The following is a 55,636-nucleotide window of genomic DNA, read 5'->3' as shown; positions in this document are numbered from 1 at the left end:
GCATCCCGGTGAAGATCGAGAGCGCGGCGGTGCTCCGCGCATCCGGCGACGTCACCGTCCTGCGCCTCGCCGGATCGGTGCAGGTCAAGATTCCGCTGGTCGGCGGGCAGATCGAATCCCTGGTCAGGAAGCTCGTCGGCGACATGGTCGGGCAGGACCGCGACGCGATCGAGAAGTGGCTCGGCGACCACTGACGCTCACACTCCGGACGCCGGGCGGTCGAGTTCGACGTCCAGCGTGCGGGCACCCGGCCCCGCCGTGCCCAGCCGGTCGTGGGAGTTGACGATCGCGCAACTCCCCAGCGACAGACACCCGCAGCCGATGCAGCCGGTCAGGTTGTCGCGGAGCCGGATCAACTGCTCGATCCGCTGATCGAGATCCGCATGCCACCGCGTCGAGAGCTTCTCCCAGTCCTTGCGGTTCGGCGTGCGGCCCTCCGGCAGGGTCGCGAGGGCCTCCCGGATCTCGGCGAGCGGAATCCCGACCCGCTGGGCGATGCGGATGAACGCCACCCGCCGTAGCGTGTCCCTGCGATAGCGACGCTGATTGCCGGACGTCCGCCTGCTGGTGATCAGCCCCTCGCGCTCGTAGAAGTGCAACGCCGACACCGCCACGCCACTGCGCTCCGACAGCTGTCCCGGCGTCAGTTCCTTGGCTCTCCACTCGGGCATCTCCACGACAGGCAACCTTTCACGCGGTTACCTGAACAATACTCGAGGTCAGTCGCGGCGGAGATGTCCGTGCAGGTGGTGTGTGAGCGGAGTCAGGTCGTGCGCAATCCACAGGTCGTACGTGAGGTCGCCGCCGCGCACCGACAACTGTCGCCGGATGCTGTGCACCGGTTTCGCGTCCGGCGACGCGCTCAGCGCCACCATCGACAACTCGATGGTCCCCTCCCGGATCTGACCACGGTGGATCTCGGTGAATCCGGTCGGCTGGGCCACGAGCAGTTCCGCCTCGTCCTCGGCGACGAGCCGCAGGAACCCGGACTCCGAGTGCAACGGCCGACCGCTGCCCGCCTCCCGTGTCCGAGACCGGTACGCCAGGAACGGTTTACCGGTGGGGGCGAATTCGATCTCCTCGGTGTACGCGAAGTTGTCGATCGTCGGGTACGCGCCCTCGCCCTCGCCGCGCCAGAGACCGGAGAACGGCGCCAGGGCGGAGGGAACGGACGGAAGTGGGGGCGTGTTCGCAGACGAACTCGCCGCCGCATCCGAGTGCGCCGGCGAGAGAGTCGAGTTCTCGTCCATGAGAGATACCTCCGCCGTTTCACGGTACTCGCCTGCGGCGCCGAGGGACACGGTCGGCCGCGAAGCGTTTGAGCGTGCCTGCCGGGCCCTCCGGCATTACCGTCTAGACATGAACGCGTCCGGTTCTGCACCGCTGGGGGCCAACTCCGAAGTCGGGCAGCTGCGTGCCGTCCTCCTGCACCGGCCCGGGGACGAACTGAAGCGGCTCACGCCCCGCAACAACGACCAACTGCTCTTCGACGGACTGCCCTGGGTCGACCGCGCGCAGGAAGAGCACGACGCGTTCGCGGACCTCCTGAGCAGCCGCGGCGTCGAGGTCCTGCTGCTGTCCGACCTGCTCACCGAGACACTCGGCACCAGCGGCGCCGCGCGCATACAGGGCATCGGCGCGGCCGTCGACCCCCGCAAACTCGGGCACACCCTGGCGCAGGAACTGGCCGCGCACCTCCGCGGTGTCCCGGCCCCCGAACTCTCCACCATCCTCACCGCGGGGATGACCTTCGACGAACTTCCCGTCGCGGCCAACACGGCGTCGCTGGTCCGGCGCATGCACCACGGCGGCGACTTCGTCATCGACCCGCTGCCCAACCTGCTGTTCACCCGGGACTCGTCGTTCTGGATCGGACCCCGCGTCGCGATCACGTCCCTCGCCCTGCCCGCCCGCGTCCGCGAGACGTCCCTCACCGACATCATCTACGCCCATCACCCGCGTTTCCGTGGCGCCCGGCGCGCCTACGAATCCCACACGGCCCCCGTCGAAGGCGGCGACGTCCTGCTCCTCGCACCGGGAGTCGTCGCCGTCGGAGTGGGGGAGCGCACCACACCGGCCGGCGCCGAGGCGTTGGCGCGCAGCGTCTTCGAGGACGAACTGGCACACACCGTGCTGGTGGTGCCCATCGCGCAGGCCAGGGCGTCGATGCACCTCGACACCGTCTGCACGATGGTCGACCACGACGCCGTCGTGATGTACCCGATCATTCAGGACACGCTGTCGGCGTTCACCATTCACCGCGAGGACAAGGGCGTGTCGATCCGCGGAGCCGATCCGTTCCTGACCGCCGCGGCCGAGGCCATGGGCATCGGCAAACTGCGCGTCATCGACACCGGACTCGACAACGTCACAGCCGAACGCGAGCAATGGGACGACGGAAACAACACGCTCGCACTCGCACCCGGCGTCGTCGTCGCGTACGAACGGAACGTCGAGACCAACGCCCGGCTCGAGGCGTCGGGCATCGAGGTACTGCGGATCGCCGGTTCCGAACTCGGCTCGGGTCGCGGTGGACCCCGCTGCATGTCCTGTCCGGTGGCCCGCGACCCGCTGTAGGCGCGAAGCGCCTAGAGGACCTCGCGGACCTTCTCGGCCGGGCGGGCGAGGACGGTGCCCTTGTCCGTCACGACGATCGGTCGCTCGATGAGGATGGGGTTGTCCACCATCGCCTCCAGCAGTTCGTCCTCGGACGCCTCGGCGAGCGCGAGCTCCTTGAAGACGGCCTCCTTCTTACGGATCGCCTCGCTCGGCTTCAGCCCGGCGTCGTCGAGAAGTTTGCGCAACCCGTCCCGCGAGGGCGGGGTCTCGAGGTACTTCACGACGGTCGGCTCGATGCCCGCGTCCCGGATCAGTCCGAGGACGGTGCGGGACGTGTTGCATCGCTGGTTGTGGTAGATGGTCGCGGTGTTCGCCATACCCGACATTCTGCACCGGGGAACAAACGCGCCCGCAGGGAGCGCTGAACCTGGGGTAGTAACTCGTGAATAGTCGACGAAAGAGGGAGATCGATCATGGCCGAGCACAGGGACGCGACTCCGCGGCGAATCGTCATTGCCGGTGGACACGGGAAGATCGCCCGTCACCTCATCAAGATTCTCACCGCGCGCGGTGACCGTGCGGTCGCGCTGATCCGCAACCCCGACCACGAGCACGAGGTGGCGGCGCTCGGCGCCGAACCGGTGGTGATCGATCTGGAGACGGCGAGCGCGGACGACGTGGCGAAGACGCTCGTCGGTGCGGACGCCGCGGTGTTCGCCGCGGGCGCAGGCCCGGGCAGCGGTATCGCCCGCAAGGACACCGTCGATCGCGGGGCCGCGGTTCTCCTCGCGGACGCCGCCGAGAAGGCGGGAACGCGGCGATTCGTCCAGATCAGTTCGTTCGGGGCGGGGGAGCCGATCCCCGAGGGCACGGACGACGTGTTCGCCGCCTACCTCGTCGCGAAGACGGCCGCCGAGGAAGACCTGCGCGCCCGCACCCACCTCGATTGGACGATTCTCCGCCCGGGCGGTCTGCTCGACGACGACCCGACGGGTCACGTCACGCTCACCGCGCCGCCACTCGAGCGCGGCACCGTCACGCGCGCCGACGTCGCCGCAGTGGTCGCGGCGCTTCTGGACCACCCGGAGACTGCGAAGAAGACGCTCATGCTGACGTCCGGTCCGACACCGATCGCGGAGGCCGTCGCCGCGGTGTAAGCATTGCGGCGCCGCAACCGCGCAACTACGGTCTGATACAACGCGTGGAACAACGGAGGTGGCGCCGGCCGTGGACATCGACATCGATCCGGATTCGTCGACCGCCCCGTTCGACCAGTTGCGATTGCAGATCATCGAGCAGGTGCGCAGTGGGCAGCTGATCGCGGGAACGAAGATCCCCACAGTCCGCGCGCTCGCCGTCGAGGTGGGTCTCGCACCGAACACGGTCGCCAAGGCGTACCGGGAACTCGGCGAGCAGGGTGTCATCGAAACCCGGGGCAAGCAGGGCACGTTCATCGCGAGCGGCGGTGACCCCATTCGCGCCGGCGCCGAGAAGGCCGCAACAGGGTATGTGCAGGAACTGCGGAAGCTGGGGGTGTCCGACGAGGAGATCCTCGGCTTCGTGCAGTCCGCTCTCCGCGGCGCCGAATGAGGTCGGCGCCGTCTCCAGAAGGTGTGACCCCAGAAAGGTAGACGCTCGGTATGGCTTCCGCACTCTTCCGCGACCTCGCACTACTGATTGCCCGGATCGGACTCGGCGTCGTCTTCGTCGCGCACGGCTGGCAGAAGTTCTTCGACTACGGAGTGAAGGCCACACAGGCGTCGTTCGCCGACATGGGCGTCCCACTGCCCGACATTTCGGCTGTTGCGGCCGCCACTATCGAACTCGCGGGTGGATTTGCTCTCATCGTGGGAGTGGCCACACCGATCGCCGGAATCCTGCTGTTTCTCGACATGCTCGGAGCGCTGATTCTGGTGCACGCGGACAAGGGTGTCTTCATCGCGAACGGAGGGTACGAACTCGTCGTCGCACTCGGCGTCGGGTCGCTGCTTCTCGCCGTGATCGGTGCCGGACGCCTCAGCATCGACGGGCTTCTCGGAAGAGGCTCGGGATGGGGAAAAACCGCAGCGTAACGATACTGTCGACTGGGTCTCGATTCGGTGTGAAGCGGTGGGCTAGCTTGCTTTTACCATCGAAAATGACCAACGTAGTTGTTCATGGCAATGAATACTGATCTGCCTGATCAAGGTTCCGAGACCGCTGACGCGAGCGTCGGCGGAGGGCTCAAACGGGTCGGTGTTCGCACCGACCGCGTCGTGTTCTCCGCCGCTGCCGCCGCGGTCTCGGCAATCGTCGTCTGGGGGCTCGTGGCCCCCGACAATCTCGACTCCACGACAGGTAAGGCACTCGACTGGCTGGTCACCGACATGGGCTGGTTGTTCGTCCTGTCGGCGTCCGGGTTCGTCCTCTTCTCACTGTGGCTCGCGTTCAGCAAGTTCGGTCAGATTCCGCTCGGCAAGGACGGCGAGCAGCCCGAGTTCCGGACGGTCAGCTGGATCGCGATGATGTTCAGCGCCGGCATGGGCATCGGACTGATGTTCTTCGGTGTCGCCGAACCGCTCGCGCACTACGTGACACCCCCTCCGGGTTCGAACGGTGGCATCGGAACTGCGATGGCCACCACCATGTTCCACTGGAGCCTGCACCCCTGGGCGATGTACGCGGTTGTCGGACTGTCGATCGCGTACGGCTCGTACCGGAAGGGTCGCAAGCAGCTGTTCAGCTCCGCATTCATCCCGCTGCTCGGCCGCCGCGCGGAGGGGCCGATCGGTAAGTTCATCGACGTCCTCGCCATCTTCGCGACGCTGTTCGGCACCGCCGCTTCGCTGGGCCTCGGCGCACTGCAGATCGGTTCCGGCTTCCAGGTCGTCGGGTGGATGTCGCAGGTCAGCACGTTCCTGCTGGTCGCCATCGTCGCCCTGCTGACCCTCGCATTCGTGGCGTCCGCCGTGTCGGGTGTCGCCAAAGGAATCCAGTGGCTTTCCAACACCAACATGGTGCTCGCCGTCATCCTGGCCTTGTTCGTGTTCGTCGTGGGACCGACGGTCCTGATCCTCAACCTGCTGCCCACGACGATCGGCGCTTACGCCGCGCAGCTCGCGCAGATGTCGGCCCGCACCGGAGCGTCGTCCGATCCGGCGACCGGCGAATGGTTGTCCTCGTGGACCATCTTCTACTGGGCGTGGTGGATCTCCTGGACCCCGTTCGTCGGCATGTTCCTGGCACGCATCAGCCGTGGCCGCACCATCCGCCAGTTCGTTGTCGGCGTGATCGTGGTGCCGAGCGCCGTGAGCCTCGTGTGGTTCGCGATCTTCGGTGGTGCCGGAATCAGCGAGCAGCGTGACGGAATCGACCTCGCCGGGCAGGACACCCAGGAGGGGCAGCTGTTCGGCATGCTCAATCACCTGCCGCTCACCGGCATCACCACCGTCCTGGTGATGATCCTCGTGGGGATCTTCTTCGTCTCCGGCGCCGACGCCGCGTCGATGGTGATGGGCACCCTGTCGCAGCGCGGTTCGCTGGAACCGCAGCGCTGGGTGGTCGTGTTCTGGGGTGTGCTCACCGGAGGCGTGGCCGCGCTCATCCTGTGGACCGGCGGCGACACCGCGCTCGACGGACTGCAGACGATGACGATCATCGCCGCGGCGCCGTTCGTCATCGTGATGATCGGGTTGTGCTTCTCGCTCTACAAGGATCTGTCCCGCGACCAGATGATCGTCGACGGCCGGGAGATGCGGAGAGAGATGCGGAGAGTGGCGGCGAAACGTCGTCGCGACCGGATCTCGTCCCGCTAGAGAAACAGTCTGCGAGCCGCTCGGTGTCCCACGGGACCCGGGCGGCTCGACTCATTCCGGGGTCAGCGCCAGCTGGGAAGCCACAGTTGGTGCTGCCACGTGTCCGGGGTGATCGGGACGGCCGTGAGGATCGGCCACAACCAGATGAAGTTGGCGACCACGAGCCCCACATAGAGGCAGACGGCGAGCAGGCCTGTGGTGCGGCGTTCGAACGACGCCTTCGCGCTTCCCAGGATGTCACCCAGGACCAGCGCGAGACCCATCACCATGAACGGCGCCAGCGCCACCGCATAGAAGTAGTACATCTGGCGGTCCAGGGTGGTCAGCCACGGCAGGAACGCGGCGCCGTAGGCGGTGAGGACGGTGGCGTACCGCCAGTCCTTCCGCACCACGGTCTGCCACAGCGCCCACGCGAGCATCGGCAGTGCCAGCCACCACATGGCGGGCGTCCCGATGAGCATGACGGCCTTGACGCAACTCGACGCTCCGCAGCCGGTGACGTGATCGCCCTCGGCGAAGTAGTACAGCATCGGGCGCAGACCCATCGGCCACGTCCACGGCTTCGACTCCCACGGGTGATGATTGCCCGCCGAATTGGTGAGGCCTTCGTGGAACTCGAGGACGTTGCCGCTGTAGTACCACAGCGAGCGGAGCGCGCCCGGCACGAACGACCAGGGGCCGCCCGTCCCGATCTCGTTGCCCACGGCATGCCGGTCCACGCCGGTCTCGCTGGCGAACCACGCCCAGTAGCTGGCGAGATACACGAACAGCGGCACGACGACGAGCGCGTACAGCGCCGGGCCCACGTCGCGGACGCCGGCACCGAACCACGGGCGCCGCACCCCGTAGGCGCGTCGGGCCGACACGTCGAATGCGACGCTGAGCAGCCCGAAGAACACGATGAAGTAGACGCCCGACCATTTGGTGCCGCACGCCAGACCCAGCATGATCCCGGCGCCGAATCGCCACCAGCGCACACCGAGGCGTGGGCCCCAGTCGCTGTCGCCGATCCGGCCCTCGTCGTATACCCGGGCCATCCGCTCGCGGACCTGGTCGCGGTCCACGATCAGGCAGCCCAGAGCGGCGACGGCGAACAGTGCCAGGAAGATGTCGAGCATGCCGAGCCGGGAGGACACGAACGTGACGCCGTCCGCGACCAGCAGGATCCCGGCGAGGCCGCCGATCAGAGTGGATCGGGTGAGCCGGCGGACGATGCGGATCACCAGGAGGACCATGATCGTGCCGGCCACCGCGGAGGCGAAACGCCAACCCCAGCCGTTGTAGCCGAAGATCGCCTCGCCCATCGCGATCAGCTGTTTGCCGATCGGCGGATGCACCACAAGCCCGTAACCGGGATTGTCCTCGAGCCAGCCGCCGGTGAGCACCTGCCAGCCTTGCGGCGCGTAGTGCTTCTCGTCGAACACGGGAGTGCCCGCGTCCGTCGGGTATCCGAGCATCGTGAACCGGGTGATCGCCGCGATCGCCGTGACGAACAGGGTGACGACCCAGCCGCGGGCGCGGTCGACGGGACCGAAGTCGGGGGGCGGCACGAGCGGCGCCGGTCCGACCATGGACGGCTGTCGTGCGGAGGGCGTCGGTCGCTCGTCCGTCAGCATCGTCACGCCGCAATCGTAGGCTGTGGGTCATGACTGGTCGCCTAGTGCTCGCCGCAACACCGATGGGGGACGTGGGTGACGCCTCGCCGAGGCTGCGTACGGCGCTGGAGACGGCCGACGTCGTCGCCGCCGAAGACACCCGCCGCACCAAAGCCCTCGCCTCCGCTCTCGACGTGACGATCACCGGCAAGGTCGTCAGCTTCTACGACCAGGTCGAGACGGCCCGGCTGCCCGCCCTCGTCGCCGACGTCGCGTCCGGCAAGACCGTTCTCCTCGTCACCGACGCCGGCATGCCCTCGGTCAGCGACCCCGGGTACCGGCTGGTGTCGGCGTGCGTGGCCGAGGATCTGGCGGTGACGTGCCTGCCCGGACCGTCGGCGGTCACGACGGCGCTCGCGCTGTCCGGGCTGCCCGTCGAACGGTTCTGCTTCGACGGCTTCCCACCCCGGAAGCAGGGCCAGCGCAAGACGTGGTTGCAGGCACTGGTCGCCGAGCAACGCGCCTGCGTGTTCTTCGAGGCGCCGCACCGGCTCGCCGACTGCCTGGCCGACGCGGTCGAGGTGCTCGGTGGAACCCGCCGCGCCGCCGTCTGCCGGGAACTGACCAAGACGTACGAGGAGGTCCGCCGCGGCACCCTCGCCGAACTCGCCGAGTGGGCCGCCGACGGTGTCCGCGGCGAGATCACGGTGGTGGTGGAAGGTGCCACGCTCGTCGCGTCCGACCCCGCCGACCTCGTCGACGAGGTGGAGCGACTCGTCGCGGACGGCACCCGGCTCAAGGACGCGTGCGCGCTCGTCGCCACCACCGGTGTGTCGAAGCGGGAACTCTACGAAACGGTGCTGGCCTCCCGGAAGGACTAGGCGGCCTGCGAGCGCTACCGCCGGAGGGCACGCTCCCCGGGAGCCAGCGAGGCGTCGTCGGCGGCCGCCTGCCCGGCGTACCAGCCGTTGGCGTCGACGGCCCTGCCGCGCGCCTTCTTGGTACGCGGAAACAGACGGTCGAACTCGGCGTCGACGGCCTCGGACTTGGTGGCCAGAATCGGCAGCAGATCGTCGACCGGGATCGACGCCTCGTCGGCGGCCTCGGCCGTGGCCCGGCTGTCGGCGTCGCGCAACCGCTGCCCGATGCGACTGGCGAAGCCCGCGAGGAAACCCTTGCGGAACGACGTGGTCCGTGAACCACCGCGACTGTCGGCGTCCGCGAATTGCATTGCGCGCGTCGCCTGCACGAGCAGCGACGTGAACAGCATGTCGACCTGCTGGAGGTCGAGGGGGGTTCCGACCACGGTCGCGATGGCGAGGGAGCTGAACCACACGGCGCGCACCCGGTTGGAGTCGCCGATCTCGGTGAGAAGGTGGACCTTCTCCTTGACGTACGGATTCTCCAGATGGATGCGGCGACTGTGCACCGCCGTGTTGCCCGCCCCGTTCTGAGTGTGGAGGAGAGCGGAGTTGATCGCGTAGCGCGTCATCAACTCCTGCGCCTTCGCGGTGAAGATCTCCGCCTCCTCCGCGAAATCGGTGGCCTCGGCCTTCGCGAGCAACCCGCGGATCCTGTTGAGCACCTTCGCGTCGGCCTCGGTCTCACCCGGCACCGCCGCGGCCGGGTCGGCGACCCGCACGACTGGCCACGTCGACGGCGGGGGAGCGAGCACCGTCCAGCCGGGCAGGTTCGTCCACGTCAGCGACAGGTCGGTGAGCTGGTAGACGGAGTGGTACGGGTCTTCGAACAACAGTCCGGCCGCGAGCGCCCGAACGTCGGGACCGTCGACCGGAACCCGCCCCGCCAGGTGCGACGCGCCCGGGTACTGCTCGCCGATGGTGCGGAGTTGCTCCACCCAGTCCCGCGGCGCCCGGTGCGCGGCGCGCGTGCGCTCCGCCTCGTGCAGCACCAGCGCCGCCGCCAACGCTGCGTCGGACGGCTCCTTCGATCTCCGCGCCAGATGCACGACGTCGGCGGGCTGCCATCCACGCTCGTACGCGGCCGACAACTCACCCATCAGGGTGTGGACTGCCGCCGCGGCCTGAGGGCTCACTTCGTCGTCGAACACGCGCGCTCCGTTCCCGAATCCACCGTGAGGAGATCGAATGTATGTTCTATTCGGCGTCATGGGGAGAGTGTGCATGCGGGGTCCGACAAAAACGGACCCCGCGTGGATCAGTCCTCCACGTAACGCGGGAACACGCCCGACGGCGCCGGCAACGGGGTGCCCGCCACGATGCGCGTCGGAAGGTCGCTGAACTGCCGCGCGTCTGCCTTCTGGCCCAGTAGGTCGAGGATCTTCTCCGCGGCGTCCGGCATCACCGGCTGCACGAGGATGCCGACGATCCGCACCACTTCGAGCGTCACGTACAACACCGTCGCCATCCGCTCCGGATCCGTCTTCCGCAGAACCCAGGGCTCCTGCTTGGAGAAGTACCGGTTGGTCTCGCCGAGAACCGACCAGATCGCCTCCAGCGCGAGATGCAGTGCCTGGACGTCGTATTCGGCGCGAACCCGCACGAGCAGCGCATCCGCCTGCGCGAGCATCGCCGCGTCGTCCTCGGTCAGCTCGCCGGGGGTCGGGACCTGGGCGTCGCAGTTCTTCGCGACCATCGACAGCGACCGCTGCGCGAGGTTGCCGAGCTCGTTCGCCAGGTCGGCGTTGATCCGGGTGACGATGGCCTCGTGGCTGTAGCTGCCGTCCTGGCCGTAGGAGATCTCGCGGAGCAGGAAGAAGCGCACGGCGTCGAGGCCGTACTGCTCCACCATGGCGACGGGGTCGACGACGTTGCCGACCGACTTCGACATCTTCTCGCCCTTGTTGTAGAGGAATCCGTGCACGAAGACGCGCTTCGGCAGTTCGATTCCCGCCGACATCAGGAACGCCGGCCAGTAGACGGTGTGGAACCGGGTGATGTCCTTGCCGATGATGTGCAGGTTCGCAGGCCAGAACTTGCCGAACTGCTCGGAGTCGGTATCGGGGTATCCGGCGCCGGTCAGGTAGTTGGTGAGCGCGTCCACCCACACGTACATCACGTGCTCGGGATGCTCGGGGACCGGAACGCCCCAGTCGAACGTCGTGCGGGAGATCGACAGGTCCTTCAGTCCGCCCTTGACGAAGCTGACGATCTCGTTGCGCCGCGTCGCGGGCGCGATGAAGTCGGGGTTCTCCTCGTACAGGCGGAGCAGCTTGTCCTGGTACTCGGACAGTTTGAAGAAGTACGTGGACTCCTCGGTCCACTCGACCGGGGTGCCCGTCTCGGTGGACAGGCGTGAACCGTCGTCCTGCAGCGTGGTCTCGGCCTCGGTGTAGAACGCCTCGTCGCGGACCGAGTACCAGCCCGAGTACGTGTCGAGGTAGATGTCGCCGTTTGCGAGCATCTTCTGCCAGATCGCTTTGCTGGCTTCTTCGTGATCGGCGTCCGTGGTGCGGATGAACCGGTCGAAGGAGATGTTCAACGTCTTGTCCATGGCCTCGAACACGTCCGAGTTCCGCGCGGCGAGCTCACGGACGTCGATGCCTTCCTTGGCCGCCGTCTGCTGCATCTTCAGGCCGTGCTCGTCGGTTCCCGTCATGAAGTAGACGTCGAACCCGTCCAGACGCTTGAAGCGTGCGAGGGCGTCGGAGGAGATGTACTCGTAGGCGTGGCCGATGTGCGGGACGCCGTTCGGGTACGCGATCGCCGTCGTCAGATAGAAAGGTGGCCGCGAGGCGGTGGAATCAGCAGCATTCATGGTGCGACCACTCTATCTGCGCGCCGCCGTTTCGTGACGCGCAGATTCGGGTTCTAGGCCGGTCCGGTGCCGTCCTCGTCGGTGACGGTGCGTGACTCGTACGCCGCGCGGGCCGACTTGTTCGTGGACCTGACCTGGTCGGGAACCATCCGGCGGATCGCGAAGTCGCGGGCGAACTGCGGAAAGACGGTGACCAGCCGGGCCAGCGGACCGACGTACCGGGGGATGGTGACCTCGAACCGGGGCCGGTGGATCACCGCGACGACGGTCTTCGCGACGTCGGCCGGTGTCAGCAATTTTGCCGCGCCCGTCGCGGTGCCGGCCGCGAGTTCGGTGTCGACGACACCGGGCATGATCACCGAGATCTGCACGCCCGACCCGCGCAGCTCCTCGCGGACGCCGGTCAGGTAGCCGAGGACGCCGTGTTTCGTCGCGGCATACGTCGACTCGCCGGGTGGCGCGACCTTGGACGCTACCGACGCCACCGTGACGATCTGACCGTGGCCGCGCGCACGCATCGCCGGCGCCGCCAGTCTCACTCCGCGGATGACCCCGTGCAGGTTCACGGCGAGCTGCCGATCCGTCGCGGATTCGGGTTCCTCGTCGAACTTCCCGACCCACATCACGCCCGCATTGTTGACGAGCACGTCGATCGGGCCCCAGTGATCCCCGACGGCCGTGAGGAATGCCGCGAACGACCCGGTGTCGGTGACGTCCAGTTCGAGGCCCTCCACCGTTCCGCCCGCCCGGCCGAGTTCGTCCGCGGTCCGGCGGGCCGCGGCGCCGTCGACGTCGCCGATCGCGACCCGGGCGCCGGCCAGTGCCAGCTGTCGGGCGATCTCCCGCCCGATTCCTCTCGCACCGCCGGTCACCGCGATCACGCGGCCGTTCATCGAGCTCGAAGTCATGGACACGGCTCCCTCCCCGTCGGGGAGAAAGTACCGCATGTGACACGTGCGGCGGCGGCGTCGACAATGTCCGCATGAGCAAAGACCGTCCCGCCCCGGAAGCCCCTGCGCCGCTGTTCCCGCTCGTCGATTCGCACACCCACCTCGATGCGTGTGGCGCCTCGGACGCCGCGAGCGTCACGGCGATCGTCGACCGGGCCGCCGCGGTGGGGGTGGAGCGGGTGGTCACGGTGGCCGACGACCTGGCGGCCGCGCAGTTCGCCGTCGACGCGGCCCACTGGGATCCCCGTGTCTATGCGGCCGTGGCCATCCACCCGACGAGGGCGAACGTGCTCGACGACGTGACCAGGGCGGAGATCGAGCGACTCGCCGGCGATCCCCGGGTGGTCGCGGTGGGGGAGACGGGACTCGACTTCTACTGGCCCGGGAAACTCGACGGCTGCGCCACGGTCCCCGAGCAGACGGAGGGCTTCCGCTGGCACATCGACCTCGCGAAGCGGCTCGGCAAGACGCTGATGATCCACAATCGGGAGGCCGACCAGGCGCTGCTGCAGGTGCTGCGCGAGGAGGGTGCGCCGGAGACGGTGATCTTCCACTGCTTCTCCTCGGGCGCCGAGATGGCGCGCGAGTGCGTCGACGCCGGTTACGTCCTCAGCTTCTCCGGCACCGTCAGTTTCAAGAACGCGAAGGCATTGCGGGAAGCGGCCCCACTGGTGCCGTCGGATCAGCTGATCGTCGAGACGGATGCGCCGTTCCTCACCCCGCACCCGTTCCGGGGCGCCCCGAACGAGCCGTACTGCCTGCCGTACACGGTCCGGGCGCTCGCCGAGATCCGTGGCGAGGATCCGGACGACCTGGCGAAGGCGTCCACCGCGACCGCCGAGCGCGTGTACGGCCTCCGGCCCGTGAGTGGTTAGCGAGTCCCTGGACTCGTCGAGCGCGCACAGGGCCGAAGGCCCTAAGTTGAAGTTTCAACTTAACCACTTTAGGATCGTTGCCTGTTCAACCACTGGTCGTCCCGGTCGCGCGGGGACACCTCGATGAAAGGCACATCCATGAACAACCCCGCAGTTCGAAGCCTGGGAATCCTCGTCGCCCGCGTGGGCATCGGCATCATCTTCCTCGCCCACGGCTGGCAGAAGGCCTTCACCAACGGACTCGACGCCACGACCGCCGGCTTCGAGGCCATGGGAGTTCCGGTTCCCGGGATCTCGGCCTTCCTCGCGACGTGGATCGAGCTGATCGGCGGAATCGCACTCATCATCGGAGCGGCCGTCCCGATCTTCGGCATCCTGCTCTTCCTCGACATGGTCGGCGCCTTCTTCCTCGTGCACGTCGACAAGGGAATCTTCGCGAGCGAGGGCGGCTACGAGCTGGTGCTGGCGCTCGGCGTCGGCTCGCTGCTGCTCGCCGTCGTCGGATCGGGCCGGTTCGGTGTCGACGGACTGCTCGGCGACAAGGTGCCGTGGGCGGCGAAGGAACGCGCCACCGTCTGACCGCATGTGAGTGGCGAAGCGTCCCCCGGCACGCTTCGCCACTCACATGTCAGAGGACCTTGTTCAGGAAGTCCTGGGTACGGGACTGCTGCGGGTCGCCGAAGATCTGCTCCGGAGTTCCCTCCTCCACCACGTAACCGTCCGCCATGAAGATCACCCGGTCGGAGACCTCGCGGGCGAAGCCCATCTCGTGTGTGACCACGACCATCGTCATGCCGCCCTTCGCGAGGTCGCGCAGAACCTGCAGCACCTCGCCCACCATCTCGGGGTCCAGCGCGCTGGTGGCCTCGTCGAACAGCATGATGTCCGGGTTCATCGCCAGGGCCCGCGCGATCGCGACGCGCTGCTTCTGCCCACCGGACAGGTTCGCCGGCTTCGCGTCCGCCTTCTCCGCCAACCCGACCTGCTCGAGCAGCCGGACCGCCGTCGCCCGCGCCTCGTCCTTGGAGGCGCGCTTGGTCTGCACGGGCGCGAGCATCACGTTCTCGATCGCCGTCATGTGCGGGAACAGGTTGAAGTGCTGGAAGACCATACCGATGTGCTGACGCACCCGGTCGATGTCGATCTTCTTGTCGCTCACGTCGAACCCGTCGACCACGACCTTGCCGCCGGTGATGTCCTCGAGCCGGTTGAGGCAGCGCAGGAACGTGCTCTTGCCGGAGCCCGACGGTCCGATCACGCAGACCACCTCACCGCTCGCGATGTCGACGTCGATGCCCTTGAGGACCTCGTTGTCGCCGAACGACTTCTTCAGACCCTTCACCCGGATCTTCGGGTCGGCGGTCTCGGCCTTGTTCTCTGTCACCGGTGTCTCGGTCACTTGTTGATCCTCTTCTCGAGCCGGTTCGACAGCTTCGTCAACGCCATGATGATGATGAAATACATCACGCCGATGATCAGCCACATGTTGAAGGACTGGAAGTTGCGGGCGATGATGATCCGCCCGGTCTGAGTGAGCTCGGCGAGCCCGATCACGGACAGGATCGACGTGTCCTTCAGCGTGATCACGAACTGGTTGATGTACGAGGGGATCATCGTCCGCACGGCCTGCGGCATCACGACCTTCTGCATCGACTTCAGGTAGCTGATGCCGAGGCTCCGGGACGCTTCCATCTGGCCCTTGTCGACGGACAGGATGCCGCCGCGCACGATCTCGGCCATGTACGCGCCGGCGTTGAGGCTCAGCGTGATGATGCCCGCCGTGAACGCCGACATCTGGAAGTCCAGTGCCGCCGGGATGCCGAAGTAGATGAAGAAGGCCTGCACCAGCAGCGGGGTGCCGCGGAACACGTCGACATAGGTGGTGCCGATGCCGCGCAGGACGATGTTGGTCGACACCCGGAACAGGCCGAAGATCGCGCCGAGGACGAGCGCGATGGCGATCGAGACCACGGTCAGGACGATCGTGAGCCACAGGCCCTCGAGCAGCAGCGGGTAGGTGCTCTTGGTCAGGCCCAGGATCGAGTTGTCGTCGTCGGATGCGTCGGAGTTGAGGTAGGTGTCGAGGATCTCGTCGTACTGGCCGCTGGCCTTCAGGTTGGCGAGCCCGGTGTTGAACTCTTGCAGGAGCTGCGCGTTCTGGCCCTTCGCGACGGCGAACCCGTAGCTGGCGCCGGGGACCTTGTCGGTGACCGTCTTGAACCCGTTGCCCTGCTTGATGCCGTAGGCGAGGACGGGGTAGTCCTCGAACACGGCCGCCGAGTTACCCGTGCGGACCTCGTCGAACATGCTCGACGAGTCGGCGAAGTACTTGGTGGTGAAGCCGTACTGGTCCTTGATGGACTCCGCGTACGTGGCGCCCTCGGTGCCGTTCTTGACCGCGACGGACTTGCCGCGCAGGTCCTCGTACGAGGTGATCGAGTCGTTGCTCTCGAGCACGCCCATCTGCACGCCCGACTCGAAGTACGGATCGGAGAAGTCGAACGTCGCCTTGCGGGCGTCGGTGATCGACATGCCGGCGATCATGCCGTTGGCCTGACCGCCCGTGACCGCCTGGAGTGCGGCGTCGAATCCGACGGGGTTGACCTGGTAGGTGAACCCCTGGTCCTCGGCGATGGCGGCGAGGAGGTCCATGTCGATTCCGACGAGCTTGCCGCTCTCGTCCTGGAACTCGAACGGGGCGAACGTGATGTCGGTGGCGATGGTGTAGTTGTTGCCCGGTGCGGGCTCTTGTGCGCCGGCGAGGCCGGGCGCGACGAGTGTGACGAGCAGCGTCAGCGCGGCGATCACCGCGGGCACTCTCGGACGTCTGACGAGTCTCAGAAGTCGATCGGATCTGCTGCGCACGGAACCCCAGCTTTCTCAGTCAGTAGTGCCCGGTCGCTTCCGGGCTTCTTGGTGCATGTCGCAAGATACTGCGTTTTGCACGTGGTCCGGACCAGAAGCGATCCTTCGCGGTGAAGCCAAAACTGTCCCCGATCTCAACCTTTTCGTGATCTCACACGCAGGTCGTAGCGGCAAAGTTGCCAGACCATCGCCGATTCGTTACCGTACCGTGATCAAACCTTCGCCAGCCTTGGGATTTCATGTGTCGCCTTTAGCCAGAATCAACAACGCCAAATCGCCCCTTCTCTACGTAGTCGTCGCGGCACTGCTCGCGACGCTCGTCGTGGGCGGTGCGCTGGCAGTGGCGCGGCACAAGACCGTCACGCTCGACGTCGACGGCGAGACCATCTCGCTCGGCACGATGGCCTCCGACGTCGGTGGCGCGCTCGACGACGCCGGGTACGCCGTCAGCGAGCGTGACGCGGTCGCCCCCGCTGCCGACGCGTCGCTCTCCGACGGCGACACCGTGGTGTTGCGGCGTGCCCGCGAGATCGACCTGACGGTCGACGGGCAGCCGAAGACCGTGTGGACCACCGCTCTCACCGTCGACGACGCGCTGAAGCAGTTCGAACTCGCCGACGACGTCCACGTCTCGGCGTCCCGCTCCGAGCGCCTGCCGCTCGAGGGCACCGCGCTCGAGGTCGTCAACGCCAAGCTCGTCAAGGTCGCCGACGGTGGCGCACCGCTCACGGACGTCCGACTGGCAGCCCCCACCGTCGGTGCGCTCCTCGCGGCCAACGGCGCGCCGCTCGAGCAGGCCGACACCGTCGTTCCGCCCGCCGACGCCCCCGTCGTCGAAGGCGCCGAGATCCACGTCACCCGCGACCGCACCGAGACGCGCACCGAGACGCTGCCCATCGCACCGCCCGAGAACCGCGTCGAGGATCCCGCGCTGGACAAGGGCAAGACCGTCGTCGAGAACCCCGGAGTCCCCGGCGAGCGCACCGTCACCGCATCCGTGAAGACGGTCAACGGGGTCGAGGCCGGACGCCAGGAACTCAGCTCGCAGGTGCTCCGCGAGCCCGCGCCGGCACTGGTCAAGGTCGGCGTGAAGGAACTCGCCATCTCCAACGCCTCCACCTGGGATTCGATCGCGCACTGCGAGGCCACCGGCAACTGGGCCATCAACACCGGCAACGGGTTCTTCGGCGGACTGCAGTTCACCCAGAGCACCTGGGAGGCGTTCGGCGGAAGCCAGTACGCCGCCCGCGCCGACCTCGCATCCCGCGAACAGCAGATCTCCGTCGCCGAGAAGGTCCAGGCGGCACAGGGCTGGGGCGCATGGCCCGCCTGCACCAGCAAGCTCGGACTCCGCTGACGGTCTGAAGTAAAGGAACACGATGTCGCCCTTCACGAAGATCAACTCGGCTCGCTCGCCGCTGCTCTACACCGTGGTGGCCCTGCTTCTCGCCACACTGATCGCAGGCGGAGTGATGGCCGTGGTCCGGCACAAGAACGTCACACTCGACGTGGACGGCGAGAAGATCTCGCTCAGCACCATGACCACGAGCGTCGACGCCGCCCTGTCCGACGCCGGGTACTCGATCACCGACCGCGACGTCGTGGCACCGGAGCGCGACGCGACCCTGTCCGACGGGGACACCGTGGTGCTGCGCCGCGCGCGTGAGGTGTCGCTGACGGTGGACGGTCAGCCCAAGACGGTGTGGACCACCGCGCTCACCGTCGAGGACGCGCTGAAGCAGTTCGAACTCGGCGAGGACGTGCACGTGTCCGCGTCCCGTTCGCAGCGACTTCCGCTCGACGGTGCGGCCCTCGACGTGCTCAATCCGCTCGTCGTCGAGCTCGCCGACGGCGCGCTGCCGGTCACCGACGTGCGCATTGCCGCGCCGACGGTCGGGGAGTTCCTCGCCGCGCACGGCGCACCGCTCGAGCAGGCCGACACCGTCGTCCCGGCTGCGGACACTCCGTTGACCGAGGGCATGGACGTGACCGTCACGCGCGACCGCACCGAGACGAAGGTCGAGACGTTGCCGCTGGCTCCGGAGGAGCAGCGCATCGAGGACCCGACGATGAACAAGAGCCGCACCGTGGTCGAGAATCCGGGACTGCCCGGCGTCCAGGACGTCACGTTCGCGGTCAACACCGTCAACGGCAAGGAAGTCGGACGCAACCAGGTGTCCGCGACGGTCACGACGCCGGCTCAGCCGAAGGTGATCCGTGTCGGCGCGAAGCCGGGCACCGAGGTGCCGCCCGTCGAGAACGGTTCGGTGTGGGACGCACTCGCGCAGTGCGAGGCCACCGGCAACTGGGCCATCAACACCGGCAACGGATTCTTCGGCGGCGTCCAGTTCGACCAGAACACGTGGGAGCGTCAGGGCGGACTCAAGTACGCGCCGCGCGCCGACCTCGCCACCCGTGAGGAGCAGATCGCCGTCGCGTCGAAGACGCAGAAGACGCAGGGCTGGGGAGCGTGGCCGTCGTGCTCGGGCAGGCTCGGCGTGCGTTAAAGTTCGCCTGGTGTCCGAAGCCGAAGTACCCCCCGTCGCTCGAGGTCAGGCCGCACTGCTCGGCCCCGCCGAGGTGCGCGCGTTAGCCGAGGAGTTCGGCGTGCGCCCCACCAAGCAGCTGGGGCAGAACTTCGTGCACGACGCCAACACGGTGCGCCGCATCGTCGCGTCCGCGGGCGTGGGACGTGAGGACACGGTGCTCGAGGTCGGTCCCGGGCTCGGTTCGCTGACGTTGGCGCTGCTCGACGTCGTCGACAAGGTGGTCGCCGTCGAGATCGACCCCAACCTCGCGGCACGACTGCCGGTCACGGTGGCCGACCGGGCACCGGAACTCGCGGACCGGCTGACGGTGGTCGGCGCGGACGCGATGCGGGTCAAGCCGTCCGAGATCCCCGGTGAGCCCACGGCTCTCGTCGCGAATCTGCCGTACAACGTGGCGGTGCCCGTGCTGCTGCATTTGTTCTCCGAATTGCCCAGTCTCCGAACCGCTCTGGTGATGGTGCAGGCCGAGGTCGCAGACCGGCTGGCGGCGTCGCCGGGCAGCAAGATCTACGGTGTGCCGAGTGTGAAGGCCAATTTCTTCGGCGCCGTCCGACGTGCGGGCGCCGTCGGGCGCGCGGTGTTCTGGCCCGTTCCGAAGGTCGAGTCGGGTCTGGTGCGCATCGACCGGTACGCCGAACCGCCGTGGCCCGTCGACGACGAACACCGCCGCCGCGTGTTCGCCGTCATCGATGCGGCTTTCGCTCAGCGCCGCAAGACTTTACGGGCCGCGCTCGGCGGTTGGGCCGGTTCACCTGCGGAGGCGGAGCGACGACTGCGCGAGGCCGGCATCGCACCGTCCTCCCGCGGCGAGACCCTCGACGCCGCGGCCTTCGTGCGTCTCGCCGCCACCCAGCCGTGAGTACTTGTCAACCGCGGGACGTTAATAAGCACTCACAGGGGGAATCCCACGGTCATCGGCATCCCGCCGTTCTCGACGGTGCAGGGTCAGGCGTGGCCGGTTCCGGGACGACCGGGGTCGGCGCTCGTTCGCTCGAATGCCTACGCGGGGCTGACCGGCGTGCACGGTGAACTCCTGGTCGGCTGGGTCAATGTGAATACCGGGGCCTCGGGTCGTACCGGGTGAGCACGGACTTTCCGCAGTTCGCCGGCTTCTACGACGAGCGCATCGTGCCCACCGGCAGCGGGACCGTCGTGGTGTCGGTGACGGGGAGCGTAACCATCCTTCCCGGTCAGGGTGCGCCGTGGGCGCCGGACGGGATCGTGGCACCCGTTGCGCCCGGTGTGTACGCCAATTTCATCCCCTGACCTGCGCGACTTCGGCCCGGGGGAGACAACCGACCGGATGTGTGGTTCACTATTGGAGGTCGTAAGTTTTGTGTTTGTGTTTCCCACGCTCGCAAATCGATGGTTGCGAGCGTTTGGACGTCCTCCACAGGAATTGTCATAGACGGTCGTGTTCAATGACCCAGGTAACCGAGCCGGTTGCTTGAAGAAGTTACTGTGTTAGAGGAGATTTACATGGCAGAGGGCATCGTGAAGTGGTTCAACTCCGAGAAGGGGTTCGGCTTCATCGCCCCCGAGGATGGCAGCGCTGACGTGTTCGTCCATTACTCGGAGATCCAGAGCGGCGGCTTCCGCACGCTCGAGGAGAATCAGCGCGTTTCGTTCGAGATCGGCCAGGGCAACAAGGGCCCGCAGGCCACCGGCGTCACCCTGATCTGAGAACGGCCATGACTTCCCGGTTCGCCGGGACATGACGTTCGAGCAAGGCCCCACTCGTCAGAGTGGGGCCTTGACTCGTTTCCGACCGGCTACGCCGACCGCAGGTGAGCGGCCTGATACCCGAGATTCATGGCGCAGACCAGCCAGAGTTGCAGCGCGGAATTCTCCGACGGACCGAACAGCCCGATCACCGCAGCGGCTCCGAGTGCAGCAGCGACGAAGAATGTGGCCGTGCCGAGCGCCCGCCGAGGCCTCGACGAGAAGATCACCACACCCGTGACGAAGAGCGCCCACAGCGTGGTGGCGAGGATGGTCGTGGCGACGAACCAGGCCGTCGAATACCTGCTCGGCCACGTCCACGGCTGGGTTCCGTTGTCGAGGGTGCACACGAACGCCAACGAGAACGCCATGATCACCACCGTCGCGCCCCCGAGCGCCAGATGGCCCCCGACGAGCACCTTCCCGACTGCTCCCGTCCCCGCAGGCGCCCGCGCGCGCCCCTCCTCGACAATCGTGTGCTGCATCCCCGACTACCCCGACCTTTCTGTCGTCACCTGGTTGGACGCCGCGCAGGACCGTTCGGTTCCCACGGATTTTCGGTCCGCGGTGACGGCTGAACGGCGTCTCGGTCAGGCGTTACCGTAGCGGTCGGCGAAGAGGCGGTGACGCTCACCCACCCGTCGGCACTCTTCGCGCAGCTCAGGAGGGTCGAGGACGGTGAAGTCGACGCCGAATGCGCTGAGCCAGTTGGCTATCGACGGGACGGAGTCGCCGCCGAGCGCCACCGCGCATCGTCCGTCGGGCATTTCTTCGAGAGTTCCCCAGTCTTCGTGCACCAGGGTCGCGATCTCGTCGATCGACGCGTGCAGCAGCACCCGTGCGCGGATCCGGGTGACGGCCCGGTTGATTCCGCGTGCAACGAATTCGGCAGCGCCGCCGGGCGGCAGGTCGCGGGGCACGAACCGCGGTCCCGTCGGGATCTTCGGTGTCAGGCGGTCCACCCGGAACGACCGCCAGTCCGCGCGGGTGAGGTCCCAGGCGACGAGGTACCAGCGCAGCCCGGCGCGGACGAGCCGGTACGGCTCCACTTCACGGCGGCTCTCGGTGCCGTCGTGGGTGCTGTAGTCGAATCGGAGTCGTTCGTGGTTGTGGCACACCGAGGCGACGGCAGACAGGACCTGCGCGTCGACGGCGCTCTTCGCGGGCTCGCGGTGGACCACGTCGACCTGCAGCGCCTCGAGGCGGTGTCGCAGTCGGGACGGCATCACCTGCCGGAGCTTGGTGAGCGCTCGCATCGACGCCTCCCCGATGCCGACCACGGAGCCGGTCGCGCCGGATTGCAGGCCGAGCGCGACGGCCAGGACTTCTTCGTCGTCGAGCAGCAGGGGCGGCATTTCCGCGCCCGCGCCGAGCTGGTAGCCACCGCCCACCCCGACCGTCGCGTCGACGGGGTACCCGAGGTCGCGGAGTTTCTCGACGTCTCGCCGGACCGTGCGTGGGGTGATGCCGAGCCGGTCGGCGAGTTCTGCCCCGGACCAGTCCTTTCGGGTCTGGAGCAGGGACAGCAGCCTGAGGAGTCGTGCCGAAGTTTCCCGCATGCATCTCAGGATGCCATCGATAGAGGACATCTTCTGTCCTCTATCGACGGCGGGTAACGGTAAGTAACGATTTTCCCACCAGCCCCACGAGTGTCACTACACTGGCGCCGACGCTCCACGGACCATCGCATGTGTACTTCGTGAAAATCCGACGGAAAGGTCTCAGCGTGACGCAGTTTCGTGTTCGGCCCATTTCTTCAGCAGTCAGGGCGCTGCTTGCCACCGTCATGACCGCCGCCTTCTGCCTGGCTCTGGCGGTCTCGACCACCGCGACGGCGTCCGCCTCGGCCGCCGACCTCTTCAACAGCGCGCAGGGCAGATTCGCCGCAGGTGACACCCGTGGCGCCCTCGCGGACATCGGTGGCGCCGTCGCCGGAGAACCCGGCGACACCAATGCGCTGGCGTTGCAGGCCATCTACGCCGACGCCGCAGGCGACCTGATCACCCGGGAGACCGCGCTCGCGCGGCTCGGCGCGATGGACGGTGGGATGCGCGCCGGCGTCGACGGGATGCTGAACGCGATCAGAATTGCGTCGTTCACGCCACCGAACCCACTTCCGGCCATCCAGGGTCCGTCCACCGCGATCGTCGTCCTCGGTTTCGGACTGCTCCCCGACGGCGCGATGCGACCGGAATTGATCAACCGTCTTCAGGCCGCGCTCGTCCAGTCGTGGGCCTCGCCGATGTCGCCGATCATCGTCACCGGCGGCAACCCTCAGAACGGCATCACCGAGGCGGCCGCGATGCAGGGGTGGTTGCAGTCGCACGGTGTCCCGGCGCAACGCATCCACCCCGAGCATCGTGCCGGATCGACGGTGGGCAACGCGCTCAACTCGGTTCCGCTGGCCCGCTCGCTCGGTGCGGGCGGCGCGATCATCGTGACGTCGGCCAACCACATCCGCAGGGCAACGGTCGATTTCAACGTCGCCGGACTGCCGGTGGTCGGGGCGATGAGCGCGATCACCAGCGCCGGTCAGCTGATCGCCGAAGTGATGCCCCTGACCAAGGACCAGCAGCTCGGCATGTACCGCGATGCGATCAGGGTGTTCGGCATCCCCGCCGGCTACTGACGCGACTCGTACTCGGCCACGACCGGCGGCTGCTCGACGGGATCCGCGCCGCCGGGGCCGAGCCTTCCGTGGACGGCGTCCTGCATCTTCTGCTTGTCCAGCTGGCCTTCCCAGTTCGAGACGACGAACGTGGCGACACAGTTGCCGAGGAGGTTCACGAACACACGCATCGAGTCCATGATCCGGTCGGCACCGAGCAGCACCGCGACCGCCGCGACGGGGAAGATCCCGAGCGCGGTCGCGGTCGCCGACAGCGCGAGGAACGACGACCCGGGTACGCCCGCCATGCCTTTCGACGTGAGGAGCAGGATGAACAGCGCGCCGAGCTGGTCGGCGACGGACAGGTCGTGGCCGGTGGCCTGGGCGAGGAACAGGGTCGAGATGGACAGATAGATCGCGGCCCCGTCGAGGTTGAACGAGTATCCGGTCGGAACCACGAGGCCGGTGGCGGCCTGCGAGTTCCCGGCGCCGACGAGCTTGGTCATGATGCGGGGAAGAACTGCCTCGGACGAGGCGGTTCCCAGCGCGAGACCGAACTCCTCCTTGGTGTAGCGGATGAACGTGAAGATGTTCAGTCCCACGGCGAACTTCGCAATGAGTGCGAGGACGAGGACGAACAGTGCTCCGGCGAGGTAGCAGCACGCGATGAGCGCGGCGAAGCTCCCGAGGGTGGAGATTCCGTACTGGCCGATGATGAACGCCATCGCGCCGAACGCGCCGATCGGGGCGAGCCGCATGATCCAGCCGATGATGATGAAGATGATGTGGCTGAGGTGGTCGACGAATTCGAGGACCAGCGGGGGACCGTGCTCGCCGTACTTGGCCAGCGCGATACCGAAGAGCACGGCGAAGAAGAGGACCTGCAGCAGTATATTGTCGGCGAAGGCGCCCACCACGCTGGTCGGGACGATGTCCATGAGGAACTCGACGGCGCCGGGGAGTTCACCGCCGCCGGTTTTCTCCGCGATCTGCTCGGTGCCGTCGGCGAGGGTGGCCGGGTCGATGTCGAATCCGGCGCCGGGCTTGACGATGTTGCCCATCACCAGCCCGAAGAGCAGCGCGAACCCGGTGACGGCGGTGAAGTAGATCAGTGCCTTCACGCCGATCCGTCCGACGGCCTTGACGTCGCCGACCTTGGCGATTCCCGTCACGACCACCGTGAAGATCAACGGCGCGATGAGCATCTTGATCAGCTTGACGAACGTGTCGCCGATCGGTTTGAGCTCCGACCCCACCGTCGGCCACAGCCAGCCGAGGGTGATGCCGCCGACGATTCCGACGAGGAGCTGGACGAACAGGTTGGTGTACCAGGGCGAGCGCGTCCGGGTCGTCGACGCGTCGCCGCCGGGTGGGGGATGGGCGGCAGTGGAGATGGCCATGGGGGAACGCTAGGAAGGCGCTGTGACGGGTTCGTGTCACGAATGTTTCCGCGGTGAGAACGGCGGCCGTTCCGGGCGTGGGCGGTGCCACACTGCAGTTCGTGGCAGTATTGCGACGCACCGACCGCAGGAGGACACATGCGCTTGTCGCCCCACGAGCAGGAGCGTCTGCTCCTGAGCTACGCCGCGGAACTCGCGCGCAGGCGCCGGCAACGCGGCCTCGTGTTGAACCACCCCGAGGCGGTGGCCCTCATCACGGATCACATCCTCGAGGGGGCCCGCGACGGCCGGTCGGTGGCGGAGCTGATGGTGTCCGGTCGTGAGGTGCTCACCCGGTCCGACGTGATGGAAGGCGTCCCGGAGATGCTGCACGACGTGCAGGTGGAGGCCACGTTCCCGGACGGCACCAAGCTCGTCACCGTCCACGATCCGATTGCGTAGGGGTGACCGTGATTCCAGGTGAAGTCTTGTGCGCCGAGGGCGTGATCGAGCTCAACGAGGGTTCTCCCCGCACCGAACTCGCGGTGGTCAACACCGGGGACCGTCCGGTCCAGGTCGGGAGCCACGTTCATTTTCCGCAGGCCAACCACGCACTGCAATTCGACCGTTCCGCCGCCCACGGGCTGCGGCTCGACATTCCCGCCGGCACCGCGGTGCGCTTCGAACCGGGTATCGCGCAGACGATTTCACTCGTACCCCTGCGCGGGACCCGTGAAGTGCACGGGCTGAGCCTCACTCCTCCCGGAAAGCTGGACGCGTCATGACCGAACTCAGCCGCGCACGCTACGCCGAGTTGTTCGGTCCCACGACCGGCGACCGCATCCGGCTCGCCGACACCGACCTTCTGATCGAGATCACCGAGGACCGCAGCGGCGGGCCGGGACTGGCCGGCGACGAAGCGGTGTTCGGTGGCGGAAAAGTGTTGCGCGAGTCCATGGGCCAGGGTCGCGCGACCCGCGCCGAGGGCGCGCCCGACACGGTGATCACCGGCGTGGTGGTCGTCGACCACTGGGGAATCATCAAGGCGGACGTCGGTATTCGGGACGGACGCATCGTCGCGCTCGGCAAGGCAGGCAATCCCGACACGATGTCGGGGGTCCACCCCGATCTGGTGGTGGGTCCGTCCACCGAGATCATCGCCGGGAACGGCAAGATCCTCACGGCAGGCGGTATCGACTGTCACGTGCACTTCATCTGCCCGCAGATCATGGACGAGGCGCTGGGCGGCGGCATCACGACGATGATCGGCGGCGGCACCGGCCCCGCCGAGGGCAGCAAGGCCACCACCGTCACCCCCGGTTCGTGGCACACCGCCCGGATGCTGGAGGCACTCGACGGCTGGCCGATGAACATCGCGCTGCTCGGCAAGGGCAACACGGTCAGCTCCGAGTCGATGTGGGAGCAGCTGCGCGGCGGCGTCTCCGGGTTCAAGCTGCACGAGGACTGGGGTTCGACTCCGGCGGCCATCGACGCGTGTCTCACCGTCGCGGACGCTGCGGGAGTGCAGGTGGCCCTCCACTCGGACACGTTGAACGAGGCTGGTTTCGTCGAGGACACTCTCGCGGCCATCGCCGGACGCGCTATCCACGCCTATCACACGGAGGGGGCGGGGGGCGGCCACGCGCCGGACATCATCACGGTGGCCGCGCACGGGAACGTCCTGCCGAGTTCGACCAACCCGACCCGGCCGCACACGGTCAACACCCTCGACGAGCATCTCGACATGCTCATGGTGTGTCACCACCTGAGCCCGAAGATCCCGGAGGATCTGGCGTTCGCGGAGAGCCGCATCCGGCCGTCCACCATCGCGGCGGAGGATCTGCTGCACGACCTCGGCGCCATCTCCATGATCGGCAGTGACTCGCAGGCGATGGGACGCATCGGCGAGGTCGTGTTGCGCACGTGGCAGACGGCGCACGTGATGAAACGGCGGAGGGGTTTGCTGTCCGGCGACAACGGCGCCGACAACCAGCGCGTCCAGCGGTACGTGGCGAAGTACACGATCTGCCCCGCCGTCGCGCACGGGTTGGAGGCCGAGATCGGATCGGTCGAGGTCGGCAAGCTCGCCGACCTGGTGCTGTGGGATCCGGCGTTCTTCGGTGTCCGGCCACACGCGGTGATCAAGGGCGGGATGATCGCGTGGGCTGCGATGGGAGATGCCAACGCGTCCATACCGACTCCGCAACCGGTGCTTCCGCGTCCGATGTTCGGGGCGGCGCCCAAGGCTGCGGCCGCCACGTCCGTGCATTTCGTCGCTCCGCATGCCCTCGAGGACGGACTGGCGGATCGGCTCGACCTGAGCCGTCGACTCGTCCCGGTCGCGAACGTGCGGTCGCGGGGCAAGGCCGACATGCCCCGCAACGACGCGCAGCCGCGGATCGAGGTGGACCCGGACACGTTCACGGTCCGCATCGACGGCGACGTGTGGGAAGAGCAGCCGGCGGCGGAACTGCCGATGGCCCAGCGATACTTCCTGTTCTGATGCGCCTCGCTCACCTGATGTCCCTCGCCGATTCGAGGCTGCCCACGGGCGGTCACGTGCATTCGGGCGGCATCGAGGAGGCCGTCGCGAGCGGTGTCGTCCGCGACGTCGCCACGATGGAGGCGTTCCTGCGGCGCCGGATCCGGACCGTCGGGCTCGTCGGGGGATCGATCACCGCGGCGGTGTGCGCCGGCAGGCTCACCGCCGAACACGCCGACGCCGAGATGGATGCGCGAACCCCGTCCCCGGCGGCGCGGTCGTCGTCGCGGGCGCAGGGGAGAGGTCTGCTGCGCCTGGCCCGCACCACGTGGCCCGAGCACGACTGGTCGCCGCTCGGCACGCGTCCGCACCTGCCCGTGGTCTCGGGGGTGGTCGGAACGGTCACCGCGGTCGGACCCCGGGAGGCGGCGCTGGTCGTCGTCTACACCACCATGACCGGGTCCGCGATCGCCGCGCAGCGTCTGCTCGCTCTCGACCCCGCGCAGGTCGCCGCGTGCACGTTCGCGCTGTCCGACCTGTGCGACGACATCGCCGGCCAGTGCGTGACCGGACTGTCCAGCGTGTCCGACCCCTTCATGGATGTCGTCGCCGAGCGGCACGTTCTGCGGGACCGCCCCCTGTTCGTGTCGTGACACTCAGCTGTACCCCAGTAAGGAGAGATCAACCATGCCACCGCATTTCATCGATGGTGAACCCCACGACCATCAGCACGACCGTCCCCGGCGGGTCCGGGTGGCGGGGGAGCCGGTCCGGATCGGGATCGGCGGGCCCGTCGGATCGGGCAAGACGGCGCTCGTCGCCGCGTTGTGCAGGCAACTGCGCGAGGAGTTGTCGCTGGCCGTGCTCACCAACGACATCTACACCACCGAGGACGCGGACTTCCTGCGCCGCCACGCCGTGCTGCCGGACGAGCGCATCGCCGCGGTGCAGACCGGTGGGTGCCCCCACACGGCCATCCGCGACGACATCACCGCCAACCTCGACGCCATCGACGACCTGATCGCGGCCAACCCGCCGCTCGATCTGATCCTGGTGGAGTCGGGCGGCGACAACCTCACCGCGACGTTCTCCTCGGGCCTGATCGACGTGCAGATCTTCGTCGTCGACGTCGCGGGCGGTGACAAGGTTCCCCGCAAGGGTGGTCCCGGCGTGACGTTCTCGGATCTCCTCGTGATCAACAAGACGGACCTCGCCCCCATGGTCGGAGCCGATCTCGGGGTGATGCGGCGCGACGCCGAGCAGGTCCGCGAGGGAAGGCCCACGGCGCTGATCTCGTTGACGGAGGACCCGTCGTCCGGCCCGGCGCTGGAGTGGGTGCGCGAGCAGGTGCGCACCCTCGCCGACGTGCACTAGTAGTGCGCACCGAACTGACGATCGTCGCGTCCCCCGACCGCAGTCCGCGGATCTCCGCGGTGGGGGGACTGGCGGCGCGGATCACCGGCCGCGACACGGTCCACGTGATCGGCACCGCGGCGACCCCGCTCGGCGGCGACCACTGGGACGTCACCGTCCGGGTGCTGTCGGGTGCCCGGCTGACGCTGCGCAGCGTCGCGGCGTCCCTGGCCCTGCCCGGCCGGGGTCGTGTGCTGTCCACGGCGCAGTGGTCGGTGGAGGTCGAGGACGACGCCGAACTCGACTGCGCGCTCGAACCCACGGTGATCGCGGGCGGCGCGGAGCATCGCGTCGAGACAACGGTGTCCCTCGCCGAGTCGTCCACGTTGCTCCTGCGTGAGCGGGTGCAGATCGGCCGGGCGGGAGAGGCGACGGGACGCTGGGTCGGGGTCACCAACGCCGATCTCGGCGCCCTGCCGCTGCTCCGGCACCAGCTGGAACTCGGCGTCGGCACCGTCTCACACGACGTCCTGGACGGCCCGGCGGCCGTCACGAGTGAGCTGCGGTACCCGGACGACCGGCCCGCGGACGTCACCGGCGACATCCGGTCGGCGCGGACCCGTCTGCCCCTCGCCCGGGGCGGCAGCCTCACCACCCGGCTCGGCCCGCACCTGTGACGCGGTGAGTGGCAAAGTGCGTGATGGTGCGCATTTCCGCACCCGTACCGGGAGCGCCTAAGCTCTACCCTTGTGCTTTCCGTCGTTCCTCGCCCCGTCGTAGTCAGGGCCCCGTCCAAGGTCAATCTGCATCTGGCCGTCGGGGACCTGCGCGACGACGGCTATCACGAGCTGAACACGGTGTTCCAGGCGCTCTCGCTCAGCGACACGGTGTCGGTGGTCCCCGCGGAGACGCTGTCGGTGACGGTCCGCGGCGAGGACGCCCGCGTCGTGCCCACCGACAGCAGCAACCTCGTGTGGCAGGCCGCCGAGATGCTCGCGGCCGAGTCGGGGCGGCGCCCGGACGTGGAGATCGCCATCGACAAGGGCATCCCGGTGGCCGGGGGCATGGCCGGCGGCAGCGCGGACGCCGCGGCGACGCTGGTCGGGCTCAACGCGCTGTGGCAACTCGACCTGTCGCGGGAGGAACTCGACGGGTTCGCCGCGAAGCTCGGCAGCGACGTTCCGTTCTCCCTCCACGGTGGCACCGCGGTCGGGACGGGACGCGGCGAGCGACTTCTGCCGGTGCTCTCCCGCAGCACGTTCCACTGGGTGCTCGCGCTCGCGAAGGGCGGCTTGAGCACACCGACCGTGTTCCGGGAGCTGGACCGGCTGCGTGCCGACGGGAATCCGCCGCGACTCGGCGGACCCGAAGACCTGATGCACGCGCTCACCACGGGCGACGCCGCAACGCTGGCCCCGTTGCTGGGCAACGACCTGCAGTCGGCCGCGCTCTCGCTGAATCCGGGCCTGCGGCGGACGCTGCGTGCCGGGGTCGCGGCGGGCGCACTGGCCGGCATCGTCTCCGGGTCGGGCCCGACCTGTGCCTTTCTATGTGCTGAAGCGGATGCCGCGGTCCGGGTCAGCGCAGAACTCGCAGGTGCGGGGGTGTGTCGCACGGTGCGGGTCGCCAGCGGACCCGTACCGGGCGCCCGAATAATCAACGACGCGGCGGAGGGATCGCACTGATGGCGAATCTGATCAATCTCGAGCAGGTATCGAAGTCCTTCGGCATCAAGCCGCTGCTCGATTCGGTATCCCTCGGAGTGCAGGAAGGCGAACGCATCGGCGTCGTCGGCCTCAACGGCGGTGGCAAGACGACCATGCTCGAGGTGCTCGCCGGAGTGGAGGCGCCCGATTCCGGACGTGTCAGCCGGGTCGGCGGCCTGCGCATGGCGGTCGTGACCCAGCGCGGCGTCCTGCCGCCCGGTTCCAGCGTCGGCGACGTGGTGCTCGGACCGCTCGGGGTCGCCGACCACGAGTGGGCCGGCGACGCCCGCATCCGGTCGATCCTGGCCGGCATCGGCATCGACAACCTGGGGCTCGAGGTGTCGGTCGACGGGCTGTCCGGTGGTGAGCGGCGACGCGTCGCACTGGCCGCCGCGCTCGTCCAGGACCTCGACCTGCTGGTGCTCGACGAGCCGACCAACCACCTCGACGTCGAGGGTGTGCAGTGGCTGGCGGAACATCTCGTCAGCCGTCGCAGCGCGCTGGTGGTCGTGACCCACGACCGGTGGTTCCTCGACACCGTCGCCAACCGCACGTGGGAAGTGGTGGGCGGCAAGGTCGAAAGCTACGAGGGCGGCTACAACGACTGGATCTTCGCCCGGGCGGAGCGCTCCCGGCAGGCCGACGCGTCCGAGGAACGTCGCCGCAACCTCGCCCGCAAGGAATTGGCCTGGCTGCGGCGCGGTGCCCCCGCCCGCACGTCCAAGCCGAAGTACCGGATCGAGGCCGCCGAGGCGTTGATCGCGGACGTCCCACCGCCCCGCGACAACGTTGCGCTGGCGTCGTTCGCGCAGCGCCGGCTCGGCAAGGTCGTCATCGAACTCGAGGATGCGCGCCTGGAGACGCCGGACGGCCGGGTGCTCGTCGACGACCTCGCGTGGCGGTTGGCGCCGGGGGAGCGTGTCGGCCTGGTCGGCGTCAACGGCTCCGGCAAGACGACGCTCCTGCGCACGCTCGCCGGGGAGATCTCGCCGGCGTCGGGCAAGCGCATCCAGGGGCAGACGGTGCACATCGGCTGGCTCCGTCAGGAACTCGACGACCTGCCGACGAACATGCGGGTGCTCGAGGCCGTCAAGGACGTGGCCGAGCGGATCACGTTGGGCGACAAGGAGGTATCGGCCGGGCAGCTCGCCGAACGGCTGGGATTCACTCCGGCCCGGCAGCGGACACCGGTCGGTGACCTGTCCGGTGGCGAGCGTCGCCGGCTGCAGCTGACCCGTGTGCTGATGTCGGAGCCGAACGTGCTGTTGCTCGACGAGCCGACCAACGACCTCGACATCGACACGCTGCAGCAACTCGAGGACATTCTCGACGGCTGGGCGGGCACGATGGTCGTCATCAGCCACGACCGGTACCTGATCGAACGCATCTGTGACTCCACGTGGGCGTTGTTCGGCGACGGCAAGCTGACCAACCTGCCCGGCGGGATCGAGGACTACCTGCGTCGCCGGGCGAAGATGGTCGACACCGGCGCACCGTCGGTGGCGTCGACGGCAACCGGTGCGTCGGCCCCCAAGCAGGTGCGGGACGGGGCCGCCGAACGCGCCGCGCGCAAGGAACTGTCGCGTCTCGAGCGGGCCGTGGCGAAGCTGGACGACCGGGAACGGAAGCTGCACGAGAAGCTGGCGGAGGCGGCCACCGATCCGGACAAGCTGCAGAAGCTCGACACCGAGCTCAAGCAGGTCGTCGCGGAGAAGGAAGCCACCGAGGAACAGTGGATGGAGCTGGCCGCCGAGCTGGATTAGCGACCCCGCCCGGTCACCACTCGATCCGGTAGTCGTACATCCAGCGCAGACTGTCGCGGCGGCCGACCATCCGCATGACGGTCGGCAGGGTCAGGTCGCGGATCACGCGCCCGACCGGTCCGGGTGCCTTGCCGCTGCCGTTTCGTCTGCCCTGGGCGACGATTCGCTCGACCCGGGTGCGCCGTGCGGTCTCGTACGCTGCCAGGGCGACGGCGGTGTCCCGGTTGTCCCGCAGGCATCGCGCGAGGACGAGGGCGTCCTCGATGGCCATGGAGGCGCCCTGCCCGGACGACGGGGACGTGGCGTGTGCCGCGTCCCCGATGATCACCATCCGCTCGTTGCGCCACGTCGGCACGGTCGGAAGGTCGTAGGTGCTCCAGCTCCGGATGATGTGCTCGGTGGCGTCGATGATCTGCAGGGCGGGTCCGGCGTCGCGCGAGAACAGCTCGGTCAGTTCGGTGCGCTGCTGCTCCGGCGTGATCGAGGCGAGTTCGCCTGCCGTCGGTTCCGTGCGGCGCCCGGGGTTGGCGAACCACCAGACGTCACCGCTCGGATGGATGAGGTAGCCGAAGAAGCACCGCTTGCCGAAGTGGAAGTGGGCCGCGCCGGGTTCGCCGTCCAGGGTGAGGCCGGTCGCGAATCCTCCGGTGTTGAGCAGGCCGAGATACCGGGGGTCGGGTGCGTGCGGATCGAGGATGGACCGGGTGCGTGACCGGAGCCCGTCGGCGCCGACGAGCAGATCGCCGTCGGCCGATGTGCCGTCCGTGAAGTCGGCGTGGACCCGATCGCCGTCCAGGCGGGCGTCCCGGAGTTGCTTGCCGTATTCGATGCGTACTCCCCGTCGCAGTGCCTCGTCGCGCAGGGTGCGGTAGAGGTCTGCGCGGCGCAGCGTCTGGGACGGCGTTCCGAACGAGGTGAGGCCTCCGTTGTCGAACTCGGCCAGTTGTTTCCCGCTTCCGCTGACGATCCGCATTCGGCGGGTGTCCATCCCGAGTCCGGTGACCTGACGATCGAGATCCAGTACGTGCAGTCCCTCCAGACCGTTGGTCGCGAGGGTCAGGAATGCGCCCACGCCGTCCGCGCCGTGGTCATGCGCTTCGTACACCACAGGGTCGAGTCCGGCCCGTTGCATGGCCATCGCCGTGACCGGTCCGGCGATGCCTCCTCCGATGATCAGCACCTTGTTAGTCATAAAGTTACTATACATAAAATGACTAACACACTGTCGCGGATATGCTCGACGAATGTCCTCACCGCGTAGATCCGTGCTGGCGATGGCCGTGCTGTCGATGCTGTCGGAAGAGCCGATGCACGCCTACCGCATGCAGCAACTGATCAAGGAGCGGCACAAGGACGAGGTCGTCAACGTCGCGCAGCGCAACAGTGTGTACCAGACGATCGAACGCCTGCTGCGCGACGGATTGATCGAGGTCGAGTCGACGGAACGGGCCGAGAATCGCCCCGAACGCACGACGTACCGGCTCACCGGAACGGGTGCGGCAACGTTGACCCACTGGCTGCGGGGGATGGTCGCGGAGCCGGTGCGCGAATTCCCGGAATTTCCGGCCGCGCTGGCGTTCCTGCCGAGTCTCGACTCCGGCGACGCACTCGATGCCCTGCGTTCGCGGATCGCGGTTCTCGAGCAGCAACTGGCCGGGCTCGACGCCGGCCTCACCGAGGCCGGGACGTTTCTTCCGCGACTGTTCCTCGTCGAGGACGAGTACCGGCGGGCGGTCCTGGTCGCCGAACTCGACTACGTCCGGTCGCTGGCCGACGACGTCGCGAAGGGCGAACTGCGCTGGTAGGGCGGCGGCCGTCAGAACCGCAGCGACAGGATGCCGTCGCGGTCCGTGATGTGAACGGTCCGCCCGATCACCGACCGTGCCGGGGTCTCGGTGAATGCGGACAGCGCGACCGCCTCCTCGGCGCCGGTACGTCCGGACAGACGCCGGCCGTCGGGGGTGTGCGCGACGACGAAGCCGGTCGCCGGGGCGCCGTCCCGCCCGTACTCCACCGTCGACGTGACGATGTCGGCTCGTCCTTCGTAGCCGGTGACGAGTTCCGGCGCCTCCGACGCGAGTTGCGCCGGTTCCGGATCGCCGACGTATCCATCCGGGTGCGGGGCGCCCGCCAGCAACACGACGTGCTGGTACGTCAGATAGCCGCCGTTGCCGTGGACCAGCGCCGGTCCCGCGCCCTCCCGCAAACGGCGGGTGACCTCGGCGATCGAGTGCAGCGTGTAGCTGTTGAGGGGACCGCCGAAGAAGGAGTGGCCGCCCGTCACGCTCGGCACGATGCCTGCGGGCAGGCCGAGCGTGCGGGTCAGTAGCTTCGGCACCACCGGGAAGCAGCTGTACGCGTCGACGATGTCGAGTTCCGAGGCGTCGATCGAGGTCCGCGACAGTGCCCGGTGCACCGCGCCCGTCATAGCCGTGGACGTGCCGAAACCGTTGCGGCTCAAGACGTCCACGGGATCGGTGGCTCCCGCGCCGCCCCACACGTACACCGTGCGGTCTTCCGGAACGCCGTGTTCGCGCGCGACGGCCAGGGAGCACACCAGCACCGCGGCGGCCTGATCGACGAACGGCATGGCGTTGAGCATCAACGGGTACGGCTCGCACACCATCCGGTTGCCCGGACCCACCGTGGCGATCTCCTCGGCGGAATACACCTCGGACGTCCACGACGCCGGGTTCTTCGCCGCCAGTTCGGAGAAGGCCGAATACATCCGGGCCGACTCCGCCAGCGACTCGTCGGGGCCGAGGCCCGACTCGTGCGCGACCCGGTTCTCGAACAGCGGATACACCCGGGTCGGAACGATCAGGCCCGCGCGCTGCATCGCGGGACTCCCGAGATCCGCCGGATCGAACGCGGGAGGACCGCCCGGCGCCGACGCCCAGCCCAGCGTCGCGGGATCGGTGCCCGACTTGCGCAGCGCCGTCATGGTCGCCTGCGACTCACCGCCGACGAGGAGCGCTGCCGACGACCGGCCCGAGGCGATGTCGTCGCCGATGCGGTCGAGGAGCGCCGCGGGCCAGTGGCCGCCGATCGGGGACGTGCTCGACCGTGGTGACGGCAGATTCAACCGGGCGGCCAGCAGTCCGGGGAGGTCGTCGTACGACCAGCTGACGGTCTTCACCGCATGGATTGCGTCGATTCGGGAGCCGAGGGTCGCGGAGCCGCTGTCGGCGAGGGCGGCACGTGCGGCGTCGGTGATCAGGTCGAGCGGTTCACGCGGGGCTGCCGGATCGCCTGCACGGCCGGAGCGGATGTCGCCGACTCCGACGATCACCGGTATGCGGGCCGGATCCATGGATTCCCCTCTCACGTGACCACGTCAGCGTCACGATAGCGTCGGGCGGGTTACCTGTGGATTCGGGGTCACAGAAATCCCGTCCGGCGTCCGGCGTCATTGGACCCTTCGGATCGAGGGTGCCCGGATAGATGCCTAAAAGTGCTGTGCAGCAGATGGATTCGAACGCCGATGGACTGAGGCGCGGGACCCTCGGGCCGGTGGGAGCCTGCGGGCTCAGGCCCTCGCCGAGTGAGGGTAGCCTAAGGTAGTGTGAACAGCGTGCTGTTGCGTAGGCCATGCAGTCATTTCGTAACCTTTTCGTGTCCCGGATCACGGCCTGAATATGCATGATCTGGGCAAAACGGGGGAAACCAAGGCGAACCTGCAGATTGTCCGACTAATCTGCAGTCCAGGGCTTGCATGTTCGCTGCACAGGAGGCGGGGGTCATGGATCTCGAAGCAATCAAACAGATCGAGCAGCTCAAGCACCGTTATTCACGTGCTCTCGACACGAAGTCGTGGGTGGAGTTCGCCGACACGATGGTCCCGGACGTCACGGCGACGTACAGCGAATACCTCACGTTCGATTCCCGTGACTCATTCGTGTCCTTCCTCGAGAACACTCTCGGGACCCACGTCATCACCGAGCATCAGTGCGGCCAGCCCGAGATCACCGTCACCGGTGACACCGCGGTAGGGGTGTGGTTTCTCGCGGACACCACGCTGATTCCCGAGGACGGCATGCTGCTGCGCGGGTCTGCCTATTATCACGATCGTTATCTTCGGTGCCCCGACGGAAACTGGCGGATCACGCACACCGGTTACGAACGCACCTGGGAATCGGTTGCGGCGCTCTCCGATTTCCCGAGTTTCCGGCTCACGTCCAACAAGTGGGCGATGTTGCAACCTCCGGCCTCTGCCTGAGGGAGCACACTGGGACTCGACGCACCGCGGACACTGGGAGGTGACGATGGCTCCGGAAGTCCCCGTTCCCGGCGCGCTGCCGTATCTGACGGTGCGGCGGGGTGTCGAGGCCATCGAGTGGTATTCCAAGGTGTTCGGCGCCGAGGTGGTGGGTGAGCCGATCGTCATGGAGGACGGCCGGGTCGGTCATGCGGAACTGCGGTTGCCGAGCGGCATGATCTACCTCGCCGAGGAGTTCCCCGAGATGGGTCTGACGGCGCCGGAATCGGGTTCGACGTCGGTGAGCCTGATGTTGTCCGTCGACGATCCCGATGCCGTCCTGGCGGGTGCCCGCGACGCCGGCGGCAAGGTGGAACGGTGGATCTCGGAGGGCCACGGACACCGCAACGCGACACTCATCGATCCGTTCGGTCACCGCTGGATGCTGGTGGGGCCGACGGATCCGGCCGCGTCGGTCTGAAGCCCGGGCCGCGGCTACTGTCGGCACATGCCGACCACACCCGACCGTTCGTCGTTTCCGGACACCCGCGCGTGGATTCGCGCCCTGCCCGCTCTCGGCGGCGAGACGCCTCCGCCCGTCGACGCGCTTCCGGAGTCGCCGACAACACTGTTTCTCGACTGGATCACGCAGGCCGCGGTGGCCGGTGTTCCGGAACCGCACGCCGCCGCGCTGTCGACCGTCGATTCCGACGGCAACCCGGACGCACGTTTCCTGCTCCTCAAGGACGTCACGGAGCAGGGCTTCTGGTTCTCGGGTGACACACGCTCGCCGAAGGGGCGTGAACTGGCCACGAATGCCGTTGCGGCGCTGTCGTTCTACTGGCGAGAACAGGGTCGGCAGGTGCGGGTGCGCGGTTCCGTCGTCGAGGGCGATCCGGCGCTCTCCGCCCGCGACTTCCGCGAACGGTCGGTCACCGCGCGGGCCGTGGCCGCGGCCAGTCGTCAGAGCGAGGTCCTGGATGATCCCGCCGAATACGAACGCGCCGTCGCGGCGGCGGTGGCCCGCATCGAGGCCGACCCCGACTTCGTGTCCGGAACGTGGCGGGCATGGTGCATCGTCCCCGACAGTGTCGAGTTCTGGCAGGCGGACGCCGGGCGCAGGCACGTGCGCCAGCTCTACCGCCGCGAGTCCGGCCGGTGGATCCGCGAGGTGCTGTGGCCCTGACGGCGCCCGGCGGCGGGGGTCAGCGTGCGGTCGCGGACGGCGAGCGCAGGTCGACGACGATCGACTGGCCGTTCAGCTCGGCATGGATCTCGGGGCGCTCGAACCCGGCCGCGACGAGGTACTCGCCGAGCAACGCCAGCAGTTCGTCGGCGTCCACGGTGGGATCGGCGGAGTGACTGCTCGCCGACGCGAGGTGCTCCTCGAGCAGTTCGGTGTGTGCAAGACGGCCCGCGACTCGCACGGCTGCCACTCCCATCGCGTTGCGTCGCATGACGGTGCGCCCACGAGATTCGAGCGACGCCGTCGTGTCGGAGGCCTCGGCCGGCTCCTCGGTGCTGTGCGAACCCGAGCTGCGCGTCGGCAGCGGGAAGGTGAACGTCTCGGCGGAGCTGGTCGTGGACTTGCCGTTGCCGTTGCCGTTGCTGCCGGTCAGCCCGCCCGTGCTCGGTTCAGCGAAAGGGGACTCCGATGCCGAGTTCGTGCCGGCGGAGCCGTTGCTGCCCGATCCGTTGGTGGAAATGCCGTTCTCCATCGTGTCGCTTCCTGCTCGTGGCCAAACGGGTACCGCGCAAAGCCCGTCAGTGTGCTCGATTCGACCTGAAAGCTACCAGGAGGGTCCGGCGGGCCGCACGCCTCGACGGCGCACGGCGCGGCCCCGGTCGGTCTCGGGTGCACGGTGCCGTCACGTCATCGCACCCCCTCGGCCCTCAATTCCCGGGCCCAGGCGGACGCGTGCTTCGTGAGCACGCCGGCGATCCGCTCCAGCTCACCCGGGTACGACGCGACCTCGGCGGGCATGGACACGCTGAGGGCGTCGGTGGCGGGGATTCGGTAGGGCACGACGGTTGCGATACACACCACGCCGACCGTCCCCTGTTCTCGTTCCAGGGCCCACCCGCGGTTGCGCACCTCGCCCAGTTCGGTGACGAGGTCGTCGATGTCGACGATGGAGTTCTCGGTGAATCGCTCGAGTTTCGCCGGCAGCATCTCCCGGACCTCGCTGGTCGTGAGCTCGGCGAGCAGGGCCTGCCCGAGCGCGGTGACGTGACACGGCAGCTTGCGGCCGACGCGGTGCATACGCCGAACCTCGACCTTCGAACCGCGGCTGGCGAGATAGATGACGCTGGCCTCGTCGCGCCGCGCGAAGTGGACGGTATGACTGACTTCCGACCGGAGCGCCTCGAGCACCGCTGCTGCCCTCGAGACGACCGAATCCTTGTCGAGATACGACGTGCCGGCGAGCAGCGCATGGGTGCCGATGCCGTAGCGCGACCCGGACTCGTCGGCTTCGATCCACCGCAGATCCTTGAGCGTGCGCAGGAGGGCGTGCAGGCTCGAGCGCGGATACTTGCACGCTTCCTGCAACTCGCCGAGGCTCATACGCGTCGGCGATGCGGCGAGCGTCTCGAGGATGTGGATGGTGCGCTCGGCAGATTTGACCGGCTGGGTCTCCGGCGCTGCCCCACGCATGTCTTCTGTCACCATGAAGACACTATCTCTCATTCTGAACGCGATATCACCTACTGACCCGTGTTCGGTGGCGGCGACGTGGCGCATTCAGTACTCCGCGACGAGGTTGGCCGCGATGTAGTCGAGATCGATGTCCTCGCCGAGACCCGGTCTCTGCGGCATCGCCACCATGCCGTTCTCGTCGACGGGGTCGACGATGGAATTCAGGTGCGGCGGCACCCAGTCGTAATCCACGTGCGGGTGCAGCAGACCGCGCTCGTACCACTGGACGTTGTTGCCGGCTCCGACGAGCGCGAGGTTCGGGGCGCCGTTGCCGTGGATCTCGCATTCGAGTCCGAAGCCCTCGGCCATGTGCATCGTCTTCAGGGCCGGTGTGATGCCACCACCGTTCATGGCCCCGACCCGCAGGATGTCGCACGCCTCGTTCGCAATCCAGTCGGCACGGGATCGGTGCCGGCCCGGCGTGGTCTCGGGTCCGATCACCGGGGTGTCGATCTGGTCGGCGAGCCACTTGTACGAGCGCAGCGAGAACTCGTCCATCGGCTCCTCGAACCAATCGAACTTCAGCCGGTCCAGCTCGCGACCGAGCCTCAGAGCGTCGGTGCGCGAGTACCAGTGGTACCCGTCGAGCATCAGCGAAAAGTTGTCGCCGACGGCATCACGCACGGCGGCACACGCGTCGATGTCCCGGGTCAGATTCGGGGAGCCCGGCAGCGGAGGCATCCAGGTGTGCAGCTTGATGCCCTGGTAGCCCTGCCTCTTCAGCGCGACCGCGAAGTTCGCGTAGTCCTCCGGGGTGGCGAGGCCGCCTTCGATGTCGTCGCCGCACATGGTGCTGGCATACGCCTTGATCTCGGTGCGCGCACCGCCGAGCAGCTTCCACACCGGCGTGTCGAACTTGTTGCCTGCCAGGTCCCACAATGCCTGGTCCAGGTAGCTGCAACTGTGCTCGGGAAGTTCGACCGCCCGTGTGCGCTGACGAATCGCGAACTTCTTGTCCATCGCCTCGCGTGCCAGCGGATCGGAGCCGATCAGGACGGGCCGGAAGTGCTGCTCCACCTGGTCCTGCCGAAGGTAGTTCGGCTTGCCCAGTACGTAGCCGCTGACGCCGTCGGAGTCGGTGATCCGCAGGAGCGCCCCCGTCGCGGGCACGGACGGGCCGGGATGGCGATGACCGTACGAGTCGACCGAGGTGCGTGCCTCGGTCTTGAAAACCTGCACGGCGACTTCTGTGATCACGCTGGACATGGTGATTCGCTTCCTGTTCGAAATCTTCTACTTGCCCTGGCGGGCGATGTACTTGGCCATGGAGCGATCGAGTTTCTCGGCGAAGTCGTCGGCGAAATCCTGTGCGCTGAGCTGCCCGATGAGCACCTTCTGCCACTGCCCGAGCATCTGCACCTGAACGATCTTCCCGAAGTCGGGCAGGTAGTCCGGAGGGGTGACCAGTACGGTTGCCGGGTCGTCCAGTGCTGCGAGCGCAGCCTGCACCGACGGCATGTTCGCGAACTCGGGAGCCGAGCGCGCAGTCTTGTTGACCGGGATCTGCCCGACGCGCTCGTTCCAGTACGCCTGCGATTCCTGGGACGTCATGAACTCGACGAACTTCCACGCCGCGGCCTGATGCCGGCTGCTCTTGAACACCGTGTACGACGGGAACGGGTCCGTCATGACGGTGCGCTTTCCGTCCTCGTTGCGCGGCAGCGCCACAGCTCCGGCCTTGTCGCCGAGAGCCTTCTCGTGGTTGCTCAGCGAGCCGAGGTTGTGCTGCATCATGGCCACCGAACCGCCGCCGAAGCTGGCGACCATCTGCGGGAAGCCGTTGTTGACGTCGGCGGTCGGGGTGTCGACGTCGTAGAGCGCCGCGAACCGTGCGATGGCGTCGACCATCTCGGGACGGTTCAGCGTCGACTCGCCGTCTTCGAAGAAGCTCTCGACACCGGTGCTGGCGAACATGTACTGCAGCAGCGGGTAGATCGATCCGGCGCCACCGCGGATGGTGAATCCGTAACGGCCGTCGTCCTTGTCGGTCAGAGTCTGTGCGGCCTCGTAGAATTCGTCGTACGTGTCGGGGGGTTCGATCCCGGCTTCGGCGAACCAGTCGGCGCGGTACCAGAGGGTGGCGTTGTTGCTGGTGTAGGGGAGACCGTACAGGTGCTCACCGCCGCCGGATTCACGTGCCGACTCGAGAATTCCGGCGTCGTATTCGTCGTGCTGCGGTGATGCCGCCACGAAGTCGTCGAGTGAGATGACGGCGTTCTGGGCGACGAGCGGGGCCAGGTAGGCGGTCGAGACTATCCCGAGGTCGGGCGCCGAACCGCCGGCGAGCGCAGTCTGGTACTTCTGCTGGGCGCTGTCCGACGGCAGGCCGACGTATTCGATGTCGATGCCGGGGTTGGCGGCCTCGAACCGCCGGATGAGCTCTTCGTAGAGGGGAGTGCGGTCCGGTCCGGCGTTGTTGTCCCAGAAGGTGAGCCGGGCGTTGTTCGGGTCGCCGAGTGCTCCGTCGGGCAGGGAGGTTTCGGAACTGCAGGAGGCGAGCACGAGCGTGGCCGCCGCGCCTACCAGGGTGGAACGCAGGAGGGTTCGCCGGTTCATGTGGGTCCTCTTTTCGAAAGTCATGGTCAGCCCTTGACCGCGCCGGCGCTCAGGCCCTGGACGAGGTACTTCTGGATGACGGCGAAGACGGCGACGACCGGCACCGCGGCGATCAGACCGCCGGCGGCGAGAACTCCGAAGTCGACGTTGTAGGAGCCGATGGTGTAGCTGAGTCCGACCGGCAGCGTGAACTTCTCCTGGCTGCTGATGAACATCAGGCCGAACAGGAAGTTGTTCCAGCTGCCGATGAAGGCGAACGATCCGACGGCGATCAGGCCGGGCCGCAGCAGCGGCAGCATGATGATGCGGAACGCGCGCAGGCGTGAGCAGCCGTCGACCATCGCGGCTTCTTCCAGCTCTACCGGGATCTGCGCGATGAAACCTGCCATCAGCATGGCGGCGAGTGGAAGCTGGAACACGGTGTCGGCGATGATGAGGCCGGTCAGGTTGTTGACGAGGTTCATCTCGCGGAACACCTGGAACAGGGGGATGAGCAGCATGGCGCCGGGCACGAACTGGCTGCAGAGCAGGGCCATCACCAACGGGATCTTGGCGCGGAACTTGAAGCGGGCCAACGCATATCCGGTGGCAAGTGCGACGAACGTGGTCAGGACTAGGGACAACGCGGCAACGATGAGGCTGTTCTTGAAGAAGAAGCTGAAGCCGAGGGTGTTCCACACGGTGTCGAAGTGCTCGAACGTGATGGGCCAGGGGAGCATCGAATTCGATCCGGCGGGCCGGAAGGCGAACACGATCATCCAGTAGAAGGGGACGAGAGTGAAGAGCAGGTACAGCGCGAGCGGCAGTCCGACGCTGAACATGCGGGGCTTCGTCTTGTGTACGCGCAGCTTCCCGGTGGTGTCCGGTTCGGACAGCGCAACGGCGGGACGATCGGTGGTGGTGGTCACGACGGTCAGACCTTCTCACTGTTGAACTTGCTCAGGCGCAAGTAGAGGATCGAGCAGAACAGCAGGATCACGAATGCGACCGTGGTGAGTGCCGAGCCGTATCCGAAGTCCTGGGCGGTGGTTGCGAGCTGTGAGACGTACAGCGGCAGTGTCGTGGTGACGTCGGCCGGGCCACCCGCCGTGAGGGTGTACAGCAGATCGACGTTGTTGAATTCCCACACACCGCGCAGCAGCGTCGACAGGATGATGACGGCCTTCAGGTGCGGGAGGGTGACGAAGCGGAACCGCTGCCAGCGGTTGGCGCCGTCCACGTTGGCCGCCTCGTACAGGTCCTTGGGGGCGCTCTGCAGCTCGGCCAGGATGAGAATGGCGAAGAACGGCACACCACGCCACAGCTCCGCGACGCCCGTTGCCCAGAACGCGGTGTCCGGATCGGCGATGGGAGCGGCAGTGCCGTCACCGATTCCCATGTTGCCGAGAAGCTTGAAGAGACCGGTCGACGGGTTGTAGATCAGCAGCCAGATGCCGGTGGTGAGGACGCCGGACACCGCCCAGGGGGAGAACACGAGGGCGCGTGCCAGGCCGCGGCCCCGGAACACCTCGTTGACCAGCAAGGCCAGTCCGAGTCCGAGGATCAACTGGAACACGACCTGGAATCCGACCCACTTCGCGGTGGTGACGAGGCTGGTCCAGAAGAGGGAGTCGGCGAACATCAGCCGGAAGTTGTCGAGGCCGGCGAAGCCGTTGTCCCACGGCGTCGTCGGGTTGTAGTACTGCAGGCTGTAGTAGAAGACGCTACCGACCGGGTAGAAGATGAAGACGGCCAGCAGGATGACCACCGGTGCGATCAGGATGTAGGGGGCAGAGGCTCTGCGCCATGCCGGTCTGCGACGAGTTCGACCGGGAGAGGCCGGCGCCGCCGGCGCGGACTGCCCTCCTGGCCTGGGGGAGGTGGTGGTGACCATGGTGCACGCTCCGAAGTTCGGTGCCGGTTGCGCCGGCGGGTCAGGGGATTGTGGCTACTGCTGCTGAGGCGAGATCACGGAGGTGGCTCGTCAGCGTGGAAGGTGATGGGAACGACGCGGCGTCCGACCTGCCTGAGGTGCCCGGTGTGCGTAAGGGTTCCGAGGGCGGTGCCTGCGCTCGCGCGTTCATGTATGTGAACTCACGTCCTCTATGTGAATTGTTGAACTTACTATGACGGCAGTCACAAGGTCTGTCAAGGGTGTTTGCCTAGACAGTGCGGGCGAGCCACTCGGCGGCCTCGACCTGCATTTCGGCCGAAAACCGGTGTCCGCCTGCGAACCACTGCGTAGTGAGCGCCCCGAACCCGTCGTATGCCCGGCGCAGCACGGCCTCGGAGTCGCGCATTCCCTGGCGGCTGAAGTGGGAGTCGTCCAGCGCGAACTGAACCAGTAGCGGCCGCGGCGCATGGCATGCGGCGATCTCGGGCCAGTCGCACACCGCCGGCAGGCCCGGAGTGACCATCAGCCACGTCGTATCGTCTGCTCTGCCGTCCGCGACATCCGCGAACGTGCTCATCATCGCGGTGATCACCCCCGCTCGCAGGCGTGTCGAACACGCCAGTAGATGTGCGACGCGCGCGCCGCCGCCCGAGAATCCCGCGGCGGCGACCCGGTTCGGATCGACACCGTCGGTCGTGAGGAGCACGTTCAGCGCCCGAAGGTCCTCGGCGACGACCGTTCCGGCGAGCGAGGTGCCCGTCAGGGCGGCGGTTTTGGCGAGTCCGTGTTCGTGCTCGCGCGCTGCCGCGTCGTATCGGCGCCGACGGATCCCGGGGGTGTCCGGACCGGGTGGGAAGGCGGCGTATCCCGCTGCTGTGGCTCGGTCCGGTAGTTCCGGCCAGGGCACCCGCCGGCTGCCCCAGGGGAACACGTCGTGCACGAGGACGACGAAGCCTGCGTGCACGAGTCCTGTTGCGACCGACCTGCCTTCGTAACCGCGGGTCCGGAGTCCGGGGATACCCGGTGGGGCTCCGCCGGGACCATCGGCCACCTTTTCCTTGCCGTAGAACTTGACGCCGTCGTGTGCGTGCATCAGCAGGACCGCAGGGCGGGCCGTGGTCTCGCCTCCGTGGTCGGGGCGGAGGAGCCAGCCCGCGGTGTCGGGGCCGTCGTCACCGGCCGCCCAGGTGAGTTCGCGACCGGCGACGCCGTGTCGGATCCACGACCTGCCGTACGTCACGCCGGGTGTGTCCGCCGCCGATTCGTCCGTCACGCCGAGGACCTCGCGAACGGCGTCGCGTCGCGCGTCGTACGGGGTCGGTCGTGGACAGTCGGCCGAATGGTGTGTTCCCATGTGTGAACTCCGTCTTGTCTATCGAACTCTGTACTCGAACCGTTGAGGGGAACCGCATGTCCGGAAGAACAGTCGATCGCATCGTCGCGCACGCGTATCCGTGGGACGTGCTCGGTGATCCGCACTTCGTCGACCGAGCGCGCGCGCTCGGAGTCGCCGAGATCTCACTCGCCGCCAGCTATCACTCGACCCGCGCGGCAACCCCGTTGCATCCCGCCCACAAAGTGGTCGACGCGCATCACGCCGCGCTGTACCGGCCCATCCGACCTGCTGCGTGGGACGGGCACGCGGTCACGGCCAGGGCGGCGACGTGGGGCGGATCCGAGGATGCGTTCGCCGATGCGGCTCGCATCCTGATCGACGCGGGCATTCGCGTGAACGCATGGATCGTACTGTCCCACAGCACTGTTCTGGGTCACGCGCATCCCGACGCCACCGTCGTCAATTGCTTCGGAGACCGCTACCCCTACGCGCTCGCGCCCGGGCACCCGGACATCGTCCGGTACGCCCGCACCCTCGCGGCGGAGGCGGTGCGCGGTGTCGACCTGCACGGTGTGTCGATCGAAGCATGCGGACAGCTCGGGATCGCCCATGTCGGCCCGCACGAGAAGACCGATGGCGCATTTCCGGGCATCGGCGACACGTTGATGTCGATCAGCTGCACCGAACGGGAACGCGCACTGTGGGCGGAGCGGGACGTCGATCCGGACAAGATGATCGCGAAGCTGCGGTCCGGCGTGGATGCGCTGTCCATGGGGACGCTCGCTCCGGACGCCGCGATCACCGACATCCTCGGCGAGGCGGAGGCGGACGCGGTGCTGTCCGTGCGCCACGCGGACGCCGATGCTCTCCGGGGTGCGGTGCTCGGCGCCGTACGCGCCGAGATCCCGTCGGCCCGCGTCACGCTGCACTGCCATCCGAACCCGTGGAAGACCGGGCCGTCGCCCGCGCTGACCTCGGCAGCTTCGGCAGACGTGGACGCCGTGCTCGTCTCGGCCTGGCCGGGGACGGCCGAAACCGTCGCCGTCACGAAGGGCACCCGGGCGATCGTCGGGGAGGCCGTCGACGTCGGCGCCTACGTGTCGGTGCTGCCGCCGAAGAATCTCGACGACGTGAGCAGCCATGTCGCGGCCACGGTCGCGGCTGGAGCGAACGAGCTGCACCTCTATCACCTCGGGTTGGTCAACAAGGTGCAACTCGACGCGTTGGGGCGCATCGTCGGCGACTACTCCGTCTGACGCGGACGGGGTGGGCACCGTCGCTGGTGCCCACCCCGGCTCGGCGTCAGCGCATCCGTTGTCCGAGCGGGTGGTCGCAGAACGCGCCGCCGACACGCTGGAGGATCGGATCGTCGAACGTCCATTCGTGATCGGCCAGGAACTCGTCGGCGAACACCTCTGCGTCGTCCTGAGGTTCGTATCCGATGGCTGCACCCTCTGCTGCGGACCACCAGCTGCGGGTGTTCCGCGAGATACCCCACACGGTGTGAAATCCCTTGGCGGAGTCGGACAGTGCGGCTTCGATCAGGCGAGCGGTGTCGGCCGGTGACATCCAGGAGGCGAGGCCGCGGTAGTTGGGCGGCCGGTCGAAGCTCGAGCCGATCCGCAGGTTGACGACGTCGATGCCGAAGCGATCGTGGTACAGCCGGCCGAGCGCCTCGACCGCTGCCTTGCTCCAGCCGTAGAACCCGTCCGGACGGGGCGGGACGTCGCCGGGCAGCGCGTTCGAGCCGGCTTCCGCGTGTGTCCAGAAACCGACGGCGTGGTTGCTCGACGCTGCGATCACGCGCGTCACTCCGTGTGCGACGGCGGCCTCGAACACCGCCTGGGTGCCGTCCACGTTGACGGACAGAATGTTCTCCCACGAGTCCTCGGTGCTGAGTCCGCCCAGGTGAAGTACGGCGTCGACGCCGTCGACCGCAGCAGCTACGGCGGCGCGGTCGGTGACCGAACCCTGGACGAACTCCTCGTGTTCAGGGTCGATGTCGGTGATGTCGGCGATGTCGAACAGGCGCAGGGTGCGGCCGGGTTTGCGGAGCAAGGGTCGCAGCATCTTGCCCATGTTTCCTGCCGCGCCGGTGATCAGCAGACGCGAGGTGGTGTCGGTCATGTCTTCTCGTACCTCTCTGGGAGTAAGCCTTGTAATGCACATCACGGTAGTACATACTTCGAAACGAAGTCACTATCTTGACGAAGATTCACGTATGTGAACGGATCGTCTGACTCACACTCCCACTCGGATCGTCCGGCACGTTCCTGCCGGTGAAGGGACACCCACCATCATGGCAACAGTCGCATTCCACGGCGTCACCAAATTGTTCCCCGGCGGCGACAAGGCCGCGGTCGATCACCTGGACCTCGAAATAGAGGACGGCGAGTTCCTCGTCCTCGTCGGACCGTCCGGTTGCGGCAAGTCGACGTCGCTGCGCATGCTTGCGGGACTCGAAGACGTGGACCGGGGCACGATCGCCATCGGCGGCAACGATGTCACCGAGTTTCAGCCGAAGGACCGTGACATCGCCATGGTCTTCCAGAACTACGCTCTCTACCCGCACATGACGGTGGGCGAGAACATGGGCTTCGGTCTCCGCATCGCCGGCGAGGACAAGGCGGAGATCAAACGACGCGTCCAGGACGCGGCCAAGATCCTCGACCTCACCAAGTTTCTCGACCGCAAACCCAAGGCCCTGTCCGGTGGCCAGCGGCAGCGAGTGGCCATGGGGCGCGCCATCGTTCGCAAGCCACAGGTGTTCCTGATGGACGAGCCTCTGTCCAATCTCGATGCCAAACTGCGCGTGCAGACCCGTGCGCAGATCTCGGCGCTGCAGCGTCGTCTCGCCACCACCACCGTGTACGTGACGCACGATCAGGTCGAGGCCATGACGATGGGCGACCGCGTCGCCGTCCTGAAAGACGGCGTGCTCCAGCAGTGCGACACTCCACGCCGCATGTACGAGCACCCGAACAACGTCTTCGTCGCCGGGTTCATCGGCTCGCCCGCGATGAACCTTCTCGAACTTCCGCTCGTCGACGGCGGTGTCAGCTTCGGCGGTTCCGTGGTCCCCGTTCCGCGTGGTGCGATTGCCGGTATCGGTGAAAGCTCGGTCACGCTCGGAGTGCGTCCGGAGGATCTCGTGATCACCACCGGCAGCGGACTCGACGTCACCATCGACGTCGTCGAAGAACTCGGCGCCGACGCGTACGTGTACGGCCAGGCGGACATCCACGGGCGCAGGCAGCCCATCGTCGTGCGCGCCGACGGTCGCATCCCACCGAGGCGCGGAGAGGTGATCACGCTGTCGTACGCGGCCGAGCGCACCCACCTGTTCTCCACCGTCACCGGTGAACGACTCGTCGACTAGCAGCGACCCCGTTCTCCGACGTACACCCGACCGCAGAATCATCAAGGAGCAACCATGCTTGACGGCGTTCTCTTCTTTCCTGTCACCCCGTTCGACGGCAACGGCGACGTCGACCTTCCCGCACTGGCACAGCACATCGAATCCGGCGTCGCGGCCGGACCGGGTGGGGTGTTCGCCGCGTGCGGCACCGGCGAGTTCCACGCACTGTCCGCGGCCGAGTTCCGGACCGTGGTGGAAACGGTGGTCACGGCCACGAAGGGCCGTGTCCCGGTCTTCGCCGGTGCCGGTGGAGCCCTCCCCGTCGCGAAGGAATTCGTGGCCATCGCCGAGGATGCGGGAGCGGACGGCATCCTGCTCCTGCCGCCCTATCTCGTCGGCGCGCCGGCCCTGGGCCTGGTGGAGTACGTGAAGCAGGTGTCGGAGGCGAGTGACCTCCCGGTCATCGTGTACCACCGAGCGAACGGCCAGTTCACCGAGCAGAGTGCTCTCGCGGTGGCGCGACTGCCGAAGGTCGTCGGGTTCAAGGACGGCGTCGGTGACCTCGACCTGACGTCACGAATCGTGCGTACTCTGCGTGATTCTCTCGGCGACAAAGAATTTCAATTCTTCAACGGACTCCCGACCGCCGAGGTCTCGCAGCAGGCCTACCGGAGCATCGGAGTCACGCTCTATTCCTCCGCGACGTTCGCATTCGCTCCGGACGTGTCGCTCGCCTACTACCGGGCGCTCGAGGAGGACGACACCGAGCTGGTCGACTCGCTCAACCGCGAGTTCTTCCATCCGCTGGTCCGGCTTCGCGACACCACCCCCGGCTACGCGGTCGCTCTGGTGAAAGCGGGCGTGACGTTCACCGGCCTCGACGCCGGCTCGGTGCGAGCGCCGCTCGTCGACGCCAGCGCCGAGCACCGGTACGAATTGGAGCAGATCGTGGCGGCGGGACGGAAGGTGCTGGCGCAGTAGTGTCTTCGATCAATCGGCGGGATACGGACCCCGTCGATGGATCGAGGCTTCGAACGTAGGTCAGCGCCTGGGGGCGCTAGTCGGCGGCGGCCACAAGAGGCTCGAGCGTGAGGTCGGGCAGCTCCTTCTGGATGTACTGCAGGCGCCACTTGTCGCTGACGAGAGCCAGCATCACGCCGTCCGAGCGGGTGAACACCTCGACACCGCGCTGACGGTTCAGCTCGTCGGCCGACTCGGCGTCCGTGCGCCGCGCCAACGCGTAGCCCAGCGGTTCCATCCGGGCCTCGACGTTGAACTCGGCCTTCATCCGCGCCGCAACCACCTCGAACTGCATCGGTCCGACCGCGGCCATGACGGGTGAGGCGTCGCCGCGGAGGTCGTTGCGGAGGATCTGCACGACACCCTCGGAGTCGAGCTGATCCACGGCCCGCCGGAACTGCTTGTACTTGCCGGCGCTCTCGGCCCGCAGGATGGAAAAGTGCTCGGGAGCGAACGACGGGATCGGCGGGAACTCCACCTTCTTCTCGAAGAACAGGGTGTGGCCGGGGGCGAGTGCGGTGGCGTTGACGAGTCCCACCACGTCGCCGGGGTACGCCGACTCCACGGTCGAACGCTCGCGACCGAACACGGTCTGCGCGTACTTCGTCGTGAACGGCTTGCCGGTCTGGGCGTGGGTGACCACCATGCCGCGCTCGAACACACCCGACACGATGCGCATGAACGCCAGCCGGTCGCGGTGCGCGGTGTCCATGCCGGCCTGGACCTTGAAGACGACCGCGCTGAACGGGTCGGTGACCTCGCGGGGGGTGCCGCCGACGTCCTCCCGGGCGCGCGGCGGCGGCGCCAGCTCGACCAGCGTGTCGAGGATCTGGCGGACACCGAAGTTGAGCATCGCCGACGCGAAGATCACCGGCGACGTCTGGCCGCCGAGGAACAGCTCCTGGTCGTGATCCTGACCGGTGGCCGACAGCAGCTCGCTCTCCTCCGCGGCGGTCTCCCATTCGGAGCCCTCCTTCGCGAGGGCGGCGTCGGCATCCATGACCTCTTCGGGGGCGATCTTCGCGCCACCCGCGGTACGCGTGAAGCGGATGTACTCCCGCGGAGCACCGTCCTCGCCGCGCCGCAGCAGGCCCCGGAAGTCGCCGGCGATGCCGACGGGCCAGTACAGGGGAGTGGGGGTGAGCCCGATGCGTTCCTGGATCTCGTCGAGAAGCTCGAGCGGCGTCTGGCCCGGCCGGTCCCATTTGTTGATGACGGTGATCACCGGGATTCCGCGGTGACGGCACACCTGGAACAGCTTCAGCGTCTGCGGTTCGAGGCCCTTCGCGGCGTCGATCAGCATGACGGCGGCGTCGACCGCGGTCAGAACGCGGTACGTGTCCTCCGAGAAGTCGGAGTGACCGGGAGTGTCCACCAGGTTGATCACGTTGTCGACGGGCTCGTCCGCCGACGCCTCGGTGGAGCGGTAGTTGAACTGCAGGGCGGTGGAGCTGACCGAGATGCCGCGGGCCTTCTCCATCTCCATCCAGTCGGACACCGTCGACTTGCGGCCCGCCTTGCCGTGGACCGCGCCCGCTTCGGAGATGACCTTCGCATGGAGCGCGAGAGCCTCCGTCAGCGTCGACTTACCGGCGTCGGGATGCGAGATCACGGCGAACGTGCGGCGACGCGACGCCTCCGCACGGACACCCTTCTCGGATTTCCCCTCCGGTGAGCCGGACGTGGCGACAGGCGCCGCCTCGGCTGGAATGGTGTCGGCCGAGTCGGACGGGGTAGTCAACGAAGAACCTCTCGGGGGACGTGATGCGTGCAGGAAGGCCGTGTGGCCGCATACCAGGTTACTCGGGTGCCGAACACGAACGCGCAGCACAGTCACATCCAGGGAGGAGTAACGATCGGAGGCCGGTGAGGGATTTATATGGGTGAGTCGTCGGGGCGCTCCGGAGTTCACCGTTTCTGCGTTCGGACACCCGTATGTGCAGGAGGAAGACTGTGAGCAAGTTCACCGACGAGATGTACGCGACCGCGGCGAGCAGCACCCGTGGACTCAACACGGGTGAGCCCGACGCGCCGCTGCGGCAGCCGTGGGGCGAGATCCACAAGGCCGCGCGCCGCATGGCGGGCGCGCTCGCCGAAGCGGGTATCGGACACGGCGACGCCATCGGCATCCTCGCCGGTCAGCCCGTCGACATCGCACCCTCCTGCCAGGGCACCTGGATGCGAGGCGCGTCCGTCACCATGTTGCATCAGCCGACGCCGCGCACCGACCTGGCCGTGTGGGCCAAGGACACCGAGACCGTCATCAACATGATTCAGGCGAAGGCCGTCATCCTCGGTGCGCCGTTCGACGCCGCCAAGCCGCTGCTGGAGGAGCGCGGCATCACCGTGGTCACGGTGGCCGAGCTGAACGAGGGCACGGAGATCGACCCGGTCGAGACGTTCGAGAGCGACATCGCGCTGCAGCAGCTCACGTCCGGTTCCACCGGTTCCCCCAAGGCCGTGCAGATCACGCACGAGAACTTCTACACCAACGCCTACGCCATGATCGACCGCATCAAGTTCTCCATCGAGGACGACGTGATGATCAGCTGGCTGCCCCTGTTCCACGACATGGGGATGGTCGGGTTCCTGAGCGTGCCGATGCAGGTCGGCGCGGAGGTCGTGAGCATCACCCCGATGGACTTCCTCCGCACGCCGCTGCTGTGGGCGGAACTGATGGGGAAGTACAAAGGCACCGTGACGGCCGCCCCCAACTTCGCGTACTCGCTGCTCGCCCGCCGCCTCAAGCAGGCGGAGGACGGCGCCGTCGACCTCAGCACCGTCCGGTACATGTGGAACGGCGCCGAGCCCGTCGACCCCGAGACGATGACCAAGCTCGCCGAGGCGGGCGCCCGCTTCGGCCTGAACCCGTCCGCACTCGCCCCCGTCTACGGCATGGCCGAGACCACCCTCGCCGTCTCCATCCCGGATCCGGATCAGGGCCAGGTCCTCGACCTCGTCGACCCGGATCTCCTCGAGGCGATGCAGCGCGCCGTCCCGTCGAGCAAGCCGAACGCGCGTGCCCTCGCCACCCTCGGAAAGATGGTGCCGAACCTGGAGGGACGCGTCGTCGACAGCGAAGGGGAGCTGCTCCCGACCCGCGGTGTCGGCATCATCGAGGTCCGTGGCAAGGCGGTCACCCCCGGATACATCACGGTCGACGGTCACAAGCCCGCACAGGACGCGGACGGCTGGCTGAACACCGGCGACGTCGGCTACTTCACCGAAGAGGGCCTCGTCGTCGTGTGCGGCCGCGTCAAGGACGTCATCATCATGGGTGGCCGCAACATCTACCCGACGGACATCGAGCGGGCCGCCGGCACCGTCGCCGGAGTGCGTCCCGGCAACGCCGTGGCCGTCCGCCTCGACGCGGGGCAGAAGCGGGAAAGTTTCGCAGTCGCGGTGGAGACCAACGACTATCAGGACCCCGAAGTGGTCAAGCGCATCGAGCACGAGGTCGTGCATGCCGTGTTCTCCGAGGTCGGCGTGCGACCGCGCACGGTCGCGGTCCTCGGGCCCGGCAGCATCCCCAAGACGTCGTCGGGCAAACTCCGCCGCGCCACGTCGGCGAATCTGGTCCACTAGGCGCTCCGCGCCCGTGCGTGGTTGGAGAGTCCAGAGACTCGTTAACCACTCACGGGCGCGAAGCGCCTAATGCAGGCGGTTCTGCGCAGCCTCGAGCCCGACGCGCAGGACCAGCTCGACGGCGTCGGCGGATTCCTCGCAGACGAGGTCGAGTTCCTTGCGTTCCACCGAGGAGAACGGCTTCAACACGTACGACGCCGGATCCATCCGTCCGGGGGGACGGCCGATCCCGACGCGGGTGCGCAGATAGTCCTTGGTGCCGAGTGCGCTCGAGATGGACCGCAGGCCGTTGTGCCCGCCCTCACCGCCGCCCTGCTTGAGGCGAATGGTCCCGAAATCGAGGTCGAGTTCGTCGTGGATGACCACGATGTTGCCCGGATCGACGGAGAAGAACCGGGCCAGCCCGGCGACGGCGGAACCGGACAGGTTCATGAACGACCGCGGTTTGGCGAGGATCGTCGGACGGCCCTCGAGTCGACCCTGAACGATCTCGGCGCCGCTCTTCTTGTGCGCGCTGAACTTGCCACCCATGCGAGCGGACAGCACGCCGGCCACCATGAAGCCGACGTTGTGCCGGGTCTTCTCGTATTGCGGTCCGGGGTTGCCCAGACCCACCACCAGGGCGGTGTCTTCACTCACCGACAGGGTCCTTCCATGCGTGAGGGGGTCGTGTCAGACGACAGCGGCGCGTCACCCCGGACAATCCGGGACGACGCGCCGCCGACATCAGTGCGGTTGCGAGAGGATCAGCTCTCGGCGCCCTCTTCGGCCGGAGCCTCGGCGGGCTCGGCCGCGGCTTCGCCGGTCTCCTCTTCGAGGTCGGCAGCGGTCGGGGCTGCGACGACGTTGACGATGAGCAGTTCCTCGTCGGCCTGCAGGGTGGAACCCTTGGGCAGCTCGAGCTGGTTTGCCAGGATCTGGGTACCGACCTCGAGGCCCTCGACCGAGACCTCGATCTGCTCGGGGATGTGCAGCGCGTCCGCCTCGAGGGAGATGGTGGCGGCGTCCTGCGCGACCAGGGTGCCGGCAGCGGCCTCACCGGTGACGACGACGGGAACGTCGACGGTGACCTTCTCGCCCTTCTTGATGACGAGGAGGTCGGCGTGCTCGATGTAGTTGCGGATCGGGTGAACCACGACCGACTTGGTGAGCGCGACCTGCTCCTTGCCCTCGATGTCGAGGGTCAGGATGGCGTTGGTGCCGTGCGCGCGCAGGATGGCGGCGAAGTCGCGGGAGGGGACGTTCAGGTGGCGGGGGTCCTCACCGTGGCCGTACAGGACCGCGGGGACCTGGCCGTCGCGGCGCGCGCGGCGGGCGGCACCCTTGCCGAACTCGGTGCGCACGGCGGCTACGAGGCGATTTTCGTCAGACATGGTGAAACGGCTCCTACAACTCACGGTGGTAACTGGCGGGCGGTTCGAGTCGACGAGGGACGAACACGCGACGGCCAGGAGCGAAACGCTCGAGCAGAGCCGTCGCCGCGTCGATCACGGTGAGCCAGCTATTTGGAACTTCTGGTTCACCCTCGCCGAGACAACTTATGGAACTCTACCGGATGGCCCGCTGACCTGCTAATCGGGTGTCGTCGGGCGGGCTGCGCGACGACGAGGTGAGGCCGGTGCAATCCGGCGCGACCCTGCCGCCCGTCCCTGTGGCCCGTATCCCCGAGGTGTCGAACTTCTCGATTCCCGACGGCGGCGAGTGGCGCGCCTGGACCTGGTCTGGTGCGACCACCTGCCGTACCTGAACTTCCCCGACCACTGGCCGGTGTTCACCCCCAAGGACAGCTCGCGAAGTGGTTCGAGTTCTACGCCGACGCAATGGAACTCAATATGTGGATGGAACCGAGTTCACCCGCGGCAGCTATGACGACGCCACCGGTGAGTGACCGTGACCGTTGCCCGCGACGACGGCTCCATCCGCGCGGTGCACCCACGGCACGTCGTCGTCGCCGGTCAATCGCGGCACTGCTCGAAGTGTCCGGCCGTCCGGATCAAGGCCCAGCAGGAAGGAGTGCAGCCGATCCGATGACGGACAGTGGTGTGGCTCACAACGCCGGGGGTAGCCTCGGCGTTGTGAGCGCTGAACGTCCGACCGCCGACCGGCTGACCGCAGTGGCAACCGGTGTGGATCTGCCGCGACATGCTCGGCTGCTCAGCCGGGTGCACGACGCCGTGCTGTCCGGGCAGCAGCCGCCCGTGCTGCCCCGGGACGTGGTGGCGCGGTCGTGGTCCCGACTGCAGGCGGGCGGTGTGAGCCCGGACCACTGCGCGGAGGTGGAGCCCGCCGACTTCTCCGAGATCGAGGCGCGGCGTACCCGGACGGCGCTGCGCACGGTGCTCCCGGAACTGCGCAGCACGTTGACGCAGGTCGCCGACGATGCGAACTTCATCGTGGTCATCGCCGACGCCGACGGTGTCCTGTTGTGGCGGGAAGGATCCCGCGGGGTCCGGAAGGCGGCCGACGCCCTCGGGTTCACGGAGGGTGCGCGCTGGGCGGAGCAGGCGGTCGGGACCAACGCGATCGGCACGGCACTGATCGAAGATGCTGCAGTGCAACTGTTCTCGGCCGAGCACTATGCGCCCTCGCATCACGGCTGGTCGTGTACCGGGTCGCCGGTGCACGATCCGCGCACCGGGGAGATCCTCGGCGTCGTCGACATCAGTGGGTCGGCGATGTCGATTCACCCGACCACGGTCGCGCTCGTCCGCACCGCCGTGCGTCTGGCCGAGGCGACACTGTGGCGTGAGCACACGGCGCAACTGGACAAGTTGCGCGGCCGGGCGGCACCGTTGCTCGCGTCGGCCGGCGGTCCGGCGCTGGTCGTCGACAAGCACGGGTGGGTCGCGGAGGCGAGTGGCATCGCGGCGCCGGAGCGGGTCGCGCCGCCGAGCCTGGACCGGCCACTGCTCGTCCCGGGGCTCGGGCTGTGCGTGCCCGAACCGCTCGGCGACGGCTGGCTGGTGCGCAGGCGCGTCGACGGGGCGGCCATCGAACTGGAACTCGACCTCGGTGATGCGCCGCACGTGACGGTCCGGGGCGACGTCAACTGGACACGGGCGCTCTCGCCCCGG

The 55,636-nt window shown here is 67.6% G+C and carries 57 protein-coding genes (1 of these 57 cut by a window edge); 32 read left to right on the top strand and 25 right to left on the bottom strand.

Annotated elements, in window-relative coordinates:
* Positions 1–194, top strand: partial view of a DUF2505 domain-containing protein gene (locus AZG88_RS34645; protein ID WP_061700360.1) — the 3' portion only. It extends 301 nt beyond the left edge of the window; only the last 194 of its 495 coding nucleotides appear in the window; its start codon lies off the left edge, out of view; the stop codon is at positions 192–194.
* A gap of 3 nt (positions 195–197) precedes the next feature.
* Here AZG88_RS34645 and soxR read toward each other — a convergent pair whose 3' ends face one another.
* Together soxR and AZG88_RS34635 are read right to left on the bottom strand one after the other, a co-directional pair.
* Positions 198–677: a redox-sensitive transcriptional activator SoxR gene (soxR, locus tag AZG88_RS34640; RefSeq protein WP_005238718.1), complete on the bottom strand. Its 480-nt coding sequence runs from the start codon at positions 675–677 to the stop codon at positions 198–200.
* A gap of 42 nt (positions 678–719) precedes the next feature.
* Entirely contained in the window at positions 720–1,250 is a 531-nt protein-coding gene (locus tag AZG88_RS34635) for an FABP family protein (RefSeq protein ID WP_061700359.1), read from the bottom strand.
* Between the two features lie 109 nt (positions 1,251–1,359).
* Between AZG88_RS34635 and AZG88_RS34630 the strand changes: the two genes are divergently transcribed.
* Positions 1,360–2,577, top strand: a complete 1,218-nt coding sequence (locus AZG88_RS34630) for an arginine deiminase (RefSeq protein WP_005238720.1) — start codon at positions 1,360–1,362, stop codon at positions 2,575–2,577.
* A gap of 11 nt (positions 2,578–2,588) precedes the next feature.
* Here AZG88_RS34630 and arsC read toward each other — a convergent pair whose 3' ends face one another.
* Positions 2,589–2,945, bottom strand: a complete 357-nt coding sequence (gene arsC / locus AZG88_RS34625; protein ID WP_005238721.1) for an arsenate reductase (glutaredoxin) — start codon at positions 2,943–2,945, stop codon at positions 2,589–2,591.
* 87 nt (positions 2,946–3,032) lie between these two features.
* Here arsC and AZG88_RS34620 point away from each other — a divergent pair, with 87 nt between their 5' ends.
* The 4 genes from AZG88_RS34620 (at position 3,033) to AZG88_RS34605 (ending at position 6,353) form a co-directional block, all read left to right on the top strand.
* Complete coding sequence (locus tag AZG88_RS34620; RefSeq protein WP_005238722.1) at positions 3,033–3,716, top strand: NAD(P)H-binding protein; 684 nt, start codon at positions 3,033–3,035, stop codon at positions 3,714–3,716.
* A gap of 58 nt (positions 3,717–3,774) precedes the next feature.
* Positions 3,775–4,149, top strand: a complete 375-nt coding sequence (locus AZG88_RS34615; protein WP_005238723.1) for a GntR family transcriptional regulator — start codon at positions 3,775–3,777, stop codon at positions 4,147–4,149.
* Positions 4,150–4,199: 50 nt separating this feature from the next.
* Complete coding sequence (locus tag AZG88_RS34610; protein WP_061700358.1) at positions 4,200–4,631, top strand: DoxX family protein; 432 nt, start codon at positions 4,200–4,202, stop codon at positions 4,629–4,631.
* Positions 4,632–4,721: 90 nt separating this feature from the next.
* Positions 4,722–6,353, top strand: coding sequence for a BCCT family transporter (locus AZG88_RS34605; protein ID WP_373560036.1), 1,632 nt, complete (start codon positions 4,722–4,724; stop codon positions 6,351–6,353).
* A 62-nt stretch (positions 6,354–6,415) separates the two neighbouring features.
* Here AZG88_RS34605 and AZG88_RS34600 read toward each other — a convergent pair whose 3' ends face one another.
* On the bottom strand, positions 6,416–7,924 hold the full coding sequence (locus tag AZG88_RS34600; protein WP_005255423.1) for a dolichyl-phosphate-mannose--protein mannosyltransferase: 1,509 nt from the start codon (positions 7,922–7,924) through the stop codon (positions 6,416–6,418).
* Positions 7,925–7,998: 74 nt separating this feature from the next.
* Here AZG88_RS34600 and rsmI point away from each other — a divergent pair, with 74 nt between their 5' ends.
* Positions 7,999–8,829 (top strand): 16S rRNA (cytidine(1402)-2'-O)-methyltransferase, encoded by an 831-nt coding sequence (gene rsmI / locus AZG88_RS34595; RefSeq protein ID WP_025432113.1) that lies wholly within the window; start codon positions 7,999–8,001, stop codon positions 8,827–8,829.
* A gap of 14 nt (positions 8,830–8,843) precedes the next feature.
* Here the strand turns inward: rsmI and AZG88_RS34590 are convergent, their stop codons facing one another.
* Genes AZG88_RS34590 through AZG88_RS34580 form a run of 3 tightly spaced genes read right to left on the bottom strand, consistent with a single transcriptional unit; the run spans position 8,844 to position 12,633 of the window.
* Positions 8,844–10,079: a DUF2786 domain-containing protein gene (locus tag AZG88_RS34590; RefSeq protein WP_043943668.1), complete on the bottom strand. Its 1,236-nt coding sequence runs from the start codon at positions 10,077–10,079 to the stop codon at positions 8,844–8,846.
* A gap of 47 nt (positions 10,080–10,126) precedes the next feature.
* Positions 10,127–11,686 carry a methionine--tRNA ligase gene (metG, locus tag AZG88_RS34585; RefSeq protein ID WP_005238729.1) on the bottom strand — a complete coding sequence of 520 codons (1,560 nt, stop codon included), beginning with the start codon at positions 11,684–11,686 and terminating at the stop codon, positions 10,127–10,129.
* A 53-nt stretch (positions 11,687–11,739) separates the two neighbouring features.
* A complete protein-coding gene (locus AZG88_RS34580; RefSeq protein ID WP_061042730.1) occupies positions 11,740–12,633 on the bottom strand; it encodes an SDR family oxidoreductase in 894 nt (297 codons plus the stop codon).
* A 35-nt stretch (positions 12,634–12,668) separates the two neighbouring features.
* Here AZG88_RS34580 and AZG88_RS34575 point away from each other — a divergent pair, with 35 nt between their 5' ends.
* Both AZG88_RS34575 and AZG88_RS34570 read left to right on the top strand, forming a co-directional pair.
* The gene (locus AZG88_RS34575) at positions 12,669–13,511 is read left to right on the top strand and encodes a TatD family hydrolase (RefSeq protein ID WP_005238731.1); all 843 of its coding nucleotides are present in this window, start codon (positions 12,669–12,671) and stop codon (positions 13,509–13,511) included.
* 138 nt (positions 13,512–13,649) lie between these two features.
* Positions 13,650–14,090 (top strand): DoxX family protein, encoded by a 441-nt coding sequence (locus tag AZG88_RS34570; protein ID WP_061700357.1) that lies wholly within the window; start codon positions 13,650–13,652, stop codon positions 14,088–14,090.
* A gap of 49 nt (positions 14,091–14,139) precedes the next feature.
* Here the strand turns inward: AZG88_RS34570 and AZG88_RS34565 are convergent, their stop codons facing one another.
* Both AZG88_RS34565 and AZG88_RS34560 read right to left on the bottom strand, forming a co-directional pair.
* Positions 14,140–14,910 (bottom strand): amino acid ABC transporter ATP-binding protein, encoded by a 771-nt coding sequence (locus tag AZG88_RS34565; protein WP_025432117.1) that lies wholly within the window; start codon positions 14,908–14,910, stop codon positions 14,140–14,142.
* Positions 14,907–16,376 (bottom strand): amino acid ABC transporter substrate-binding protein/permease, encoded by a 1,470-nt coding sequence (locus tag AZG88_RS34560; RefSeq protein WP_442971763.1) that lies wholly within the window; start codon positions 16,374–16,376, stop codon positions 14,907–14,909. The genes AZG88_RS34565 and AZG88_RS34560 overlap by 4 nt, the downstream gene beginning before the upstream one ends.
* Positions 16,377–16,617: 241 nt before the next feature.
* Between AZG88_RS34560 and AZG88_RS34555 the strand changes: the two genes are divergently transcribed.
* The 5 genes from AZG88_RS34555 to AZG88_RS34535 all read left to right on the top strand — a co-directional run bounded on the left by AZG88_RS34555 (position 16,618) and on the right by AZG88_RS34535 (position 20,608).
* A complete protein-coding gene (locus AZG88_RS34555; protein WP_005238735.1) occupies positions 16,618–17,733 on the top strand; it encodes a resuscitation-promoting factor in 1,116 nt (371 codons plus the stop codon).
* 22 nt (positions 17,734–17,755) lie between these two features.
* Entirely contained in the window at positions 17,756–18,883 is a 1,128-nt protein-coding gene (locus AZG88_RS34550) for a resuscitation-promoting factor (RefSeq protein WP_061700355.1), read from the top strand.
* A gap of 10 nt (positions 18,884–18,893) precedes the next feature.
* Positions 18,894–19,784: a 16S rRNA (adenine(1518)-N(6)/adenine(1519)-N(6))-dimethyltransferase RsmA gene (rsmA, locus tag AZG88_RS34545; protein ID WP_061700354.1), complete on the top strand. Its 891-nt coding sequence runs from the start codon at positions 18,894–18,896 to the stop codon at positions 19,782–19,784.
* A gap of 221 nt (positions 19,785–20,005) precedes the next feature.
* The gene (locus AZG88_RS34540; RefSeq protein WP_061700353.1) at positions 20,006–20,191 is read left to right on the top strand and encodes a hypothetical protein; all 186 of its coding nucleotides are present in this window, start codon (positions 20,006–20,008) and stop codon (positions 20,189–20,191) included.
* Between the two features lie 213 nt (positions 20,192–20,404).
* A complete protein-coding gene (locus tag AZG88_RS34535; protein ID WP_005255446.1) occupies positions 20,405–20,608 on the top strand; it encodes a cold-shock protein in 204 nt (67 codons plus the stop codon).
* A gap of 89 nt (positions 20,609–20,697) precedes the next feature.
* On the opposite strand, the gene AZG88_RS34530 is transcribed toward AZG88_RS34535, so the two are convergent.
* Both AZG88_RS34530 and AZG88_RS34525 read right to left on the bottom strand, forming a co-directional pair.
* Positions 20,698–21,132, bottom strand: coding sequence for a hypothetical protein (locus AZG88_RS34530; RefSeq protein WP_005238740.1), 435 nt, complete (start codon positions 21,130–21,132; stop codon positions 20,698–20,700).
* 105 nt (positions 21,133–21,237) lie between these two features.
* Positions 21,238–22,206: a helix-turn-helix transcriptional regulator gene (locus AZG88_RS34525; RefSeq protein ID WP_025432118.1), complete on the bottom strand. Its 969-nt coding sequence runs from the start codon at positions 22,204–22,206 to the stop codon at positions 21,238–21,240.
* 227 nt (positions 22,207–22,433) lie between these two features.
* Here AZG88_RS34525 and AZG88_RS34520 point away from each other — a divergent pair, with 227 nt between their 5' ends.
* Positions 22,434–23,276, top strand: coding sequence for a YdcF family protein (locus AZG88_RS34520; RefSeq protein ID WP_061700352.1), 843 nt, complete (start codon positions 22,434–22,436; stop codon positions 23,274–23,276).
* Here AZG88_RS34520 and AZG88_RS34515 read toward each other — a convergent pair.
* A complete protein-coding gene (locus AZG88_RS34515; RefSeq protein ID WP_005238743.1) occupies positions 23,270–24,655 on the bottom strand; it encodes a C4-dicarboxylate transporter DctA in 1,386 nt (461 codons plus the stop codon). The two genes, AZG88_RS34520 and AZG88_RS34515, sit on opposite strands and share 7 nt — an antisense overlap.
* Positions 24,656–24,793: 138 nt before the next feature.
* Here AZG88_RS34515 and AZG88_RS34510 point away from each other — a divergent pair, with 138 nt between their 5' ends.
* The 8 genes from AZG88_RS34510 to AZG88_RS34475 all read left to right on the top strand — a co-directional run bounded on the left by AZG88_RS34510 (position 24,794) and on the right by AZG88_RS34475 (position 31,938).
* Positions 24,794–25,096: an urease subunit gamma gene (locus tag AZG88_RS34510; protein ID WP_005238744.1), complete on the top strand. Its 303-nt coding sequence runs from the start codon at positions 24,794–24,796 to the stop codon at positions 25,094–25,096.
* An 8-nt stretch (positions 25,097–25,104) separates the two neighbouring features.
* Positions 25,105–25,419 (top strand): urease subunit beta, encoded by a 315-nt coding sequence (locus AZG88_RS34505; RefSeq protein WP_005238745.1) that lies wholly within the window; start codon positions 25,105–25,107, stop codon positions 25,417–25,419.
* The gene (locus AZG88_RS34500) at positions 25,416–27,137 is read left to right on the top strand and encodes an urease subunit alpha (RefSeq protein ID WP_061700351.1); all 1,722 of its coding nucleotides are present in this window, start codon (positions 25,416–25,418) and stop codon (positions 27,135–27,137) included. The genes AZG88_RS34505 and AZG88_RS34500 overlap by 4 nt, the downstream gene beginning before the upstream one ends.
* Positions 27,137–27,769, top strand: a complete 633-nt coding sequence (locus AZG88_RS34495; RefSeq protein ID WP_005238747.1) for an urease accessory protein UreF — start codon at positions 27,137–27,139, stop codon at positions 27,767–27,769. The genes AZG88_RS34500 and AZG88_RS34495 overlap by 1 nt, the downstream gene beginning before the upstream one ends.
* A gap of 34 nt (positions 27,770–27,803) precedes the next feature.
* Positions 27,804–28,490, top strand: a complete 687-nt coding sequence (gene ureG, locus AZG88_RS34490) for an urease accessory protein UreG (protein ID WP_005238748.1) — start codon at positions 27,804–27,806, stop codon at positions 28,488–28,490.
* A 2-nt stretch (positions 28,491–28,492) separates the two neighbouring features.
* Positions 28,493–29,146 carry an urease accessory protein UreD gene (locus tag AZG88_RS34485; RefSeq protein WP_061700350.1) on the top strand — a complete coding sequence of 218 codons (654 nt, stop codon included), beginning with the start codon at positions 28,493–28,495 and terminating at the stop codon, positions 29,144–29,146.
* 72 nt (positions 29,147–29,218) lie between these two features.
* The gene (locus tag AZG88_RS34480) at positions 29,219–30,154 is read left to right on the top strand and encodes a 4-(cytidine 5'-diphospho)-2-C-methyl-D-erythritol kinase (protein WP_005238750.1); all 936 of its coding nucleotides are present in this window, start codon (positions 29,219–29,221) and stop codon (positions 30,152–30,154) included.
* Positions 30,154–31,938 (top strand): ABC-F family ATP-binding cassette domain-containing protein, encoded by a 1,785-nt coding sequence (locus tag AZG88_RS34475; RefSeq protein WP_061700349.1) that lies wholly within the window; start codon positions 30,154–30,156, stop codon positions 31,936–31,938. The genes AZG88_RS34480 and AZG88_RS34475 overlap by 1 nt, the downstream gene beginning before the upstream one ends.
* Positions 31,939–31,951: 13 nt before the next feature.
* Here AZG88_RS34475 and AZG88_RS34470 read toward each other — a convergent pair whose 3' ends face one another.
* Complete coding sequence (locus AZG88_RS34470; protein ID WP_061700348.1) at positions 31,952–33,130, bottom strand: FAD-dependent oxidoreductase; 1,179 nt, start codon at positions 33,128–33,130, stop codon at positions 31,952–31,954.
* 52 nt (positions 33,131–33,182) lie between these two features.
* Between AZG88_RS34470 and AZG88_RS34465 the strand changes: the two genes are divergently transcribed.
* Complete coding sequence (locus AZG88_RS34465; protein ID WP_061042738.1) at positions 33,183–33,743, top strand: PadR family transcriptional regulator; 561 nt, start codon at positions 33,183–33,185, stop codon at positions 33,741–33,743.
* Positions 33,744–33,754: 11 nt separating this feature from the next.
* Here AZG88_RS34465 and AZG88_RS34460 read toward each other — a convergent pair whose 3' ends face one another.
* The gene (locus tag AZG88_RS34460; protein ID WP_061700347.1) at positions 33,755–35,251 is read right to left on the bottom strand and encodes an acetyl-CoA acetyltransferase; all 1,497 of its coding nucleotides are present in this window, start codon (positions 35,249–35,251) and stop codon (positions 33,755–33,757) included.
* Positions 35,252–35,680: 429 nt separating this feature from the next.
* Here AZG88_RS34460 and AZG88_RS34455 point away from each other — a divergent pair, with 429 nt between their 5' ends.
* From AZG88_RS34455 to AZG88_RS34445, 3 genes are read left to right on the top strand one after another with little or no spacing between them, the layout of a single operon-like run.
* Positions 35,681–36,157: a nuclear transport factor 2 family protein gene (locus AZG88_RS34455; RefSeq protein WP_009478940.1), complete on the top strand. Its 477-nt coding sequence runs from the start codon at positions 35,681–35,683 to the stop codon at positions 36,155–36,157.
* A 46-nt stretch (positions 36,158–36,203) separates the two neighbouring features.
* Positions 36,204–36,617, top strand: coding sequence for a VOC family protein (locus tag AZG88_RS34450; protein WP_061042747.1), 414 nt, complete (start codon positions 36,204–36,206; stop codon positions 36,615–36,617).
* 27 nt (positions 36,618–36,644) lie between these two features.
* A complete protein-coding gene (locus AZG88_RS34445) occupies positions 36,645–37,322 on the top strand; it encodes a pyridoxine/pyridoxamine 5'-phosphate oxidase (protein ID WP_061042740.1) in 678 nt (225 codons plus the stop codon).
* A 19-nt stretch (positions 37,323–37,341) separates the two neighbouring features.
* Here AZG88_RS34445 and AZG88_RS34440 read toward each other — a convergent pair whose 3' ends face one another.
* The 7 genes from AZG88_RS34440 to AZG88_RS34410 all read right to left on the bottom strand — a co-directional run bounded on the left by AZG88_RS34440 (position 37,342) and on the right by AZG88_RS34410 (position 44,617).
* A complete protein-coding gene (locus AZG88_RS34440) occupies positions 37,342–37,854 on the bottom strand; it encodes a hypothetical protein (RefSeq protein WP_061042741.1) in 513 nt (170 codons plus the stop codon).
* 155 nt (positions 37,855–38,009) lie between these two features.
* Complete coding sequence (locus tag AZG88_RS34435) at positions 38,010–38,807, bottom strand: IclR family transcriptional regulator (RefSeq protein ID WP_005238759.1); 798 nt, start codon at positions 38,805–38,807, stop codon at positions 38,010–38,012.
* A gap of 72 nt (positions 38,808–38,879) precedes the next feature.
* Positions 38,880–40,040, bottom strand: a complete 1,161-nt coding sequence (locus AZG88_RS34430; protein WP_061700346.1) for an enolase C-terminal domain-like protein — start codon at positions 40,038–40,040, stop codon at positions 38,880–38,882.
* 27 nt (positions 40,041–40,067) lie between these two features.
* The gene (locus tag AZG88_RS34425; RefSeq protein WP_037179041.1) at positions 40,068–41,390 is read right to left on the bottom strand and encodes an ABC transporter substrate-binding protein; all 1,323 of its coding nucleotides are present in this window, start codon (positions 41,388–41,390) and stop codon (positions 40,068–40,070) included.
* 26 nt (positions 41,391–41,416) lie between these two features.
* On the bottom strand, positions 41,417–42,298 hold the full coding sequence (locus AZG88_RS34420) for a carbohydrate ABC transporter permease (RefSeq protein WP_025432120.1): 882 nt from the start codon (positions 42,296–42,298) through the stop codon (positions 41,417–41,419).
* Between the two features lie 5 nt (positions 42,299–42,303).
* Positions 42,304–43,263, bottom strand: a complete 960-nt coding sequence (locus AZG88_RS34415; RefSeq protein WP_005238763.1) for a carbohydrate ABC transporter permease — start codon at positions 43,261–43,263, stop codon at positions 42,304–42,306.
* A 268-nt stretch (positions 43,264–43,531) separates the two neighbouring features.
* Positions 43,532–44,617: a hypothetical protein gene (locus tag AZG88_RS34410; RefSeq protein ID WP_061042743.1), complete on the bottom strand. Its 1,086-nt coding sequence runs from the start codon at positions 44,615–44,617 to the stop codon at positions 43,532–43,534.
* A 56-nt stretch (positions 44,618–44,673) separates the two neighbouring features.
* On the opposite strand from AZG88_RS34410, the gene AZG88_RS34405 reads away from it, so the two are divergent.
* A complete protein-coding gene (locus tag AZG88_RS34405; RefSeq protein ID WP_061042744.1) occupies positions 44,674–45,855 on the top strand; it encodes a hypothetical protein in 1,182 nt (393 codons plus the stop codon).
* 46 nt (positions 45,856–45,901) lie between these two features.
* Here AZG88_RS34405 and AZG88_RS34400 read toward each other — a convergent pair whose 3' ends face one another.
* Complete coding sequence (locus tag AZG88_RS34400; protein WP_061700345.1) at positions 45,902–46,726, bottom strand: NAD-dependent epimerase/dehydratase family protein; 825 nt, start codon at positions 46,724–46,726, stop codon at positions 45,902–45,904.
* A gap of 172 nt (positions 46,727–46,898) precedes the next feature.
* Between AZG88_RS34400 and AZG88_RS34395 the strand changes: the two genes are divergently transcribed.
* Complete coding sequence (locus tag AZG88_RS34395; protein ID WP_061700344.1) at positions 46,899–47,978, top strand: ABC transporter ATP-binding protein; 1,080 nt, start codon at positions 46,899–46,901, stop codon at positions 47,976–47,978.
* A gap of 54 nt (positions 47,979–48,032) precedes the next feature.
* A complete protein-coding gene (locus AZG88_RS34390) occupies positions 48,033–48,938 on the top strand; it encodes a 5-dehydro-4-deoxyglucarate dehydratase (RefSeq protein WP_005238768.1) in 906 nt (301 codons plus the stop codon).
* Between the two features lie 76 nt (positions 48,939–49,014).
* Here the strand turns inward: AZG88_RS34390 and AZG88_RS34385 are convergent, their stop codons facing one another.
* On the bottom strand, positions 49,015–50,718 hold the full coding sequence (locus AZG88_RS34385) for a peptide chain release factor 3 (RefSeq protein ID WP_005238769.1): 1,704 nt from the start codon (positions 50,716–50,718) through the stop codon (positions 49,015–49,017).
* Between the two features lie 212 nt (positions 50,719–50,930).
* On the opposite strand from AZG88_RS34385, the gene AZG88_RS34380 reads away from it, so the two are divergent.
* The gene (locus tag AZG88_RS34380; protein ID WP_025432121.1) at positions 50,931–52,562 is read left to right on the top strand and encodes a fatty acyl-AMP ligase; all 1,632 of its coding nucleotides are present in this window, start codon (positions 50,931–50,933) and stop codon (positions 52,560–52,562) included.
* Positions 52,563–52,628: 66 nt separating this feature from the next.
* On the opposite strand, the gene pth is transcribed toward AZG88_RS34380, so the two are convergent.
* Complete coding sequence (gene pth, locus AZG88_RS34375) at positions 52,629–53,201, bottom strand: aminoacyl-tRNA hydrolase (RefSeq protein ID WP_005238771.1); 573 nt, start codon at positions 53,199–53,201, stop codon at positions 52,629–52,631.
* A gap of 107 nt (positions 53,202–53,308) precedes the next feature.
* Positions 53,309–53,935: a 50S ribosomal protein L25/general stress protein Ctc gene (locus tag AZG88_RS34370; RefSeq protein ID WP_005238772.1), complete on the bottom strand. Its 627-nt coding sequence runs from the start codon at positions 53,933–53,935 to the stop codon at positions 53,309–53,311.
* A gap of 654 nt (positions 53,936–54,589) precedes the next feature.
* Here AZG88_RS34370 and AZG88_RS34360 point away from each other — a divergent pair.
* Positions 54,590–55,636, top strand: a 1,047-nt coding sequence (locus tag AZG88_RS34360; protein WP_061700343.1) for a GAF domain-containing protein, incomplete at its 3' end; no start/stop codon positions are given.

It is taken from the genome of Rhodococcus sp. LB1 (genome assembly GCF_001583455.1).
GTDB classification, from domain to species: domain Bacteria; phylum Actinomycetota; class Actinomycetes; order Mycobacteriales; family Mycobacteriaceae; genus Rhodococcus_F; species Rhodococcus_F opacus.
This window is presented reverse-complemented; position numbering and strand designations above follow the sequence as displayed.

Bases quoted from the DNA above. Each gene is read 5' to 3' on its own strand.
- AZG88_RS34635 (WP_061700359.1), bottom strand. From the start codon at position 1,250: ATGGACGAGAACTCGACTCTCTCGCCGGCGCACTCGGATGCGGCGGCG.
- AZG88_RS34630 (WP_005238720.1), top strand. From the start codon at position 1,360: ATGAACGCGTCCGGTTCTGCACCGCTGGGGGCCAACTCCGAAGTCGGG.
- arsC (WP_005238721.1), bottom strand. From the start codon at position 2,945: ATGTCGGGTATGGCGAACACCGCGACCATCTACCACAACCAGCGATGC.
- AZG88_RS34620 (WP_005238722.1), top strand. From the start codon at position 3,033: ATGGCCGAGCACAGGGACGCGACTCCGCGGCGAATCGTCATTGCCGGT.
- AZG88_RS34610 (WP_061700358.1), top strand. From the start codon at position 4,200: ATGGCTTCCGCACTCTTCCGCGACCTCGCACTACTGATTGCCCGGATC.
- AZG88_RS34605 (WP_373560036.1), top strand. From the start codon at position 4,722: ATGAATACTGATCTGCCTGATCAAGGTTCCGAGACCGCTGACGCGAGC.
- AZG88_RS34600 (WP_005255423.1), bottom strand. From the start codon at position 7,924: ATGGTCGGACCGGCGCCGCTCGTGCCGCCCCCCGACTTCGGTCCCGTC.
- rsmI (WP_025432113.1), top strand. From the start codon at position 7,999: ATGACTGGTCGCCTAGTGCTCGCCGCAACACCGATGGGGGACGTGGGT.
- AZG88_RS34590 (WP_043943668.1), bottom strand. From the start codon at position 10,079: ATGACGCCGAATAGAACATACATTCGATCTCCTCACGGTGGATTCGGG.
- metG (WP_005238729.1), bottom strand. From the start codon at position 11,686: ATGAATGCTGCTGATTCCACCGCCTCGCGGCCACCTTTCTATCTGACG.
- AZG88_RS34580 (WP_061042730.1), bottom strand. From the start codon at position 12,633: ATGCGGTACTTTCTCCCCGACGGGGAGGGAGCCGTGTCCATGACTTCG.
- AZG88_RS34575 (WP_005238731.1), top strand. From the start codon at position 12,669: ATGAGCAAAGACCGTCCCGCCCCGGAAGCCCCTGCGCCGCTGTTCCCG.
- AZG88_RS34570 (WP_061700357.1), top strand. From the start codon at position 13,650: ATGAACAACCCCGCAGTTCGAAGCCTGGGAATCCTCGTCGCCCGCGTG.
- AZG88_RS34550 (WP_061700355.1), top strand. From the start codon at position 17,756: ATGTCGCCCTTCACGAAGATCAACTCGGCTCGCTCGCCGCTGCTCTAC.
- AZG88_RS34535 (WP_005255446.1), top strand. From the start codon at position 20,405: ATGGCAGAGGGCATCGTGAAGTGGTTCAACTCCGAGAAGGGGTTCGGC.
- AZG88_RS34530 (WP_005238740.1), bottom strand. From the start codon at position 21,132: ATGCAGCACACGATTGTCGAGGAGGGGCGCGCGCGGGCGCCTGCGGGG.
- AZG88_RS34525 (WP_025432118.1), bottom strand. From the start codon at position 22,206: ATGCGGGAAACTTCGGCACGACTCCTCAGGCTGCTGTCCCTGCTCCAG.
- AZG88_RS34520 (WP_061700352.1), top strand. From the start codon at position 22,434: ATGACCGCCGCCTTCTGCCTGGCTCTGGCGGTCTCGACCACCGCGACG.
- AZG88_RS34515 (WP_005238743.1), bottom strand. From the start codon at position 24,655: ATGGCCATCTCCACTGCCGCCCATCCCCCACCCGGCGGCGACGCGTCG.
- AZG88_RS34510 (WP_005238744.1), top strand. From the start codon at position 24,794: ATGCGCTTGTCGCCCCACGAGCAGGAGCGTCTGCTCCTGAGCTACGCC.
- AZG88_RS34500 (WP_061700351.1), top strand. From the start codon at position 25,416: ATGACCGAACTCAGCCGCGCACGCTACGCCGAGTTGTTCGGTCCCACG.
- AZG88_RS34495 (WP_005238747.1), top strand. From the start codon at position 27,137: ATGCGCCTCGCTCACCTGATGTCCCTCGCCGATTCGAGGCTGCCCACG.
- ureG (WP_005238748.1), top strand. From the start codon at position 27,804: ATGCCACCGCATTTCATCGATGGTGAACCCCACGACCATCAGCACGAC.
- AZG88_RS34475 (WP_061700349.1), top strand. From the start codon at position 30,154: ATGGCGAATCTGATCAATCTCGAGCAGGTATCGAAGTCCTTCGGCATC.
- AZG88_RS34470 (WP_061700348.1), bottom strand. From the start codon at position 33,130: ATGACTAACAAGGTGCTGATCATCGGAGGAGGCATCGCCGGACCGGTC.
- AZG88_RS34465 (WP_061042738.1), top strand. From the start codon at position 33,183: ATGTCCTCACCGCGTAGATCCGTGCTGGCGATGGCCGTGCTGTCGATG.
- AZG88_RS34460 (WP_061700347.1), bottom strand. From the start codon at position 35,251: ATGGATCCGGCCCGCATACCGGTGATCGTCGGAGTCGGCGACATCCGC.
- AZG88_RS34455 (WP_009478940.1), top strand. From the start codon at position 35,681: ATGGATCTCGAAGCAATCAAACAGATCGAGCAGCTCAAGCACCGTTAT.
- AZG88_RS34450 (WP_061042747.1), top strand. From the start codon at position 36,204: ATGGCTCCGGAAGTCCCCGTTCCCGGCGCGCTGCCGTATCTGACGGTG.
- AZG88_RS34445 (WP_061042740.1), top strand. From the start codon at position 36,645: ATGCCGACCACACCCGACCGTTCGTCGTTTCCGGACACCCGCGCGTGG.
- AZG88_RS34440 (WP_061042741.1), bottom strand. From the start codon at position 37,854: ATGGAGAACGGCATTTCCACCAACGGATCGGGCAGCAACGGCTCCGCC.
- AZG88_RS34435 (WP_005238759.1), bottom strand. From the start codon at position 38,807: ATGGTGACAGAAGACATGCGTGGGGCAGCGCCGGAGACCCAGCCGGTC.
- AZG88_RS34430 (WP_061700346.1), bottom strand. From the start codon at position 40,040: ATGTCCAGCGTGATCACAGAAGTCGCCGTGCAGGTTTTCAAGACCGAG.
- AZG88_RS34425 (WP_037179041.1), bottom strand. From the start codon at position 41,390: ATGAACCGGCGAACCCTCCTGCGTTCCACCCTGGTAGGCGCGGCGGCC.
- AZG88_RS34415 (WP_005238763.1), bottom strand. From the start codon at position 43,263: ATGGTCACCACCACCTCCCCCAGGCCAGGAGGGCAGTCCGCGCCGGCG.
- AZG88_RS34410 (WP_061042743.1), bottom strand. From the start codon at position 44,617: ATGGGAACACACCATTCGGCCGACTGTCCACGACCGACCCCGTACGAC.
- AZG88_RS34405 (WP_061042744.1), top strand. From the start codon at position 44,674: ATGTCCGGAAGAACAGTCGATCGCATCGTCGCGCACGCGTATCCGTGG.
- AZG88_RS34400 (WP_061700345.1), bottom strand. From the start codon at position 46,726: ATGACCGACACCACCTCGCGTCTGCTGATCACCGGCGCGGCAGGAAAC.
- AZG88_RS34395 (WP_061700344.1), top strand. From the start codon at position 46,899: ATGGCAACAGTCGCATTCCACGGCGTCACCAAATTGTTCCCCGGCGGC.
- AZG88_RS34390 (WP_005238768.1), top strand. From the start codon at position 48,033: ATGCTTGACGGCGTTCTCTTCTTTCCTGTCACCCCGTTCGACGGCAAC.
- AZG88_RS34370 (WP_005238772.1), bottom strand. From the start codon at position 53,935: ATGTCTGACGAAAATCGCCTCGTAGCCGCCGTGCGCACCGAGTTCGGC.